General features: G+C 75.8%; 56 protein-coding genes and 1 tRNA gene (1 of these 57 running past the window's edge). 35 read left to right on the plus strand and 22 right to left on the minus strand.

What is annotated here, in order from left to right:
- The 10 genes from AAHH18_RS10675 to AAHH18_RS10720 form a co-directional block, all read left to right on the plus strand.
- Nucleotides 1–768, plus strand: a 768-nt coding sequence (locus AAHH18_RS10675; protein WP_343301603.1) for a septum formation initiator family protein, incomplete at its 5' end; no start/stop codon positions are given.
- A gap of 95 nt (nt 769–863) precedes the next feature.
- Complete coding sequence (locus tag AAHH18_RS10680) at nt 864–1,373, plus strand: DUF501 domain-containing protein (RefSeq protein WP_283321881.1); 510 nt, start codon at nt 864–866, stop codon at nt 1,371–1,373.
- Nucleotides 1,374–1,413: 40 nt separating this feature from the next.
- Entirely contained in the window at nt 1,414–2,385 is a 972-nt protein-coding gene (locus tag AAHH18_RS10685; RefSeq protein WP_343301604.1) for a Ppx/GppA phosphatase family protein, read from the plus strand.
- A 225-nt stretch (nt 2,386–2,610) separates the two neighbouring features.
- A complete protein-coding gene (locus AAHH18_RS10690; protein ID WP_222171552.1) occupies nt 2,611–2,937 on the plus strand; it encodes a PadR family transcriptional regulator in 327 nt (108 codons plus the stop codon).
- Nucleotides 2,934–4,100 (plus strand): HAAS signaling domain-containing protein, encoded by a 1,167-nt coding sequence (locus AAHH18_RS10695; protein WP_343301605.1) that lies wholly within the window; start codon nt 2,934–2,936, stop codon nt 4,098–4,100. Before AAHH18_RS10690 ends, AAHH18_RS10695 begins: the two co-directional genes overlap by 4 nt.
- 80 nt (nt 4,101–4,180) lie before the next feature.
- Nucleotides 4,181–5,647 carry an NAD(P)/FAD-dependent oxidoreductase gene (locus tag AAHH18_RS10700; RefSeq protein ID WP_343301606.1) on the plus strand — a complete coding sequence of 489 codons (1,467 nt, stop codon included), beginning with the start codon at nt 4,181–4,183 and terminating at the stop codon, nt 5,645–5,647.
- A 511-nt stretch (nt 5,648–6,158) separates the two neighbouring features.
- Nucleotides 6,159–7,685, plus strand: a complete 1,527-nt coding sequence (locus tag AAHH18_RS10705; RefSeq protein ID WP_343301607.1) for an MDR family MFS transporter — start codon at nt 6,159–6,161, stop codon at nt 7,683–7,685.
- A gap of 119 nt (nt 7,686–7,804) precedes the next feature.
- Nucleotides 7,805–7,878, plus strand: a tRNA-Leu gene (locus AAHH18_RS10710).
- Nucleotides 7,879–8,055: 177 nt separating this feature from the next.
- Nucleotides 8,056–8,766: an ANTAR domain-containing protein gene (locus AAHH18_RS10715; RefSeq protein ID WP_343301608.1), complete on the plus strand. Its 711-nt coding sequence runs from the start codon at nt 8,056–8,058 to the stop codon at nt 8,764–8,766.
- A gap of 97 nt (nt 8,767–8,863) precedes the next feature.
- Nucleotides 8,864–9,142 (plus strand): sulfurtransferase TusA family protein, encoded by a 279-nt coding sequence (locus AAHH18_RS10720; protein WP_283321158.1) that lies wholly within the window; start codon nt 8,864–8,866, stop codon nt 9,140–9,142.
- 55 nt (nt 9,143–9,197) lie between these two features.
- Here AAHH18_RS10720 and AAHH18_RS10725 read toward each other — a convergent pair whose 3' ends face one another.
- Nucleotides 9,198–10,109 (minus strand): siderophore-interacting protein, encoded by a 912-nt coding sequence (locus AAHH18_RS10725; RefSeq protein WP_283321157.1) that lies wholly within the window; start codon nt 10,107–10,109, stop codon nt 9,198–9,200.
- A gap of 183 nt (nt 10,110–10,292) precedes the next feature.
- Nucleotides 10,293–10,754: a MarR family winged helix-turn-helix transcriptional regulator gene (locus AAHH18_RS10730; protein ID WP_343301641.1), complete on the minus strand. Its 462-nt coding sequence runs from the start codon at nt 10,752–10,754 to the stop codon at nt 10,293–10,295.
- Nucleotides 10,755–10,863: 109 nt separating this feature from the next.
- Between AAHH18_RS10730 and AAHH18_RS10735 the strand changes: the two genes are divergently transcribed.
- Nucleotides 10,864–12,096 (plus strand): MFS transporter, encoded by a 1,233-nt coding sequence (locus AAHH18_RS10735; protein WP_283321156.1) that lies wholly within the window; start codon nt 10,864–10,866, stop codon nt 12,094–12,096.
- Between the two features lie 4 nt (nt 12,097–12,100).
- On the opposite strand, the gene AAHH18_RS10740 is transcribed toward AAHH18_RS10735, so the two are convergent.
- The 4 genes from AAHH18_RS10740 to AAHH18_RS10755 form a co-directional block, all read right to left on the minus strand.
- Entirely contained in the window at nt 12,101–12,727 is a 627-nt protein-coding gene (locus AAHH18_RS10740; RefSeq protein WP_459349118.1) for a response regulator, read from the minus strand.
- A gap of 110 nt (nt 12,728–12,837) precedes the next feature.
- Entirely contained in the window at nt 12,838–14,529 is a 1,692-nt protein-coding gene (locus AAHH18_RS10745) for a sensor histidine kinase (protein ID WP_459349119.1), read from the minus strand.
- The gene (locus tag AAHH18_RS10750; protein ID WP_343301610.1) at nt 14,445–15,278 is read right to left on the minus strand and encodes an ABC transporter permease subunit; all 834 of its coding nucleotides are present in this window, start codon (nt 15,276–15,278) and stop codon (nt 14,445–14,447) included. The genes AAHH18_RS10745 and AAHH18_RS10750 overlap by 85 nt, the downstream gene beginning before the upstream one ends.
- The gene (locus AAHH18_RS10755) at nt 15,275–16,219 is read right to left on the minus strand and encodes an ABC transporter ATP-binding protein (protein WP_343301611.1); all 945 of its coding nucleotides are present in this window, start codon (nt 16,217–16,219) and stop codon (nt 15,275–15,277) included. The genes AAHH18_RS10750 and AAHH18_RS10755 overlap by 4 nt, the downstream gene beginning before the upstream one ends.
- Before the next feature lie 255 nt (nt 16,220–16,474).
- Here AAHH18_RS10755 and AAHH18_RS10760 point away from each other — a divergent pair, with 255 nt between their 5' ends.
- Together AAHH18_RS10760 and AAHH18_RS10765 are read left to right on the plus strand one after the other, a co-directional pair.
- Nucleotides 16,475–17,329: a Bax inhibitor-1/YccA family protein gene (locus tag AAHH18_RS10760; RefSeq protein ID WP_343301612.1), complete on the plus strand. Its 855-nt coding sequence runs from the start codon at nt 16,475–16,477 to the stop codon at nt 17,327–17,329.
- Between the two features lie 93 nt (nt 17,330–17,422).
- On the plus strand, nt 17,423–18,829 hold the full coding sequence (locus AAHH18_RS10765; RefSeq protein WP_343301613.1) for a cystathionine beta-synthase: 1,407 nt from the start codon (nt 17,423–17,425) through the stop codon (nt 18,827–18,829).
- Nucleotides 18,830–18,863: 34 nt separating this feature from the next.
- Here AAHH18_RS10765 and AAHH18_RS10770 read toward each other — a convergent pair whose 3' ends face one another.
- Entirely contained in the window at nt 18,864–20,129 is a 1,266-nt protein-coding gene (locus AAHH18_RS10770) for an FAD-binding protein (RefSeq protein WP_343301614.1), read from the minus strand.
- A 144-nt stretch (nt 20,130–20,273) separates the two neighbouring features.
- Here AAHH18_RS10770 and AAHH18_RS10775 point away from each other — a divergent pair, with 144 nt between their 5' ends.
- Nucleotides 20,274–20,675 (plus strand): FKBP-type peptidyl-prolyl cis-trans isomerase, encoded by a 402-nt coding sequence (locus AAHH18_RS10775; protein ID WP_283321149.1) that lies wholly within the window; start codon nt 20,274–20,276, stop codon nt 20,673–20,675.
- Between the two features lie 104 nt (nt 20,676–20,779).
- Nucleotides 20,780–21,496: a purine-nucleoside phosphorylase gene (gene deoD / locus AAHH18_RS10780; RefSeq protein ID WP_283321148.1), complete on the plus strand. Its 717-nt coding sequence runs from the start codon at nt 20,780–20,782 to the stop codon at nt 21,494–21,496.
- Between the two features lie 7 nt (nt 21,497–21,503).
- On the opposite strand, the gene AAHH18_RS10785 is transcribed toward deoD, so the two are convergent.
- From AAHH18_RS10785 to msrA, 3 genes are all read right to left on the minus strand, one after another.
- Entirely contained in the window at nt 21,504–22,310 is an 807-nt protein-coding gene (locus tag AAHH18_RS10785) for a hypothetical protein (protein WP_343301615.1), read from the minus strand.
- 15 nt (nt 22,311–22,325) lie between these two features.
- Entirely contained in the window at nt 22,326–23,048 is a 723-nt protein-coding gene (locus AAHH18_RS10790) for a HEAT repeat domain-containing protein (protein ID WP_283321145.1), read from the minus strand.
- Nucleotides 23,049–23,126: 78 nt separating this feature from the next.
- Nucleotides 23,127–23,795 carry a peptide-methionine (S)-S-oxide reductase MsrA gene (gene msrA, locus AAHH18_RS10795; protein WP_343301616.1) on the minus strand — a complete coding sequence of 223 codons (669 nt, stop codon included), beginning with the start codon at nt 23,793–23,795 and terminating at the stop codon, nt 23,127–23,129.
- 110 nt (nt 23,796–23,905) lie between these two features.
- Between msrA and AAHH18_RS10800 the strand changes: the two genes are divergently transcribed.
- The 3 genes from AAHH18_RS10800 (at nt 23,906) to ilvA (ending at nt 27,616) form a co-directional block, all read left to right on the plus strand.
- Nucleotides 23,906–25,135, plus strand: coding sequence for a cystathionine gamma-synthase (locus AAHH18_RS10800; RefSeq protein ID WP_343301643.1), 1,230 nt, complete (start codon nt 23,906–23,908; stop codon nt 25,133–25,135).
- Between the two features lie 95 nt (nt 25,136–25,230).
- A complete protein-coding gene (locus tag AAHH18_RS10805; protein ID WP_343301644.1) occupies nt 25,231–26,400 on the plus strand; it encodes an AI-2E family transporter in 1,170 nt (389 codons plus the stop codon).
- Nucleotides 26,401–26,410: 10 nt separating this feature from the next.
- The gene (ilvA, locus tag AAHH18_RS10810; protein ID WP_343301617.1) at nt 26,411–27,616 is read left to right on the plus strand and encodes a threonine ammonia-lyase; all 1,206 of its coding nucleotides are present in this window, start codon (nt 26,411–26,413) and stop codon (nt 27,614–27,616) included.
- Between the two features lie 194 nt (nt 27,617–27,810).
- Here ilvA and greA read toward each other — a convergent pair whose 3' ends face one another.
- Nucleotides 27,811–28,299, minus strand: a complete 489-nt coding sequence (gene greA, locus AAHH18_RS10815) for a transcription elongation factor GreA (protein ID WP_222171571.1) — start codon at nt 28,297–28,299, stop codon at nt 27,811–27,813.
- A 288-nt stretch (nt 28,300–28,587) separates the two neighbouring features.
- Nucleotides 28,588–28,992 (minus strand): DUF4307 domain-containing protein, encoded by a 405-nt coding sequence (locus AAHH18_RS10820; protein WP_283321143.1) that lies wholly within the window; start codon nt 28,990–28,992, stop codon nt 28,588–28,590.
- Between the two features lie 139 nt (nt 28,993–29,131).
- Here AAHH18_RS10820 and mca point away from each other — a divergent pair, with 139 nt between their 5' ends.
- Genes mca through AAHH18_RS10835 form a run of 3 tightly spaced genes read left to right on the plus strand, consistent with a single transcriptional unit; the run spans nt 29,132 to nt 31,217 of the window.
- Nucleotides 29,132–29,989, plus strand: coding sequence for a mycothiol conjugate amidase Mca (gene mca, locus AAHH18_RS10825; protein WP_283321875.1), 858 nt, complete (start codon nt 29,132–29,134; stop codon nt 29,987–29,989).
- On the plus strand, nt 29,986–30,396 hold the full coding sequence (locus tag AAHH18_RS10830; protein WP_343301618.1) for a hypothetical protein: 411 nt from the start codon (nt 29,986–29,988) through the stop codon (nt 30,394–30,396). Before mca ends, AAHH18_RS10830 begins: the two co-directional genes overlap by 4 nt.
- A complete protein-coding gene (locus AAHH18_RS10835; protein ID WP_343301619.1) occupies nt 30,393–31,217 on the plus strand; it encodes a nitrilase-related carbon-nitrogen hydrolase in 825 nt (274 codons plus the stop codon). Before AAHH18_RS10830 ends, AAHH18_RS10835 begins: the two co-directional genes overlap by 4 nt.
- A gap of 12 nt (nt 31,218–31,229) precedes the next feature.
- Here AAHH18_RS10835 and AAHH18_RS10840 read toward each other — a convergent pair whose 3' ends face one another.
- Both AAHH18_RS10840 and trhA read right to left on the minus strand, forming a co-directional pair.
- Nucleotides 31,230–32,003, minus strand: a complete 774-nt coding sequence (locus tag AAHH18_RS10840; RefSeq protein WP_343301620.1) for a GTP pyrophosphokinase — start codon at nt 32,001–32,003, stop codon at nt 31,230–31,232.
- A 23-nt stretch (nt 32,004–32,026) separates the two neighbouring features.
- Nucleotides 32,027–32,698 (minus strand): PAQR family membrane homeostasis protein TrhA, encoded by a 672-nt coding sequence (trhA, locus tag AAHH18_RS10845; protein ID WP_343301621.1) that lies wholly within the window; start codon nt 32,696–32,698, stop codon nt 32,027–32,029.
- 188 nt (nt 32,699–32,886) lie between these two features.
- On the opposite strand from trhA, the gene AAHH18_RS10850 reads away from it, so the two are divergent.
- A complete protein-coding gene (locus tag AAHH18_RS10850; RefSeq protein ID WP_283321138.1) occupies nt 32,887–33,648 on the plus strand; it encodes an isoprenyl transferase in 762 nt (253 codons plus the stop codon).
- A 278-nt stretch (nt 33,649–33,926) separates the two neighbouring features.
- Nucleotides 33,927–35,276 carry a PhoH family protein gene (locus AAHH18_RS10855; protein ID WP_283321137.1) on the plus strand — a complete coding sequence of 450 codons (1,350 nt, stop codon included), beginning with the start codon at nt 33,927–33,929 and terminating at the stop codon, nt 35,274–35,276.
- A 16-nt stretch (nt 35,277–35,292) separates the two neighbouring features.
- On the opposite strand, the gene AAHH18_RS10860 is transcribed toward AAHH18_RS10855, so the two are convergent.
- Nucleotides 35,293–36,513: an FUSC family protein gene (locus tag AAHH18_RS10860; protein ID WP_343301622.1), complete on the minus strand. Its 1,221-nt coding sequence runs from the start codon at nt 36,511–36,513 to the stop codon at nt 35,293–35,295.
- 74 nt (nt 36,514–36,587) lie between these two features.
- Between AAHH18_RS10860 and AAHH18_RS10865 the strand changes: the two genes are divergently transcribed.
- Complete coding sequence (locus tag AAHH18_RS10865; RefSeq protein ID WP_343301623.1) at nt 36,588–37,073, plus strand: MarR family winged helix-turn-helix transcriptional regulator; 486 nt, start codon at nt 36,588–36,590, stop codon at nt 37,071–37,073.
- A gap of 40 nt (nt 37,074–37,113) precedes the next feature.
- Here the strand turns inward: AAHH18_RS10865 and AAHH18_RS10870 are convergent, their stop codons facing one another.
- Together AAHH18_RS10870 and AAHH18_RS10875 are read right to left on the minus strand one after the other, a co-directional pair.
- Nucleotides 37,114–38,526 carry a class II fumarate hydratase gene (locus tag AAHH18_RS10870; protein ID WP_343301624.1) on the minus strand — a complete coding sequence of 471 codons (1,413 nt, stop codon included), beginning with the start codon at nt 38,524–38,526 and terminating at the stop codon, nt 37,114–37,116.
- Between the two features lie 135 nt (nt 38,527–38,661).
- Nucleotides 38,662–39,324, minus strand: a complete 663-nt coding sequence (locus AAHH18_RS10875; RefSeq protein ID WP_283321133.1) for a carbonic anhydrase — start codon at nt 39,322–39,324, stop codon at nt 38,662–38,664.
- Between the two features lie 211 nt (nt 39,325–39,535).
- Here AAHH18_RS10875 and AAHH18_RS10880 point away from each other — a divergent pair, with 211 nt between their 5' ends.
- From AAHH18_RS10880 to AAHH18_RS10895, 4 genes are read left to right on the plus strand one after another with little or no spacing between them, the layout of a single operon-like run.
- Entirely contained in the window at nt 39,536–40,825 is a 1,290-nt protein-coding gene (locus AAHH18_RS10880; protein ID WP_343301625.1) for a sugar ABC transporter substrate-binding protein, read from the plus strand.
- Nucleotides 40,826–40,871: 46 nt separating this feature from the next.
- Nucleotides 40,872–41,858 (plus strand): carbohydrate ABC transporter permease, encoded by a 987-nt coding sequence (locus tag AAHH18_RS10885; RefSeq protein WP_343301626.1) that lies wholly within the window; start codon nt 40,872–40,874, stop codon nt 41,856–41,858.
- Between the two features lie 8 nt (nt 41,859–41,866).
- Complete coding sequence (locus AAHH18_RS10890) at nt 41,867–42,706, plus strand: carbohydrate ABC transporter permease (RefSeq protein WP_459349120.1); 840 nt, start codon at nt 41,867–41,869, stop codon at nt 42,704–42,706.
- A 26-nt stretch (nt 42,707–42,732) separates the two neighbouring features.
- The gene (locus tag AAHH18_RS10895) at nt 42,733–44,112 is read left to right on the plus strand and encodes an ABC transporter ATP-binding protein (protein ID WP_343301627.1); all 1,380 of its coding nucleotides are present in this window, start codon (nt 42,733–42,735) and stop codon (nt 44,110–44,112) included.
- Between the two features lie 104 nt (nt 44,113–44,216).
- On the opposite strand, the gene AAHH18_RS10900 is transcribed toward AAHH18_RS10895, so the two are convergent.
- The 3 genes from AAHH18_RS10900 to xseA form a co-directional block, all read right to left on the minus strand.
- Nucleotides 44,217–45,164, minus strand: coding sequence for a carbohydrate kinase family protein (locus AAHH18_RS10900; protein ID WP_343301628.1), 948 nt, complete (start codon nt 45,162–45,164; stop codon nt 44,217–44,219).
- Nucleotides 45,165–45,254: 90 nt separating this feature from the next.
- Nucleotides 45,255–45,527, minus strand: a complete 273-nt coding sequence (locus tag AAHH18_RS10905; RefSeq protein ID WP_459349116.1) for an exodeoxyribonuclease VII small subunit — start codon at nt 45,525–45,527, stop codon at nt 45,255–45,257.
- A 154-nt stretch (nt 45,528–45,681) separates the two neighbouring features.
- A complete protein-coding gene (gene xseA, locus AAHH18_RS10910) occupies nt 45,682–47,049 on the minus strand; it encodes an exodeoxyribonuclease VII large subunit (RefSeq protein ID WP_459349117.1) in 1,368 nt (455 codons plus the stop codon).
- A 126-nt stretch (nt 47,050–47,175) separates the two neighbouring features.
- Here xseA and AAHH18_RS10915 point away from each other — a divergent pair, with 126 nt between their 5' ends.
- Nucleotides 47,176–48,219: a 4-hydroxy-3-methylbut-2-enyl diphosphate reductase gene (locus AAHH18_RS10915; protein WP_283321129.1), complete on the plus strand. Its 1,044-nt coding sequence runs from the start codon at nt 47,176–47,178 to the stop codon at nt 48,217–48,219.
- A 94-nt stretch (nt 48,220–48,313) separates the two neighbouring features.
- Here AAHH18_RS10915 and AAHH18_RS10920 read toward each other — a convergent pair whose 3' ends face one another.
- Entirely contained in the window at nt 48,314–49,732 is a 1,419-nt protein-coding gene (locus tag AAHH18_RS10920) for a DNA recombination protein RmuC (RefSeq protein ID WP_343301630.1), read from the minus strand.
- Between the two features lie 104 nt (nt 49,733–49,836).
- Here AAHH18_RS10920 and AAHH18_RS10925 point away from each other — a divergent pair, with 104 nt between their 5' ends.
- From AAHH18_RS10925 to AAHH18_RS10950, 6 genes are all read left to right on the plus strand, one after another.
- Nucleotides 49,837–50,718 carry an ABC transporter ATP-binding protein gene (locus tag AAHH18_RS10925; protein WP_343301631.1) on the plus strand — a complete coding sequence of 294 codons (882 nt, stop codon included), beginning with the start codon at nt 49,837–49,839 and terminating at the stop codon, nt 50,716–50,718.
- Complete coding sequence (locus tag AAHH18_RS10930; protein WP_343301632.1) at nt 50,694–52,256, plus strand: hypothetical protein; 1,563 nt, start codon at nt 50,694–50,696, stop codon at nt 52,254–52,256. The genes AAHH18_RS10925 and AAHH18_RS10930 overlap by 25 nt, the downstream gene beginning before the upstream one ends.
- Nucleotides 52,257–52,362: 106 nt before the next feature.
- Nucleotides 52,363–53,448: a redox-regulated ATPase YchF gene (gene ychF / locus AAHH18_RS10935; protein WP_222171588.1), complete on the plus strand. Its 1,086-nt coding sequence runs from the start codon at nt 52,363–52,365 to the stop codon at nt 53,446–53,448.
- Between the two features lie 63 nt (nt 53,449–53,511).
- Nucleotides 53,512–53,745: a FitA-like ribbon-helix-helix domain-containing protein gene (locus AAHH18_RS10940; protein WP_283321124.1), complete on the plus strand. Its 234-nt coding sequence runs from the start codon at nt 53,512–53,514 to the stop codon at nt 53,743–53,745.
- Nucleotides 53,742–54,161, plus strand: coding sequence for a type II toxin-antitoxin system VapC family toxin (locus AAHH18_RS10945; protein WP_283321123.1), 420 nt, complete (start codon nt 53,742–53,744; stop codon nt 54,159–54,161). Before AAHH18_RS10940 ends, AAHH18_RS10945 begins: the two co-directional genes overlap by 4 nt.
- Entirely contained in the window at nt 54,149–55,288 is a 1,140-nt protein-coding gene (locus AAHH18_RS10950) for a class I SAM-dependent methyltransferase (protein ID WP_343301633.1), read from the plus strand. Before AAHH18_RS10945 ends, AAHH18_RS10950 begins: the two co-directional genes overlap by 13 nt.
- Before the next feature lie 49 nt (nt 55,289–55,337).
- Here the strand turns inward: AAHH18_RS10950 and AAHH18_RS10955 are convergent, their stop codons facing one another.
- A protein-coding gene (locus AAHH18_RS10955; protein WP_343301634.1) for an SDR family NAD(P)-dependent oxidoreductase crosses the window boundary here: on the minus strand, nt 55,338–55,913 show its 3' portion. The gene runs 225 nt beyond the window's last position; the window shows 576 of its 801 coding nt (coding positions 226–801); its start codon lies beyond the right edge, outside the window; it ends in the stop codon at nt 55,338–55,340.

A 55,913-nucleotide genomic window follows, 5' to 3' on the forward strand; every position in this document is an offset into this window, starting at 1 on the left:
CCGGGGGCGCCCAGCACCGCGGCCGTGCCGCGCTCACCCGCGCCCGGCAGCGTCGGCACCGCGGGCAGCCCCCGCCCGGGCGTGCCGCAGCAGTCCGTCCCGCGTCCCGCGGCCCCGCGTCCCACGGTGTCCCGCGCGCGCTCCGCGCCGCCACGCCCCGCGGCGGGTCGTCCCAGCAGCTCCCGCCCGGGTGCGCGCACGGGCGGCGCCGACCGCCGGGGCCCCCGCGCCGAGACCGTCCAGCAGCGGCTGCCGCGGCTGTTCACCGTCCGCGCGCTGGTGATGCTCGTCGTGCTCTCGATCGCGTTCGTGCTGGTCTTCCCGACGTTGCGGCAGTACCTCGACCAGCAGGTGCAGCTGGAGCAGCTGCGCGCCGAGGTCGCCGCCGCCGAGCAGGCGAACGACGACCTGCAGGCGGAGCTGGACCGCTGGTCGGACCCGGCGTACGTGGAGGCGCAGGCCCGGTCGCGGCTGGCGTTCGTGATGCCGGGTGAGCGGGCACTGCGCGTGGCGGACCCGGAGGTCGTGCCGGAGGAGCAGCCCGCGGACGAGGCGCCGGCCGGGCCCGCGACCTCGGCGGACTCCGACGACCCGACGCGGCCCTGGTACGCGCGGCTCTGGGACTCCGTGCAGGTCGCGGGTGTCGCCGGGACCGGTGAGGCCGGCGGGTCCGCGGAGGACCCGGAGGCGGGGGACAATGGGTCGGCGCCGGCCGACGGGACCCCGAGCCCGGGCGACGGCGCCCCCGACGCGGAGCTGACGCCCTGAGGTCTGCCCCGACCGCCGCCGACCAGCCCGACCCGAGGAACGCCGTGACCGACCTGCCCCCGACCACCGTGGGCGCCCTGCCCGACCCGGCCGAGGTGCCGCGCGCCCGGCACGACGCGCCCGACGTGACCGACGCCGACCTCGCGGTGCTGCGGGAGCAGCTCGGCCGGCCGGCGCGCGGCGTGGTGGGGGTCGCCGCCCGGTGCGCGTGCGGACGGCCGCTGGTGGTGCGCACCGCGCCCCGGCTGGACGACGGCACCCCGTTCCCGACGACGTACTACCTGACGTGCCCGCCCGCCGTCGGTGCGGTCAGCACGCTCGAGGCCGGCGGCCTGATGAAGGAGCTGACGGCCCGGGTCCAGAGCGAGCCGGAGCTGGGTGCGGCGTACCGGGCCGCCCACGAGGCGTACCTGGCGGACCGGGCGGCGCTCGGCGACGTGCCGGAGATCGCGGGGGTCTCCGCCGGGGGGATGCCGACGCGGGTGAAGTGCCTGCACGTGGTCGTGGGGCACGCCCTGGCGGCCGGTCCCGGTGTGAACCCGGTCGGCGACGAGGTCCTGCTGATGCTGCGCGACGTGTGGCGGCCGGACCGCTGCACCTGCTGAGCCGCCGGGCGCACCCGCCGGGGGTGGGAGGATGGCACGCGTGACGCGTGTGGCTGCCATCGACTGCGGGACCAACTCCATCCGGCTCCTGGTGGCCGACGTCGACCCGTCCGCGGGGACCCTCGTGGACCTCGACCGCCGCATGGAGGTCGTGCGGCTCGGGCAGGGCGTCGACCGCACGGGACGCATCGCACCGGAGGCGCTCACGCGGACCCTGGACGCCACCCGCCGCTACGCGCAGGTGTGCGCGGACCTCGGCGTCGGGGCGGTCCGGTTCGTCGCGACCAGCGCGTCGCGCGACGCGGAGAACCGCGACGAGTTCGTCGCGGGTGTGCGCGAGGCGCTCGGCGTGGAGCCGGAGGTCATCGGCGGCGTCGAGGAGGCCGCGCTCTCGTTCCGGGGCGCGACCGGGGTGCTCGGTGCGCGGCACGACGCGCCGTACCTGGTGGTCGACCTCGGCGGCGGCTCCACCGAGGTGGTGCTCGGGGACGGCAGCCCGGAGGCCGCGTACTCGATGGACGTCGGCTGCGTGCGCATCACCGAGCGCCACCTCCGGTCGGACCCGCCCGCGGCGGACGAGGTCGGGGCCGCGGTCCGCGACGTCCGCGCGGCGCTCGACGTGGCGGCGGCAGAGGTGCCATTCGGTCGCACCGCCACCCTCGTGGGGCTCGCCGGGTCCGTCACCACCGTCACCGCGCACGCGCTGGGCCTGACTGCGTACGACCCCGCGGCGATCGACGGCTCCGTGCTCCCGGTCGACGCCGTGGTCGCGGCCTGCGACGACCTGCTCGCGCGGGACCGGGCGTCGCGCGCGGCGCTCGGGTTCATGCACCCCGGCCGGGTGGACGTCATCGGCGCCGGCGCCCTGGTGTGGCGCGAGGTCGTGCAGCGGGTCCGTGCCGAGGTCGCGGCCGCCGGCGGCGAGCTCACCGAGGTCGTCACCTCGGAGCACGACATCCTCGACGGCATCGCCTGGAGCGTCGCCGAGCGGCTGGCGTCCCGCCGGGGCTGACCGCCCGACCTGGCGCTGACCGCCGGGGCCGTCCGCGTCGCACGTGCTGCGACATGCGGACTATCCGTTTCTGCCCGGTACTGCGCGAACTGTAGTACCGTGTGACTTGCGGGAGTCGAGGAGGGTCGACTCCCGCGCCAGCAGCCCGGGGTGCGGCGGACAGGGGGCGCCGCACCCCGGGACGGACGGACCGGCCGCAGGGCCGGCGGTGATGCGGGAGGCGCGGTGGACACGACCCAGCTGCTCAAGGGGGTGCTCGACGTCGCGGTGCTGGCCGTGGTCGCGGACGAGGACGGCTACGGCTACGACGTCGTCCGCCGGCTGCGGTCCGCGGGGCTCGCCGAGGTGGGCGACGCCTCCGTCTACGGGACGCTGCGGCGCCTGTACTCCCAGGGCGCGCTGACGTCCTACGTGGTGCCGAGCGACGAGGGGCCGCACCGCAAGTACTACGGGATCAACGCGCAGGGCAGGGCGATGCTCGCCGCCCAGCGCAAGGACTGGCGCGAGTTCGCGGGCACGATGTCCCGCCTGCTCGAGGAGGAGGCAGCGTGACCGGGACCGCCCACGCCGCGCCCGCGTCCGGGCCGGTGCAGGACGTCGGGGAGTACGCCGCCCGGGTCCGCGCCCACCTGACGGGGCTGCCGCAGGACCAGGTCGACGACCTGACCGACGGGCTCGAGGCCGACCTGGCGGACGCGCTGGCCGACGAGTCGCAGGCTGCTCCCGGGGGCGACGCGGCCGACCTGAGGGTGCGCTTCGGGGACCCGCGGGACTACGCGCGCGAGCTGCGCCTGGCGGCCGGGCTGCCGGAGCCGGCGGACGCGGTGCCCGACCTCCGGTCGCCCGCCCGGCGCGCGTGGGCCCGGCTGCGGCTCGGCCTCGCGCGGATGGGGTCCGAGCTGGGCGCGCAGCCGTGGTGGCCGCCCCTGCGCGACTTCCTCGTCTCGCTCCGCCCGGTGTGGTGGCTCGCGCGCGCGTGGGTCGTGTACCAGGCGATCGCGTTGGTGTTCGGCTTCACCCAGGGCTGGCTGCCGCGCAACCCCGTGACGATGCTGGTGCTCGCGGTGCTGGCGGTCGTGAGCGTGCAGTGGGGTCGCGGGCGCTGGGTGCCGCGGCGCGGGCGGGTGGTCCCCGTCGTGGTGTCGGCTGCCGCGGCGGTCCTCCTGGTGCCGGTGGTCGCCGTCGCGAGCGACTGGGAGGTCACCCGGGTGCGGTACTCGACGGAGTACGTCGAGACCCAGCCGCAGGACGGCGTCTGGGTGGACGGGATGCAGGTCAGCAACCTGTTCGTCTACGACGCCGAGGGCGACGCGCTGACCGACGTGCAGGTGTACGACGACCGCGGCAGGCCCGTGCGCACGGTCACCGACGGCGGCTGGGGCTGGTGGTCGCTGCCGGGGGTCGCGGGGGAGTGGTCGTTCCTGCCCGTGCAGGACGAGGACGGTCGCGAGCGGTGGAACGTCTACCCGCTGCGCGGCGCACCGTCGGCGGAGTTCGCCTGGGAGCGCGGTGACGGTTCGGAGACCACGACCGAGGGGCTGCTGACGACCGAGCCGCAGCAGCCGCCGCGGCCGTTCGCCAAGGCCCCGGCGATCGTCGACGACGGGACGACCACCACGGAGGAGTCCGCCGGCGAGGAGCCCGCTGACCAGGACGAACGTCCCGGGTCGGAGCCGTCGGCGAGCCCCGAGCCGGGGGCCACCGCCACCCCGTGACGGGTCCTCCCGGGACTTTGTGCCCAGGATCACGTGGGGTCGGGTCGCTTTCAACAAGTCATGGGACGTACCGTTGACGTATGTCTGAGGCCACCGTCACGACCCCCGCGCGCGCGTCGGGGAAGCCCCGCAAGGTGCCGCGCATCGTCATCCTCGGCGGCGGTTCCGTGGGGCTGTACTCCGCCCGGCGGCTGCGCCGGCGCCTCGGGAACCGGGAGGCCGCCATCGTCGTGGTCGACCCGCGTCCCTACATGACCTACGCGCCCTTCCTCCCGGAGGCCGCGGCCGGGTCGATCGACGCCCGCCACGTGGTGGCGCCGCACCGCCGCGCCCTCAAGGGCATCGACGTGCTCCAGGGCAAGGTCTCGGCGATCAAGCACGCCGAGCGCACCGTCGAGGTCACGCCCGAGGAGGGCGACCCGTACTGGATCACCTACGACCACCTCATCGTCGGCCTCGGGTCGGTCGCCCGCACGCTGCCCATCCCCGGGCTCGCGGAGCAGGCCATCGGCTTCAAGAACGTCGAGGAGGCCATCGCCGTCCGCAACCACGTGCTCGGGCGGATCGACCTGGCGTCGTCCACCTGGGACCCGGAGCTGCGCCGGCGGATGCTCACGTTCACGTTCGTGGGCGGCGGCTTCGCGGGTGTCGAGGCCATCGCCGAGGTCGAGGACATGGCGCGCGACGCGGTCAAGCAGTACCGCTCGCTCGACCAGGAGGACCTGCGGTTCGTGCTCGTCGAGGGCTCGCGCCGGATCCTCCCCGAGGTGTCCGAGGAGCTGGGCGGCTACACGCTCGAGCAGCTCCGCAAGCGCCGCATCGAGGTGTTCCTGTCGACGTTCCTCAACTCGTGCGTCGACGGCCACGTGGTGCTGTCCGACGGCACGGAGTTCGACTCCGAGACCATCGTGTGGACCGCGGGCGTCAAGGCGAACCCGGTGCTGCAGAACTCGGACCTGCCGCTCGACAAGCTCGGCCGCGTCATCACCCTGCCGACGCTCCAGGTCGCCGACGCCGACGGGAACGTCGTGGCGGACGCCTACGCGGCCGGCGACTGCGCCGCCGTGCCGGACCTGACCCAGCCCGGCCAGTTCTGCCCGCCGAACGCCCAGCACGCCATCCGGCAGGCCACGCACCTCGCGGACAACCTCGCCCGGGTGCTGCGCAGCGCGGAGCCGACCGACTACAAGCACAAGAACATCGGCGCCGTCGCGTCGCTCGGCATGTACAAGGGCGTCGCGCAGTTCATGGGCCGCATCAAGGTCCGCGGGTTCCTCGCGTGGGTCATGCACCGCACGTACCACGTGTTCGCCATGCCGACGCTGAACCGCAAGCTCAGCATCATGGCCGGCTGGACCGCGAACCTGCTGTGGCGCCGCGAGGTCGTGCCGCTCGGCTCGCTGCACGACCCGCGCGCGGAGTTCCGCGCCGCGTCGGTCCCGCCCCGCCCGAAGGCCGAGCCCGCCGCCGAGGACCACAGCCCGGTCGCGAGCACGGAGGCGAAGCCCGCCGCCGAGCCGAAGCCCACGGCAGGCGCCACGGCCTGACGGGCCAACCCCGCCCCCGGCCCCCGCGGCCGCCGGCGCCGCCTCCGCACCACCCGCCGCCCGCCGCCCCCCGCCCGCCCACCGACCCCGTCGGAGGCTCCGAACGCGTACGGAGACCTCTGCGCGTCATCGGAGACCTCCCCGGACACCTCCGATGACGCGTGGAGGTCCCCGACCACGTCGGGAGCCTCCGAACGGGGCCGTGGGCGGGCGGTGTCGTGCCCAGGGCCGAGGGCCGAGTGCCGAGGGCCGAGTGCCGAGGGCCGAGTGCCGAGGGGCGACCGGGCGCGGGGTCGACGGGGGCCCGGGGGCAGAAATCGCTGGCGTCCGTGTCGGTGCCGGGTGGCACCATGGCGCAGTCGCCGGCGTCCGACCGGCGGACACCCGGAATGCCCGTCCCCCGGCGGGGGTTCCAGGTCGACGACGTACCGCTGCCCTGCGCCCGGCGCCCCCGCGCCCGCGAGCGGCCCCCGCACCCCCAGGTGGACGACCACCCGACCGAGGGAGACCCATGACTGCTCGCACCGGCACCCTGCCGCCGTCTCCTCCGCCCGCGCCGCGCGGAGCCGCGGACCAGCCGCCCACGCCCGCCGAGCCGCAGGCCGCGCCCGCGCCGGTGCGGCTCGACCCGGCCGACCGCACCGTCATCGCGCTGCTGCTGGTCGCCGGCTTCGTCGTCATCCTCAACGAGACCGCGATGGGCGTCGCCCTGCCGGTGCTCATGGAGGAGCTCGGCGTCTCCGCGGCGACGGGCCAGTGGCTGACCACCGGGTTCATGCTGACGATGGCCGTGGTCATCCCCGCGACCGGCTGGGTGATGGACCGGTTCCGCACCCGGCAGGTGTTCGTCGCGGCGATGTCGCTGTTCACCGCCGGGACGACGATCGCCGCGGTGGCGCCCGGGTTCGGCGTGCTGCTGGCCGGCCGCGTGGTGCAGGCGAGCGGGACCGCGGTGATGATCCCGCTGCTGATGACGACGGTGCTGACGCTGGTGCCGCCGGCGATCCGCGGCCGGGTCATGGGCACGATCTCCATCGTCATCTCCGTGGCGCCCGCGGTCGGCCCGACGATGTCCGGCCTGGTGCTGTCGCAGCTGTCCTGGCGGTGGGTGTTCCTCGTGATGCTGCCGATCGCGCTCGTCGCGCTGGGCCTCGGGGTGTGGCGGGTCCGCGACGTGACGACCCCGCGGGACGCCCGCCTCGACGTCGTCTCGCTGGCGCTGTCCGCCGTGGGCTTCGGCGCGCTGATCTTCGGGCTGTCGAGCATCGGGGAGTCGGCGGGCGGCCACGCGCCGGTCGCACCCTGGATCCCGCTGACCGTCGGGGTGGTGGCGCTCGCCGTGTTCGTCCGGCGGCAGCTCGCCCTGCAGCGGACGACGGGCGCGCTGCTCGACCTGCGCGTCTTCGCGCACCGCTCCTACACGGTGTCGACCCTCGTGCTGGTCATCTCGTTCATGGCGATGTTCGGCGCCCTCATCGTGCTGCCGATCTTCCTGCAGGGCGTGCTGGGCCGCGGCACCCTCCAGACCGGGCTCCTGCTGCTGCCCGGCGGCGTCGTCATGGGTGCGCTGTCCCCGCTCGTGGGGCGGCTGTTCGACCGGTTCGGGCCGCGTCCGCTCGTCACGCCGGGCGCCGTCGCGCTCAGCGCCGCGCTGTGGCTGATGTCGACGCTGCACCCGGGGACCTCGGCCGCGGCCGTCGTCGCGGTGCACACGCTGCTGTCCGCCGGGCTGGCGTTCATGATCACGCCGCTGTTCACGTCCGCGCTCGGCACCCTGCCGCGCGAGCTGTACGGGCACGGCAGCGCGATCGTCAACACCGTCCAGCAGCTCGCGGGCGCCGCGGGCACCGCGCTGTTCATCACGGTGCTGTCCACCACCACGGCCGGGCGGCTCGCGGCGGGCGCGGACGTGCTCGACGCGACGACGGCCGGCGTGCAGGACGCGTTCCTGTGGGGCGGCGTCGTGTCGGTCGTCGCGGTCGGCGCGTCGCTGCTGGTGCGCCGGCCGCCGGCGGGGGAGCGGCCCGCGGTGCACTGAGCCGCGGAGGAGGGCCCGGGCGCGTCCGACGACGCCCCGGGCCCGTTCCGTCCTCGTGCACCCGCGCCCGTCCCTCCCCGCGGGTCCGGACCTCCGGCGTGGGTGGCAGGATGGCCCCGGCCCCCGTAGCCCAACCGGCAGAGGCAGCCGGCTTAAACCCGGCACAGTGCGGGTTCGACCCCCGCCGGGGGCACCTCGACCTCGACCTCGATCCGGAGCCCCCCGGTGTCCTCGTGCCGACGCACGACTGCCGCCGGAGCGTGCAGCCGGGATCCGGCGGCACCCTCCGGTGGCGCACCGCGCCGGAGAGCGCCATCCTGACCCCCTGTGCAGCGGCGCGCAGGCCGGCGCGAGCTCGCGGGGGGACCCGATGCCCGGTCACGACGAGGCCGTCCGGCTGCACGCCGACGCCTCGCTGGACGCACTCATCCAGACGCTCACCGACCAGGCGGGTCGCACCGCCGGGGCGGTGGACGCGCACGCCTGCGCCACCGCGACGGTGCGGGGCGTGGACCGCTGGCTGGCGGCGTCCTCGGTCGGCGCGGCCCGCTGCGACGGCGCGCAGGACCGGCCGCGCCGGGGCCCGCGCTACCAGGTGCGGCTGACCGGGGACCCGGTGCTGCTGCCGGACCTGGCGGACCCCGACGTGCAGCGGCGGTGGCCGGTGTGGGCGCACGCCTGCCGGGTGCAGGGCTTCCGGTCGGCCGCGGTGGTCGCGGGGGTCCACCGTGACGTGACCGTGCACCTGTCGCTGTACGGGCGCCGCCCGGCCCGCTGGGACGAGGTCGCGGAGCGGGCCGCGGGCATCGCGGAGGGCATCGCGTCGGTGGTGCGGGCCCGCGACGAGGTGATCGCGCTCGCGCACACGATGGACGACCTGCTGGCGTGCAGCCGGTCCCAGCCGCTCATCGACCGGGCGGTGGGGGTGGTGATGGCGCAGCGCCGGTGCGACGCGGCCGAGGCGCTGGCGTACCTGCGGGACGCGGCCAGCCACCGGGACGCCCGCGAGGTGGCCGCCGGGCTGGTCGCCGGGGCCGTGCCGGCGCCGGGCGTGGTCCCGGCTCCGCGCGACGTGGCGTGACCGGGCGCCGGCGCTGACCCGCCCGGCGCGACGGCCCGGGCGCTCGCACGCTCGTCGCCCGCCGTGCGGCCCGCGGGTGTTGGTACGGTCACGCCTCGTGACGGTGCACATCGACGGCGGCGACCTGGGCTGCGCCCGCCTTCTGGTCCTGCTGCGCGACCGCGCGCGCGAGCTGCCGGCCGGCACGGTCGTGCACCTGACGACGTCCGACCCGGTCGCGCCGGTCGACCTGCCGGCGTGGTGCCGGCTCACGGGGCACGAGTACCTGGGGCCGGTGCCGGACGGCCCGCCGCCGGCGACCTACGCGGTGCGGCTGGCCGCGGACCCGCGGGCGACGGACCCGGCGCGTCCGTGGCACCTGGCGCCGGGCGCCTGACCGCGGTCCCGCGGGCTCCGGGGCCCCGCGGGAGCCTCGGGGCGCCGGCGGGGGGTCAGTCGAGGCCCTCGGCCGACTCGGACTCCTCGATGCCCCGCAGCCAGTCGCGCTTCGCGGCGCGCCAGCCCTCGTCGTCGGTGCCCAGGCGCCAGTAGCCGGAGATCGACAGGTCGGCGGCGGGCAGGCGTCGCTCGACCCGCAGGTACCGCCGCAGGTCGCGCACGGCCCCGGCCTCCCCGTGCACGAACGCGTGCACCCGGCCGTCCGGCCACGGCAGCTCGCGCACGGCCTCCACCAGGCGCGCGCCGGGTGCGGCGTCGCCGGTGTGCACCCAGCGCAGCGCGACGCCGTCGGGCACGTGCAGCGCGACCTCCTCGCCGCGGTCGGCCACCTCGAGCACGGCGAGCCCGGACGCGGCGTCGCCGAGCCGCTCGAGCGCGACCGCGACGGCGGGCAGCGCGGACGCGTCGCCGACGAGCAGGTGGTGGTCGGCGCCCAGGTCCGGGCTGTACCCGCCGCCCGGCCCGACGACCGCGACCTCGTCCCCGGGAGCGGCGGTCGCGGCCCACGGACCCGCGAGGCCGGCGGTGCCGTGGACGACGACGTCGAGCGTCAGCGTGAGCTCCATGTCGTCCCACGCCCGCACCGTGTACGTGCGCAGACGGGGCTGGTGCTCGGGCGGCAGGGCCTCCCGGGCGGCCGCCAGGTCGACGACGCCCTCGGGCGTGGTCCACAGCGCGAGGGCGTCCGCGCCGGTGACCGTGCGGCCGACGCCGGGCAGGAACACGAGCTTCACGTAGGAGTCCGCGGCCGCGGACGGCCGGAAGCCCGCGAGGCCCGGTCCGCCCAGGGTCACGCGGACCATCGCGGGCGTGAGGTGCTGGGTGCGCAGCACGACGGCGCGCAGCGCGGTGCGGCCCTTGCGGGGAGGGCCCGCGGGCGCGGCTGCGAGGTCGGGAGAGGTCACGGGGCACTTCCGGTCGGGGTGCCGGACGCCGGGCGGCGCCGGGGGAGGCGGCCCCGGGGTGTCGACCGCCGGTGACGAGCGTAGGTGCTGGTGCGGGGCCCCGTCACGTGCCCGGCCCGTGTCCGGTCACGTGCCCGGGCCCGCGTCCGGGCCCGCGTCCGGGCTCTGCCCGCCGGTGCGCCCTCAGCGCGCCGGGTGCGCCCGGCCCCAGGTGTCGATGTCCGCGTTGAGGCGGGTCAGCAGCCGCGCGAGCTCCGCGCGGTCGTCCTCGGGCCAGTCGTCGAGCACCTCGGCGTACACGCGCGCCCGGACGTCCCGCGTCGTCGCGAGGGCCTCGAGCCCGGCGTCGGTGGGGGCGACCAGCGTCACGCGGCCGTCGCCCGGGTCGGCGGTGCGTCGGACCTGCCCGGCCTGCTCCATCGCGAGCACCTGCCGCGTGACGGTCGAGGGGTCGAGGCGCAGGGCGTCGGCGATCGCGTTGACGCTGGCGGTGCCCTCGACGGCCAGGACGGAGAGCACGAGGTACGCGGACCGCTCGATCTCCCCGCGGGCGCGCGCCCCGGCCCGGCGGGTCCGGTCCGCGAGGCGCAGCAGCATCGCCACCTGGGCCTCGATCGTGCGCACCGCGTCGGCGGGCTGCTCCATGGTCACCTCGGGTCCTCGTCGTCGGCGTCGGCAGTCTGCCACGCGGTGCTGTGGCCGATGGCTGTATAGTACAGATAAACCCCCGACGACGAGCTTCCTCAGGAGACGTATGCCCAGCCGCCACCACGAACCGCACCGCACAGCGATCTATGCCACGGCCCTCACGGCGTTCTTCGCCATCGCGGGCATCGCCGTGGTGGACCCGATCCTGCCCGTCATCGGCACGGAGATCGGCGCCTCCACCTGGCAGATCGAGCTGCTGTTCACGGCGTACCTGGTCGTCATGGCGGTGGGGATGATCCCCGCGGTCATCGCCACCGGCCGGTTCGGGTACCGGGCCGTGCTCGCCACCGGCGTCAGCGTCGTCGCGGTCGCCTCGGTGCTCGCCTCGCTGTCCGGCTCGATCACCCAGCTCGCCGTCCTGCGCGGGCTGTGGGGCCTCGGCAACGCCATGTTCTTCGCGACGGCGATGGTGCTGCTGGTCGCGCTCGCGACGGACCGGGAGTGGGTCGTCGAGCTGTTCGAGACCTGCGTGGGCCTGGGCTTCGCCGTCGGCCCGCTGCTCGGCGGGCTGCTCGGCCAGATCTCCTGGCGCGTGCCCTTCGCGGCCTGCGGCGTGCTCATGCTGCTGGCGCTCGCGATGTCCGTCACCCGGCTGCGCGACCCGCAGGACCCGCCGACCCCGCTGCGGCTGCGCGACGTCCTGCAGCCCTACCGCCGGCCCGCGTTCCGCGCGCTGTGCGTCGTGACCGCGGCCTACAACTTCGTGTTCTTCGTGGTGCTCGGCTACACGCCGGTGTTCCTCGGCCTCGGCGTCATCCCGCTCGGCCTGGTGTTCACCGCCTGGGGCGTCGGCCTGGCCGTCGGCATCCTCGTGGTCGGGCACCGGCTCGCGCACCGCGTCGGCGCCGTCGCCACCGTGGGCGTCGCGGTCGGCGGGCTGCTCGTCGCGCTCGTCCTGCTGGCCACGAGCGCCGGGACCGCGGAGTCCGTCGTCGTCCTCGTGCTCGCGGGCGTGTGCATGGGCATCGCCAACGCCAACCTGACGGACCTCGCGCTCGGCATCGGCGGTGCCGAGCGGCGCACCACGACCGCGGCGTTCAACCTCGTGCGCTGGGGCTTCGCGGCGCCCGCGCCGGTCATCGCCGGCCTGCTGCACCCCGTCAGCCCGACCGCCCCCTACTGGGTGGGCGCCGGCGTGCTGCTGCTCGGGGCCGTCGTGTTCGCCTGGAAGGGGCAGTCGATGGCGACCGCGGTGGGGGAGCGGCTGACGTGGCGCGCCTGGGACCGCGCGGCGCGCGCCGTGGAGGGCACGCCGGAGGAGGCCGTCGGCGAGGCCTGAGGCGTCAGCGCCCGACCAGGCCCGACTCGTACGCGAACACCACGGCCTGCACCCGGTCCCGCACGCCCAGCTTCGCCAGGATGCGGCCGACGTGCGTCTTGACGGTGGCCTCCGACAGGAACAGCCGCTGCGCGACCTCCGCGTTCGACAGCCCCTCGGCCACGGCCAGCAGCACCTCGCGCTCGCGCTGGGTCAGCTCGGCCAGCCGGGCGTCGTCGCGCGGCGGGGCGGCGTCCGCCGCGGCGCTCGGCAGCTCCTCGGCGAACAGCTCGAGCATCCGGCGCGTGACCCGCGGGGAGACCACGGCGTCCCCGGTCGCCACCGCCCGGATCGCGTCGGTGAGCTCCGCCGGCCGCGCGTCCTTGAGCAGGAACCCGCTGGCGCCGGCCCGCAGCGCGGCGAACGCGTACTCGTCCAGGTCGAACGTCGTGAGGATGAGCACGCGCGACGGCGACCCGGACGCGACGATCCGCTGCGTCGCCTCGATGCCGTTCGTCCCGGGCATCCGGACGTCCATGAGCACGACGTCGGGCTGCAGGGCGGCGACCTGGCGCAGCGCCTCCGCGCCGTCGCCGGCCTCGCCCACCACCGTGAGGTCGTCCTCGTCGTCGAGCACCAGCCGGAAGCCCATGCGCAGCAGCGGCTGGTCGTCGACCAGCAGGACGCGCACCGGGCCGGACGCGCCGCCCGGGCCCGTCGCCCCCGGCCCGGTGCCGGACCCCGTCGCGTCCCCGGTGCTGCTCACGTGCGCTCCTCGTCGTGCTCGTCGGTGGTGGTCGCGGTCCCGGAGTCCTCGGTGCGGAGCTCCACGTGCACCCGCCAGCCGCCCCGGTACGGCCCCGCCGCCACGGAGCCACGGTAGACCGCGGCGCGCTCCCGCATGCCCACCAGCCCGCGCCCGGTCCGGACCGGCTGACCCGGCACGAGGGTCTCGGTGCCGCCGGCATCGGTGCGCGTGGCCAGCGGGTCCTCGAGCCGCTCCGCGAGGCGCCCGCTGAGGCGCGCGCGCCGGCCCGGCTCCGGGTCGGGCTCCGCGACCGGGTCCGCGCCGCCGCCGTCGTCCACGACCTCGATCCCGATGCGGCCCGCGCCGTGCCGCACGAGCACGTCCACGCGCGCGCCGCTGCCGGCGTGGCGCAGCACGTTCGTCAGCGACTCCTGGACCACGCGGTAGACCGTCAGCGCCAGGCCGGCGTCCGCGGGGAGCGCGGGCCCCGCCGTGGTCAGGTGGACCGTGAGACCCGCGGCGCGGAACTGCTGCACCAGCGACTCCAGGTCGTGCGTGCCGGGCTGCGGCTCCAGCGGCACGTCCGCGCCGCGCAGCACGCCGAGCATCCGCCGCATGTCGTTGAGGGCGGACCGGCCGGTCTCGGACAGCAGGTCCAGCGCGGCCACCGCGTCGTCCGGGGACCGCCGCACGGCCACCCGCGCGCCGTCCGACAGGGCGATCATCACCGTGAGGCCGTGCGCGACCACGTCGTGCATCTCGCGCGCGATCCGGGTCTGCTCGGCGGCCGCGGCGAGCTTCGCGTGCTGCTCGCCGGCGTCGACGAGCTGCTGGTGCCGGTCGACCAGCGCGCGGGTGTGCAGCCGGCGGGCCCGCACGTTCGCGCCGATCGCGAACGCCCCGAGGCCGACCAGGAGGAAGCTGGGCGCGTCCGAGGTGAGGACCGGCTGCGGCAGCGGCCGGACGTCGGTGCCCTCGGAGGTCGTCACCGTCACCGAGCCGGGCTCCGGCTCCGTCCGCCCGCCCCACAGCGCCAGCGCGCCGACGACCACCACCGTGGCGATGCCGAGCACCGACCAGGCGACGCGCTGCGGCCGGCTGGCCGCGACGACGTACAGCGCGAGCGCGAACCCCAGGTCGAACGCCCCGACGTGCCCGTCGACGAGCACCTGCAGCAGGCCGAGCGCGGCCATGGCCAGCGCGACGCGGACCGGCCAGCGCCGCCGGACGGCCAGCACGCCCAGCCCGAGCACCGTGAGCGCCAGCGACAGCGCGGTCGCCGCGGGGCCGCCGTCCAGCAGGACGCCGGTCGAGCCCTGCGGGCCGGCCTCCGACACGCCCGCCACCGCGTACACGAGGCAGACCAGCACGTCCGACGCGACCGGGTGCCGGGCGAAGAAGCGCCGGACGCGGCCGAGCCGCCGCGCGTCGAGCTCGGTGAAGGCCTGCGGGGCGGCGTCCGGGGCCGGGCTCGTGCTCGGGCTCAGCGGGACCTCCAGGGGCGGCGGGGCGGACGGGCGGACGGGCGGACGGGTGGACGGCGTGGACGGGCGGGTCGGGACGGCGGCGGCCCCGCCCCGCCGGAGCGGGACGGGGCCACCCTGCCACGGGCGCGGCCGGGTCAGGCGTCGCGGCGCTTCGCGAGCACCAGCGCGCCGGCGAGCGCGACCAGGCCCCAGGCCACCAGCACCCCGAAGCCCTCCCAGGGGGACAGCGTGGCGTCGGGGCCGCCGTTCTGCACGAGCTGCGACCCTGCGGACATCGGCAGGTACGGGCTCACCTTCTGGAAGAACGTCCACGGGACCATCGCGAACACGCTCTCGACCACCAGCAGCAGGCCCAGCACGGTGGCGAGCGCGCCGGCCGAGTGCCGCAGGAGCGCGCCGATGCCGTACGCGAGCAGCGCGATCGCCGCGAGGTAGAGCGGCGCGCCGACGAAGATCCGCTGGTTCACGGCGTCGCCGAGGTCCACGCGGTACTGCTCGCCGAGCACGGGGTACGTCACGGCCCAGGACGCGAGGGTGCCGACCACGCCGGTGACCCACGCGACGACCACCACGACGAGGCCCTTGGCCAGCAGGGCCGGCGTGCGGGTCGGGGCGGCGGTGAGCGTGCTGCGGATCATCCCGGTCGAGTACTCGCCGGTGATGGTGAGCACCGCGAGCACGCAGATCGCGAGCTGCGCGAACTGGATGCCGCCGACGACGTCACCGGCGGTGAAGCGGCCGAGGTCCATGCCCCCGGACTCCATCTCCCGGGTGCCGAAGTACGCGATCATCCACGCGATGCCGGTCTGCGCGAGCACCGTGATGGGCAGCACCCACCACGTCGAGCGGACGGTCCAGAGCTTGATCCACTCCGAGCGGACCAGCCGCGGGAACGTGACGCGGACGTCGCCGGCGGCGCGGGACGAGCCGGCGCGGCGGGCGGCGGGGACGGTGGCGGTGGCGGTCATCGCCGGGCCTCCTGGCTGGTCGTGGCGGCGAGGGCCGCGGGGTCGGAGTGGTACTCGACGTCGTCGGCGGTCAGCGACATGTAGGCCGCCTCCAGCGACGCGGACACCGGCGTGAGCTCGTGCAGCACCAGGCCGTGCTGCGCCGCGAGCTCGCCGACGGCCGGGGCGGTGGCGCCCGCGACCTCCAGCAGGCCCGCCTCGACGGAGGTCACGGTGGTGTCGGGGCCGCGCAGCAGGTCGGCGAGCTGGGCCGCCTGGGGGCTGCGGACCCGGACGCTCGCGCCGGACGCGCCGGCCACGATGTCCGCCACGGGGGCGTCCGCGATGATCCGGCCGCGGCCGATCACGAGGATGTGGTCCGCGGTCAGCGCCATCTCGCTCATGAGGTGCGAGGAGAGGAACACGGTGCGGCCCTCGCCGGCCAGGTGCTTGACCAGGTTGCGGACCCACAGCACGCCCTCGGGGTCGAGGCCGTTGACCGGCTCGTCGAGGATCAGCGTGCGCGGGTCGCCGAGGAGCGCCGCGGCGATGCCCAGGCGCTGGCCCATGCCGAGCGAGAACCCGCCGACGCGCTTGCCGGCGACGCCCTGCAGGCCGGTCATCTCGATGACCTCGTCGACGCGCTTGCGGCCGATGCCGTGGGTCGCGGCGACGGCCCGCAGGTGGTTGGTCGCGGAGCGGCCCGAGTGCACCGCCTTCGCGTCGAGCAGCGCGCCGACCTCCGTCAGCGGGGAGCGGTGCTGCGCGTAGGGGCGGCCGTTGACCGTGACGGTGCCGGCCGTCGGGCGGTCCAGGCCCATGATCATCCGCATGGTGGTGGACTTCCCGGCGCCGTTCGGGCCGAGGAAGCCCGTGACCTTGCCCGGCTGCACGGTGAAGTCGATGCCGGCGACGGCGGTCTTGCTGCCGTACCTCTTGGTCAGTCCTCGTGCCTCGATCATGGTGTCCTCACTGGTGGGTTCCGGTACGTCACGACCGTACGGACCGGTGCGCCGGCGCGGAACGGTCGCACGGCCGAACCCGGCCGGCCCCGCGCTCGCCCGGGGGGACGACGCGGGTCCTCCTCACGGATGACCCGCTCGGGTCCGGGCTCCCGCGCAGGTCGCGTCGTGCGCCGGGGAACTTCCGGAGGCGGCGTGGCGTTCTAGGGTGGTGAACCACTGCCGGCTCGATCTCGAACCGACCCTGGAGGACCGATGAGCAACCCGGTGTTCAACAACAGCGCCGTCTTCGGCGACCCGCGCGCCCGCGGGAACCGGGCCGCCCGCCCGCAGCAGGGTGCCCCGACGGGCACCCTCGGCTCGACGGGCCCGGTCGTCGAGGCGTCGACGCTCGAGCAGATGTACGGCGCGCCGTCCGCGACCACGCGCGACACGCGCCGCCTGACCTACGACGACGTCATCGTCAAGACGGGCGGGCTGCTCGCGCTGCTCGTCGTCGTCGCGGCGGCGACCTGGAACCTGGCGCCCGGCATCTGGCCGATCGGCGCGATCGCCGGCCTGGTGCTCGGCCTCGTCAACGCGTTCAAGCGCGAGCCGAGCCCCGTGCTCATCACGCTGTACACGGTGGCGCAGGGCGTGTTCCTCGGCGGGATCAGCCTGGCGTTCCAGAACATGACCACCGACGTCACCGGCAACGTGCAGCCGATCGTCATGCAGGCGATCATCGCCACGTTCGCCACCTTCGGTGCCGCGCTGTTCCTGTTCAAGTCCGGCCGCGTCCGCGTCACCCCGAAGTTCACGCGCTGGCTGCTCATCGCGATGGTGGGCTACCTGGCGTACTCGCTGGTCAACGTCGTGATGATGTTCTTCGTCGCGAGCGACGGCTTCGGCCCGCTGCGCAACGGGTGGGTCGGCGTGCTCGCCGGCCTGTTCGCGGTCGGCCTGGCCGCCGCGAGCCTCATCATGGACTTCGACGCCATCAAGCGCGGCGTCGAGCAGGGCGTGCCGAACAAGTTCGCCTGGTCCGCGGCGTTCGGCCTCATCGTCACGCTCGTCTGGCTGTACCTGGAGATCCTGCGGATCCTCGCGATCCTCCAGGGCCGCGACTGACGCCACCCCCACGACGGCCCCGCCGCCCGGCCCTAGGCTGGTGCGACGGGGCCGTCGCACGTCCCCGCCACCCCCTCGGCCGTCTGGAGTCCCGTGAAGTACGCGCAGCACGTCTCCGACCTCGTCGGCAACACGCCGCTGGTCCGCCTCAACGCCGTGACCGCCGGCCTGTCCGCCACCGTCCTGGCCAAGGTCGAGTACTTCAACCCGGGCGGGTCCGCCAAGGACCGCATCGCCCTGCGGATGATCGAGGCGGCCGAGGCCTCCGGCGAGCTGCGGCCCGGCGGCACCATCGTCGAGCCGACCAGCGGCAACACGGGCGTCGGTCTGGCGCTCGTCGCCCAGCGCAAGGGCTACCGCTGCGTGTTCGTGTGCCCGGACAAGGTCTCGGAGGACAAGCGCGACGTGCTGCGCGCGTACGGCGCGGAGGTCGTCGTCACGCCGACCGCCGTCCCGCCCGACCACCCGGACTCCTACTACTCGGTGTCGGACCGCCTGGTCACCGAGATCGAGGGCGCCTGGAAGCCCAACCAGTACGCCAACGTCAACGGCCCCGCGAGCCACTACGACTCGACCGGCCCGGAGATCTGGGCCGACACCGACGGCCGGGTCACGCACTTCGTCGCGGGCGTCGGGACCGGCGGCACCATCACCGGCACCGGCCGCTACCTGCACGACGTCTCGGCGGACCGCCCGGCGGCCGACGGCGGCCCGGTCCGCGTGGTCGGCATCGACCCGCAGGGCTCGGTGTACTCCGGCGGCGACGGCCGGCCGTACCTGGTGGAGGGCGTCGGCGAGGACTTCTGGCCGTCCGCGTACGACCCGGCGGTGCCGGACGAGATCATCCCCGTGTCCGACGCCGACTCGTTCGCGATGACGCGGCGCCTGGCCCGCGAGGAGGCGCTGCTGGTCGGCGGGTCGTGCGGGATGGCGGTCGAGGGCGCGCTGCGCCTGGCCCGCCGCCTCGAGGAGGACGACCCGGAGGCGGCGGCCCGCGCGGTGATCGTGGTGCTGCTGCCGGACAGCGGCAAGGGCTACCTGTCGAAGATCTTCAACGACCGCTGGATGCGGTCCTACGGGTTCCTCGACGCGGGCGAGGGCGCCGCCGTCGGCGACGTGCTGCGGACGAAGGACGGCAGCGTGCCGGCGCTCGTCCACACGCACCCCAACGAGACGGTCCGGGACGCCATCGAGATCCTCCAGGAGTACGGCGTCTCGCAGATGCCGGTCGTCGGCGCCGAGCCGCCCGTGAAGATCGGCGAGGTCGCGGGCGCCGTCTCCGAGCGCGAGCTGCTGGACGCCGTGTTCTCGGGCGCCGCCTCGCTGTCGGACCGCGTCGACCGGCACATGTCGGCGCCGCTGCCGCTCATCGGGTCCGGGGAGACGGTCGGCTCGGCGCGCGAGGCGCTGCAGAAGCACGACGCGCTCATGGTGGTCGACGACGGCGTGCCGGTGGGCGTCCTCACCCGGCACGACCTGCTGGCGTTCCTGGCGCGCTGAGCGCCGCGGGCGTGCGGCGGGGCGCCCGCCCCGGTCACGCCCCCAGGACGTGCCGGTCGACGAACGCGTTGCGGAACGTGCCCTCCGGGTCGGTGCGCGCCACCAGCGCGCGGAAGTCGTCCAGCCGCGGGTAGAGCGCGCGGGGGTCCGAGCCGGGCGCGCCGAGCGAGGCGAACAGCTTGCCCCAGTGCGGCCGCGCCCCGAGCGGGGTCAGCGCGGCCTCCAGGCGGGGCAGGACGGCCTCGACCTCGGGCTGCCGCGGCTGCCACGTGAAGTGCAGGGCGACCCGGTCGCCGCCGGACGCCGTGCTGAGCCACAGGTCGTCGCCCGCGACGGTGCGGACCTCCGAGACCTGGAGCAGCGGCGCGACGACGGGGGCGAGGGCCCGCAGCGCCCCGAACGCCTCGGCGGCGCGCCCGCGGGGGACGAGGTACTCGGACTGCAGCTCGTCGCCGTTGCTGGGCGTGAACTCCAGCCGGAAGTGCGGCAGCCGCTCGTGCCACGGACCGGGGACGCCGAGCTGCTCGGTGCAGTGCACGGGGTCGATGCCGGGCAGGGGGTGCAGCGGGCCGGGCGCCGGGCGCGCGCCGAACAGCTCGGTGCGTCGCTCGTAGCCGGCGCCGGCGGCCAGGCGGGTCTTGCGCCAGACCTGCTGCACCGCGGGGCCGGTCCAGTCGGTGAACAGGCTCACGGAGTCGGCGGACCCGGTCACGTCGTCCAGGTGCTCCAGCGCGACGTCCCACGGCAGGTCGGTGTGGACCTCCTGCGCGACGTCGTACGTCGGCTCGACGTCGAGCGTGACCCGCACGACGACGCCGAGCGCGCCGAGCCCGACGACGACACCCGGGAAGTCGGCGTCCCCGCGCGCGACGTGCCGCAGCGTGCCGTCGGCGGTCACCAGGTCCACCGCCGCGACGGCTGCGGCGAGGTTCCGGGACCGGTCGCCCGACCCGTGCGTGGCGGTGGCGACCGCCCCGGCCACCGAGATGTGCGGCAGCGAGGCGAGGTCGTGCAGGGCCCAGACCTGCGCGTGCAGGACGCGGGCGAGCGCTCCGTAGCGGGTGCCGGCGGCCACCGACACCGTCCGGGCGCCGGCGTCGACGTGGACGTCCGGGTCGAGCCCGTCCAGCCGGACCAGGTCGTGCTCGGTGTCCGCGAGGTCGTTGAAGCAGTGCCGCGTCCCGAGCGCCCGCACCCGCCTCGCGCCCGCGACCACCTCCTGCACCTGCTCGACGGTCCGCGGCTCGTGCACGCGCGCGGCGGCGTAGGTGAGGTTCCCGGCCCAGGTGGTCAGCGACATCGGTGCTCCCGTCCCGGCGGGCGCCCCTCGCCCGCCGGGACGACGCTAACCCGTCGCGCGCCGGGCGGCCGGTCCCCCGGGTTCGCGGCGACGGCCCGGGAGCGGGCAGGATGGGGGAGTTCAGCCCACGACCGAGGAGACGTCATGTCCACCCTGCCCGAGGCCACCGGATCGTTCGGCGAGAAGCCGACCCTGACGTTCCCCGAGGGCGAGGCGCCCGCCGAGCTCGAGGTCGTCGTCCTCGCGCCCGGCGACGGCGCGCTCGTCGAGGCCGGCGACGACCTCGAGGTGCACTACCTGGGCCAGACCTGGGGCGGCCACGTGTTCGACAACTCGTACGACCGCGGGTCCTCGATCTCGTTCCCGATCGGCGTCGGCGCCGTCATCGGCGGCTGGGACGAGGGCCTGGTCGGCCAGCCCGTCGGGTCGCGCGTGCTGCTGTCGATCCCGCCGCACCTGGGCTACGGCGACCGCGGTGTACCGCAGGCCGGCATCCGCGGCGGCGACACCCTGGTGTTCGTCGTCGACATCGTCGGCACCCGCTGACGCCACCGCCCGTCGTCGCGCCGCCGCCCGCCCGCGCCCGGGAGGGCGGCGGCGCGACGTCCGGACCCGCCCGGCCCCCGCTCCGCCCCGATCAGGAGACCCCCATGCCCACCCCGCACATCTCCGCGCAGCCCGGCGACTTCGCCCCGGACGTCCTCATGCCGGGCGACCCGCGCCGCGCCACCCGGATCGCGGAGACGGTGCTGGACGACGCGCGGCTGGTGACCGAGGTGCGCGGCGTCGTCGGCTGGACGGGGACCTGGCAGGGCCGGCCGGTGTCCGTGATGGCGTCCGGGATGGGCGTGCCGTCCATCTCGATCTACGCCACCGAGCTGTTCCGGTTCTACGGGGTGCGGCGGATCATCCGCATCGGCACGGCGGGCGGCATGCAGCGGCACCTCGAGCTCGGCGACGTCGTGGTCGCCACGGCCGCGCACACCGACTCCGGCGTCAGCGCCAACCGGCTGCCGGGGCTGCACTACTCCCACGCCCCGAGCTTCGCGCTCGCGTCCGCCGCGGTGGCCGCCGCGCGCGACGTCGAGGGGGCGCGCGTCCACGCCGGGCCGGTGCTGACCTCCGACGTGTTCTACGCGGACCGGCCGCAGCTCATGCAGGCGCTGGTCGAGCACGGCACGCTCGCCGTCGAGATGGAGGCCGCCGGGCTGTATGCGGCCGCCGACCGGGAGAAGGCGGAGGCCCTGGCGCTGCTGTCCGTCTCGGACTTCACGTTCCAGGCGGCCGAGCTCGACGCGGACGAGCGCGAGCGGCTGTTCCAGCACGCGGTCGGCATCGCGCTGCGCGCGTTCGCCGCCACCGACTGACGCGCCGTCAGGCCGGCCCGGCCACCAGGACGCGGGTGCCGACCGTCCGCAGCACCGCCAGCGGGGACGTCACGCCGTCCAGCAGGACGCCGCACTCGTCGGACGGCCACTGCACCCGCACGGCCCTGCCGCCGGCGTCCACCAGGTAGACCTGCGGCTGCGGCAGCCACACCGCGGCGCAGACCTGGTCGGGCCCCGCGACCCGGCTCGGGCGCGCGAGCTGGGCGAGCAGGGGACCGAGGTCGCCGGCCAGCTCGACCTCCGTGACCGCGACGGCCGCGGGGGACGGCTCGGGCGCCCCGGGCACCGCGGGGAGGTCGCCGAGGTCGACCGCCTCGCCCTCGGGCACGGTCAGGAACCCGGGCGCCGGCTCCGCGTCGCCACCGGGTGCGGCCGGTCCGGGCTGCACCGGTCCGTCGAGCGGGCCGCGGCAGTGCACGGCCGAGACGGGGAGGAACCCCTCGGGGACCGACCCCGCCGCGGGGGCCGGGCGGTCGTGGCCCTCCGGCGGCGTCAGGCCGAGTCCCCACAGGACGTCGGTCGCGAGGCAGTCGGGGGCGGCCGCGACCTCCGCGGCGGGCGGTCGCTCGGTCGCCGCCCCGCAGCCGGTGCCGGCGAGCAGCGCGGGCAGCCCCAGGGCGAGGGCGGCACCCGCCCGGCGGCGGGAGCGGCGGGCGTGCCGGTCGCTGGGCGCCGCGGCGCGGTCGCACGGGTCGGGCAGGTCGGGCAGGTCGGGCAGGTCGCGCGGCTCGCGCAGGCGACGGGACCCGCCGGTCGGGGCGACGGCGGGGACGGCTCGGGTCGCGGACGGCACGGGTCTCCTCGGCGGTCAGTCGAGCAGGCGGCGCAGCCGGCTCTTCTTCTCGTTCTCCCGCACCACCCACGCGACGTCCGGGTCGGTGGTGGTGCGCAGGGCGGCGAACGCCGGCAGGCCCGCGCCCGGGTCGCCGGCCACGGCCACGCTCCAGCAGTACCCGAGCGCCTGGCGCAGGGTGCGGACGTCGGGGTGGCGGCGCGCGTCCGCCGGGAGGGCGGCGAGCGCGTCGGTGGCCGTGGTGCACGCGGACAGGGCTGCGGCCGCGGTCGCCGGGTCGCGCAGCAGCCGGGGCTCGCACACACCCGCGACGGCCGCACGGCGGACCAGCGGGTGGGCGTCCGCGGCCCAGTCGGCGACGACCCCGCGCAGGTCCGCCGGCCGGTCGTCGCCGAGGCGCTGCAGGGCCATCGCGGTCGCCTCCCGCACCCGCCACAGCGGGTCCGCGGCGCGGTCGTGCAGCAGCGCGAGCAGGTCGCGGGCGCCGTCGTCGTCCCCGGCCGCCAGGGCCTCGACGAGCAGCCGTCCCGCGCCGACGGTCCCGCAGCAGCGCAGGTACTCGTCCGGGTCGTCCGCGAGCGCGAGCACCAGGGGAGCGGGCGCCACGTCGGCGAACGCCGCCATCACCTCGAGGTTCCCCCGCGGTCCCGGCAGCCCGGAGTGCTGCGTGAGGTAGCCGGGCACCTGCCCGGGGGGCAGGGCGCGCAGCGCGGCGCGGTGCTCGTCGACCTTCGTCACACCAGGTCACGGTACGCGGACGCCGCGGCGCCCGGGGTCGTTCTCGTCCCCGGGCGCCGCGGCGTCGTGGTGCTGCGGCTACGCGTCGAGCGGCCGCGGGCAGGACACGCCGGTGCCGCCGAGCCCGCAGTAGCCGTTCGGGTTCTTGTCGAGGTACTGCTGGTGGTAGTCCTCGGCGTAGTAGTACGTCCCGGCCTCGGCCGCGGGCCGCACCTCCGTGGTGATCTCGCCGTACCCGGCGCGGGTCAGCCGCTCCTGGTAGGCGGCGAGCGTCTCGCGCGCCGCGGCCTCCTGCTCCGGCGTGGTCGGGTAGACCGTCGACCGGTACTGCGTGCCGCGGTCGTTGCCCTGCCGGAACCCCTGCGTCGGGTCGTGCGACTCCCAGAACGTGCGCAGCACGTCCGCGTCCGACACCACCGACGGGTCGTAGGCGACCTGCACGACCTCGGCGTGCCCGGTCAGCCCGGTGCACACCTCCTCGTACGTCGGGTACGGCGTGTACCCGCCCTGGTAGCCCACCGACGTCGCGACGACGCCCGGGAGCTGCCAGAAGACGCGCTCCGCGCCCCAGAAGCAGCCGAGGCCCAGCGTGATCGTGCGCGTGCCCTCCGGCCACGGCCCGCGCAGCGGCGTGCCGAGCACGGTGTGCGTGGCGGGCACGGTGTAGGCGTAGTCCTCGCGTCCGCGCAGGGCGCGCTCCGGCGTGACCATCGTGGCGGCGAGGGCAGATCCGAACAGCCAGCTCATGGTGACTCCCTTCCTCGGGTCCGACGCTCTCAACCGGGCCGCGCGCCCGCGTGTTCCCCGGCCTCCCGAGCGCCTAGCCTGAGCCTGTGACTGACGAGACGCACCCCACGCTGCCCGGATCCGGCGATCTCGCCGCGCACACCGACGACGGGGACTGGTCCGGGGCCGGCTTCGCGACGCGGGCCATCCACGCCGGGCAGGAGCCGGACGGCGCGACGGGCGCGGTGGTGACGCCGATCTACCAGGTCTCGACCTACAAGCAGGACGGCGTCGGCGGGCTGCGCGGCGGCTACGAGTACTCCCGCTCGGGCAACCCGACGCGTGCGGCGCTCGAGGAGGCGCTCCGTGCGGCGGAGGGCGGTGGCGCGGGCTTCGCGTTCGCGTCGGGACTCGCGGCGGAGGACACGCTGCTGCGCGCCGTGCTGCGGCCCGGTGACCACGTGGTGGTCCCGGACGACGCGTACGGCGGCACGTACCGCCTCATCGCGCGGGTGTTCGGTCCGTGGGGCGTCGAGCACACGCCCGTGGGCCTGTCCGACCCCGACGCCGTGCTGGCCGCCATCCGGCCCGGGCAGACCAAGCTCGTGTGGGTGGAGACGCCGACCAACCCGCTGCTCGGCGTCTCCGACATCGCGGCGCTCGCGGCCCACGCGCGGGCGGCCGGCGCGGTGCTCGTCGTCGACAACACCTTCGCGACCCCGTACCTGCAGCAGCCGATCGCGCTCGGCGCGGACGTCGTCGTGCACTCCACCACCAAGTACATCGGCGGCCACTCCGACGTCGTCGGCGGGGCGCTGGTCGTCGCCGACGGGGCGCAGCTCCCGGTCGGGCTCGAGGGGCCGACCGGCACGACCGCCCTGGCCGACGCGGTGGCGTTCCACCAGAACGCGTCCGGCGCGGTCGCGGGCCCGTTCGACGCGTGGCTGACGCTGCGCGGCCTCAAGACGCTCGCGGTGCGGATGGACCGGCACTGCGCGAACGCCGCGGCGGTCGCGCGGTTCCTCGCCGACCGCGACGACGTCGGCGACGTGCTGTACCCGGGCCTGGACTCGCACCCGGACCACGCCGTCGCCGAGCGTCAGATGTCGGGCTTCGGCGGGATGGTGTCGTTCCGGGCCGGCAGCGCCGAGCGCGCCGCCCGGGTGTGCGCCGGCACCCGCGTGTTCACGCTCGCGGAGTCGCTGGGGGGTGTCGAGTCCCTCATCGAGCTGCCCGCCCGCATGACGCACGGCTCCGTGGTCGGCACGGACCTGGAGGTCCCCGACGACCTCGTGCGGCTGTCCGTGGGCATCGAGGACGAGGCCGACCTGCTCGCCGACCTCGCGCAGGCGCTCGCGTGAGCGCGCCGGGCCTGCCCGGGAAGGGCTGGCGCAGCCGCGCCCGGAGCCGCCGGGCCGTCGCCGCCGAGCCGGCGCCGGTGCTCCACGAGGGGGACCTGACGTCCGGCGCGACGCCCCGCGGCTGGAGCGCCGAGCAGTCGGTGACGCCGTCCGTGCGCGCGGCCGCCGCGTGGTCGTGGCGGTTCCTGCTCATCGTGGCCGCCGCGGCGGCGGCGCTGTGGCTCATCGGCTACTTCCAGATGATCGTGGTGGCCGTCGCCGTCGCGCTGCTGCTGACGGTGCTGCTCACCCCCGTGGCCCGGTGGCTGCGGCGGGTGGCCCGCTTCCCGCGCGCCCTGGCCTCGATCACGTCCGTGCTGCTCCTGCTCGCGGCCGTCACCGGGCTGGTCGTCATCGCCGGCCGGTCCATCGCGGCGGGCTTCGGCGACCTGTCCGACCAGGCGTCCCAGGGCGTCGACGAGGCGCTGCGGTGGCTGTCCGACGGGCCGCTCGGCATCGACACCGTCCAGCTCGACCAGCTCGTCCAGCAGGGCCGGGACCAGCTCTCCGCCAACGCCGACGCCCTGCTGTCCGGCGCGCTGTCCGTGACCACCACGGTCGGGCACGTCGCCGCCGGCGCGCTCATCGCGCTGTTCTGCACGTTCTTCTTCCTGCTCGACGGGCGCACCATCTGGTCCTGGGTGGTCGGGCTGCTGCCGTCGTCCGTGCGGGAGCGGGTGCACCAGGCCGGCCGCCGCGGCATCGTCACGCTGTCCGGCTACACCCGCACGCAGATCCTCGTCGCCCTGGTCGACGCCACGGGCATCGGCCTCGGCGCCGCGATCCTGGGGGTGCCGCTCGCGCTGCCCCTGGCGACGCTGGTGTTCGTCGGCTCGTTCATCCCGATCGTCGGCGCGATCGCGACAGGCGCCGTCGCGGTGCTGGTCGCGCTCGTCGCCAAGGGCTGGGTGATCGCGCTGATCATGCTGGGCGTCGTGCTCGCGGTGCAGCAGATCGAGGGCCACGTGCTCCAGCCGTTCCTCATGGGCCACGCGGTGTCGCTGCACCCGGTCGCGGTGCTGCTGGTCGTCGCCGCGGGGTCGATGGCCGCCGGGATCGTGGGCGCCCTGTTCGCCGTGCCGATCGCCGCCGTGCTCAACACCGTGGTGCTGTACCTGCACGGGCACGACAAGTTCCCGCAGCTCGGCACGGACGACCACCCGGACCTGCGACCACCCGGCCTGTTCTCGCGGCGCGGCGCCGGCGGGGCGGACGCCCGTGTCTGAGCGGACCGACGTGAGCTTCCTGGCAGACGCCCGGGCGGCCGCGCGCCTGCTGGACGGGGTGGCCACCCGGACGCCGGTGGAGTCGTCCCGGGCGCTGTCGCAGGTCGCCGGCGTCCCGGTGCACCTCAAGTGCGAGAACCTGCAGCGGGCCGGGTCGTTCAAGATCCGCGGCGCGTACGTGCGCATGTCGCGGCTGTCGCCCGAGGAGAAGGCCCGCGGGGTCGTCGCGGCCAGCGCCGGCAACCACGCGCAGGGCGTCGCGCTGGCCGCGCAGCTGCTCGGCATCGACGCGGTCGTGTACATGCCGGTCGACGCGGCGCTGCCGAAGATCGCCGCCACCAAGGAGTACGGGGCGGAGGTGCGCCCCCACGGGCACAGCGTCGACGAGGCGCTCGTGGCCGCCCGCGCCGAGGCCGAGCGGACCGGGCGGGTGCTCATCCACCCGTTCGACCACGCGGACATCGTCGCCGGGCAGGGCACGCTCGCGCTCGAGATCCTCGAGCAGGTGCCCGACGTCCGGACCATCGTGGTGCCGCTCGGCGGCGGCGGGCTCGCGGCCGGCATCCAGGCGGTCGTCGCGGAGGCGGCGCCCCACGTCCGGGTGATCGGCGTCCAGGCGGCCCGCGCGGCGGCGTACCCGGCGTCCCTCGTCGCGGGGGAGCCCGTGCCGGCGCCCGAGCTGCACACCATGGCCGACGGCATCGCGGTCGGCACGCCCGGACGGGTGCCGTTCGACGTGCTGCGGCGCCACGCCTGCGAGGTGCGCACCGTCTCCGAGGAGGACCTGTCCCGGGCGCTGCTGCTCGTCGCGGAGCGCGCCAAGCTGCTCGTCGAGCCGTCCGGCGCCGCCGGGGTCGCGGCCGTCATGGCCGCCGGCGCCGGCGACCTCGAGGGCCCCGTGGTGGTCGTGCTGTCCGGCGGCAACATCGACCCCCTGGTGCTGCTCCGGGTCGTCCGGCACGGGCTCGCCGTCTCCGGCCGGTACCTGCAGCTGCGGGTGCGCGTCCACGACACCCCGGGCGCGCTCGCGGGGCTGCTGCGTGAGCTCGCGGCCGCCGGTGGCAACGTCATGCACGTGTCGCACGTCCGCACCGGGGTGGACCTGGAGATCGACGAGGTCGAGATCGAGGTCCAGGTGGAGACGAAGGGCCCCGAGCACTGCGCGCGCCTCCTGCAGAGCCTGCGCGACGCCGGCTTCCGCCTGTCCGAGCACTGACCCCCTGGCGCGAGCTCGGCGCGGCCGCGAGGTCGTCAGTCCGGGCCGAGGTCGTCCCGCCCACCTGACGACCTCGGCCCGACGTGACGACCTCGCCGCCGACCCGGAGCCCAGGGCCGCGGGGCGGGAGCGGGCGGGGACGCGGCGAGGGCCCCGTCCGGCGTGCGGACGGGGCCCTCGCGGTGCCGAGCGGGTCAGCCCTCGAAGGGCTTCGCGGCCTTGATCTCGACGGGGATCTCGCGGCCGTTCGGCGCGGTGTAGGCCACCGTGTCGCCGACCTGCCGGCCGTTGATGGAGGCGCCGAGCGGCGACGTCGGGGAGAAGACCTCGATGTCCGCGCTGCCGGCGATCTCGCGGGAGCCCAGGAGGAACGTCATCTCGTCACCCGCCACGACGGCGGTCACGACCATGCCCGGCTCCACGACGCCGTCGTCCGGCGGGGTGCCGATCTGCACGTTGCGCAGCTTCTCCTTGAGCTCGCGGATGCGGGCCTCCTGCTTGGCCTGCTCCTCGCGCGCCGCGTGGTAGCCGCCGTTCTCCTTGAGGTCGCCCTCGTCACGCGCGGCGGCGATGCGCTCGGTGACCTCGGCGCGTCCCGGGCCCTCGAGGTGCTCGAGCTCCGCCTTGAGGCGGTCGTAGGCCTCCTGCGTCAGCCAGGTGGCGGCCTGCGTCGTGTCGGTCACGTCCACTCCTTCCCTGCGTGTCGCGCCCCGGCGGGGCGGGTGCACTCTGCGTCGTCCCCGGTCAGGCGTGCGCGGACCCGCGAGGTGCGTGAACGGGTGTGCCGCCGTCTCGTGGTCGCGTCGACCTGCGGCGACGTCGGGCGACGTCGGTCCGGGGGCGGCGTATGAATCGGCAATCATAGCAACGCCGGGGCTCCGGCGCGTGCGGGTCCGGCCCGGCGCCCGCGCCGCACCCGCACGGCACCGGGGCGGTCTCCCGCGCCGCACCCGCACGGCTCCCGCGCGGCGTCAGGCGGGCTCGCAGGACTCCACGACGGCGGTCACGGCCTGCTCGGCGGTGAGGATGGTCGCCGTGACCCGCTGCGTGCGCGTGCCCGCGGGGCCGACCTCGACCGTCCGGACCCCGACCTCGGCGTACCCCTCGGACAGCGCCTGCACCCGGCAGACGGCGGTGGCGTCCGGGTCCTTCGTGACGTCGAACGTCACCTCGGTCGACGTCGGGCCGTCCACGCGGAAGCCGACCTCGTCCCAGCGCACGGGCGTCCGCGCCTGCCCGACGCCCAGCCAGACCACGACCGCGAGGCCGAGCACGGCGAGCACCGCCACGGCGGCCCGCGTCGCCCGCCGGGACGTCGGCGGGCGCCCGTAGCGTCCCTCCGGGGGTGCCGGCGTCGCGGCGGCGTCTGCGGTCACGCGCTCCTCCTGCTGGTCCGCCGGGCGTCGGGGTGCGCCGGTGTCGGTGGGGTGAGGGATCATTGTCTCCCGTCCGCCGGTGCTCCGGCGGACGCCGAGGGAAGGACCACGAGCGAACGTGACCGAGCAGCTGCGCCTGATGGCCGTGCACGCCCACCCGGACGACGAGTCGAGCAAGGGCGCCGCGACGACCGCCCGGTACGCCGCCGAGGGGGTGGACGTGCTCGTCGTCACCTGCACCGGCGGCGAGCGGGGCGACGTGCTCAACCCGCACCACCCGCCGGTCGAGGGCGGCATCGAGGGCATGCGCGCGGTGCGGCGCGTCGAGATGGCCGCGGCCGCGCAGGCGCTCGGCGTCCGGCAGCACTGGCTCGGCTTCGTCGACTCCGGCCTGCCCGAGGGCGACCCGCTGCCGCCGCTGCCCGAGGGCTGCTTCGCCCTGGTCCCGCTGGAGGACGCGGCGCGGCCGCTCGTCGAGCTGGTCCGCTCGTTCCGGCCGCACGTCATCACGACGTACGACCCGACGGGCGGCTACCCGCACCCCGACCACGTGATGACCCACCGGGTCGCGGTGGAGGCGTTCCACGCGGCGGGGGACCCGGAGCGCTACCGCGGGGCCGGCGAGCCGTGGACGCCGCTGAAGCTGTACTACAACCACGGCTTCTCGATGGCCCGCATCCGCGCGGCGCACGAGGCGATGGTCGAGCGGGGCCTGGAGTCGCCGTTCGGCGAGTGGGTCGAGTCCCGCGCCGCCCGCGAGATCCCGGAGCGCGAGGTGACGACGCTGGTCCCCGTCGGCGGGTACTTCGACGCCCGGGACGCCGCGCTGCGCGCGCACGCCACGCAGATCGACCCCGAGGGGTTCTTCTTCGCGATGCCGCGCGACCTCGAGCTGCAGGTGTGGCCGCACGAGGAGTACGAGCTCGCCGAGTCGCGGGTGCCGACCACGCTGCCCGAGGACGACCTGTTCGCCGGTGTGCGCGAGGCCCGCGCATGAGCGCCGCCACGCTGATCGCCGTCGCCCACGGGGCGGTGCTGCAGGCGGGCGGCGCGCTCGGCGAGGCGGTGCACGCGGTGGTCCCGGTCCCCGTCGCGCTCCTGGTGCCGGGGGCCGCGGAGCCGTCGCCGTCGCCCAGCACGGTCGAGATCCCGCCGGAGGACCAGACGTCGCCGGGCCTGCTCGGCTTCCTGGTGACGTTCGCCGTGGCGGCCGCGGTGATCGCCCTGGCGTTCTCGCTGGTGCGGCACCTGCGCGTCGTGGAGCGCAACGCCCGCCGGCTCGAGGAGGCCGAGGCCGAGGCCGGGGGCGGCACGCCGGCGCCCGGCGTCGGTGACGCGCCCGACGACCTCCCGCCCGCCGCCCCGGCCGACGACACCGCGCCCGAGGACCGGGACCGCCCGTGACCGTCGACCCGCCCGTCCGGCCCGCCGTGCGGGTGACGCTCGGGCAGCTGCGGGTCAGCGACGACCACGACGCGAACCGCGAGGTGGTCCGGCGGGCCTTCGACACCGCGGCGCGCGCCCGGGCCGACGTGCTCGTGCTGCCGGAGTACGCCTCGGGGTTCGACCCGCGCGGCACCGGGCCGGAGCACGCCGAGCCCCTCGACGGCCCGTTCGTCTCGCTGCTGCGCGAGCGTGCCGCCGCCCACGGCGTCGCGGTGGTCGCCGGCACCACCCTCCCGGGGTCCCGGGCAGACCGTGCGGCGAACGCCGTCGTCGCGGTGGACGCCGCGGGAGCGGTCGTCGGCGTCTACCGCAAGGTGCACCTGTACGACGCGTTCGGGCACCGCGAGTCCGACCGGCTGGAGCCCGGGCCGGCCGACGCCGCCCCGCTGACGCTCGACGTCGCCGGCCTGCGGTTCGGCGTGCTCACCTGCTACGACCTGCGGTTCCCCGAGTCGGCGCGGCGCGTCGTGGACGCGGGGGCGGACGTGCTGGTGGTCCCCGCGGCGTGGGCGGCGGGTCCGCTCAAGGAGCACCACTGGCGGACGCTGGCGACGGCGCGGGCCATCGAGAACACCGCCGTGGTCCTGGCGGTCGGCCAGGCCGGGCGCGGTGTGACGGGCCGGTCGCTCGTCGTCGGCCCGGACGGCGTCGCCGGGCTCGAGCTGGGCACGGAGCCGGAGCTGCGCACGGTCGACCTGGACCCCTCGGCGCTCGCCGACGTGCGCGCGGTGAACCCGTCGCTGGACCACCGCCGGTACCGCGTCGTCCCGGTCGCCTGACCCGGACGCCGGTCAGACGCGGGGACGGCCCTCGGCGTCGAGCTGCGTGTCCGGCGCGGGCCAGAACGACCGCATGAGGTCCTCCGGGCTGAGCGCGTCGTCGGCCCCGGGGCCGGGCACCGGCTGCTCGCCCGCCAGCGCCTTGACCTCGTGGTGGATGCGCTCCATCGACGTGTCGAGCGACGCCGCCACGTCGGCCGCGAGCTTGAGCGAGTCCGTGAGGTGGCGGGGCACCTGGCCGGCGTACTTGTAGTAGATCTTGTGCTCGAGGCTCGCCCAGAAGTCCATGGCGATGGTCCGGAGCTGGATCTCCACGACGACGTCCTCGACGCGGTCGGACAGGTACACCGGCACCTGGACGATGAGGTGGAGCGACTGGTAGCCGTTCGGCTTGGGGTGGGCGATGTAGTCGCGCTCCTCGAGCAGGGTGAGGTCGCCCTGGCCGATCAGCATGTCCCGCAGCCGGTAGATGTCCGACACGAACGAGCACGTCACCCGCACGCCGGCGATGTCGAACATCTGGGAGCGCACGGCGTCCGGGTCGAGCGGGATGCCCTTGCGCCGGCACTTGGCCGCGATGGACTCGAACGACTTCAGCCGCGACCCGACGTGCTCCACGGGGTTGTCGTCCTGCATGTGGCGGAACTCGTCCCGCAGGATCGCGATCTTCGTCATGACCTCGTCGATCCCGAACTTGTACGTCAGGGCGAGGCGGCGCATCTCGCGCACCAGCGCGCGGACCTGCGCGGGGTCGGGGACGTCGCGGACGGGCTGCACGGCGGACATGACCTCCACCGTAACCGCAGAGGTCAGCGCAGCACCGCCAGCGCGGCGGCCGCGTAGTGGCAGCTGAACCCGACGACGGTGAGCAGGTGGAAGATCTCGTGGAACCCGAACCAGCGGGGGCTGGGGTTCGGCCGCTTCAACCCGTAGACGACGGCGCCGACCGTGTACGCGAGGCCGCCGGCGGCGACGAGCCACACGACCTCGGGGCCGCCGTTGGGCGCGCGACCGAACGCCGGCAGGAACCACACCGCCACCCAGCCGAGGGCGATGTACACGGGCACGTACACCCAGCGCGGGGCCCCGAGCCAGAACACGCGCGCGAGCAGCCCGACGAGCGCCCCGGACCACACGATGACGAGCAGCGTCCGGGCGGTGGCCGCCGGGAGCAGCGCCACGGCGAGCGGGGTGTAGGTGCCGGCGATGACGAGGAAGATGTTCGTGTGGTCCATGCGGCGCAGCACGCCGGCGACCCGGGGCGACCACGTGCCGCGGTGGTAGACGGCGCTGGTGCCGAACAGCAGCATCGCGGCCCCGCCGAAGACCGCCGAGGCGATCGTGAGCGGGGCGGTGGGCGCGAGCACGACCAGGACGACGGACGCGGCGGTGGCCAGCGGGAACATGCCGGCGTGGATCCACCCGCGCAGCCGCGGCTTGACGGCCTGCGCGACCTGCTCGGCGGTCTCGGTGACCTTCACGGCGCATCCCCTCCTCGGCTCGGTGACGTCGGCTGCAGCGTAACCTACGAATGCGTAGGTTACGGGTGCGTAGGTTCATGCACCCTGCACGAGTTCTCCTCCGCGCGCCCTCCGTCCGCGCGGCCGTCGGGGGTCCGCCGGGCGGTAGCGTGAGCACCGCCACCCCTCCCGGCGAAGGAGTTCCGCGCGTGCGCCTGCCCCACCCGCTCTACGGGTTGTACGAGCGTCGGCTGGCCGCCTCGCTGCCACGCGACCGGGTGCCCCGGCACGTCGGGGTCATCCTCGACGGCAACCGGCGCTGGGCCCGCCAGCTCGGGGAGTCGACCGCCACCGGGCACCGGCGCGGCGCCGACCGGATCGCGGACCTGCTGCAGTGGGGCGAGGAGGTCGGCGTCGAGGTCGTCACGCTCTGGATGCTCTCGACCGACAACCTCACGCGGGACCCCGAGGAGCTCGAGGCGCTGCTCGGCATCATCGAGGACGCCGTGCGCGAGCTCGCGGCGACGCGGCAGTGGCGGCTGCAGGCCGTCGGCTCGCTCGACCTCCTGCCGGAGCGGACGCGCGGCATCCTGCGGGACGCCGAGTCCGCGACCGCCGACGTCGCCGGGCTGCACGTGAACGTCGCGATCGGCTACGGCGGCCGCCGTGAGATCGCCGACGCGGTGCGGTCCTACCTCGCCGAGCGCGCGGCCGAGGGCGCCTCGCTGGACGAGATCGCCGCGACGTTCGACGTGGAGCACATCGCGGACCACCTGTACACGAAGGGCCAGCCCGACCCGGACCTGGTCATCCGCACCTCCGGGGAGCAGCGGCTCGGGGGGTTCATGCTCTGGCAGTCGGTGCACTCCGAGTACTACTTCTGCGAGGCGTACTGGCCGGACTTCCGGCGGGTCGACTTCCTGCGCGCCGTGCGCGACTACGCCGCGCGGGAGCGCCGGCACGGCCGGTAGGCGCCCGCCGGGTGAACATCAGGTTTCGCGCCGCGCCGCGGGCGTGTCGCGCGCGCCGCACCCCTGCCGGCCGGGCGTAGCGTCCGAGAGCAACGGACGGCGCCCGCCGTCCCGGGGAGGCCAGCCCATGGAGCATCCGCTCCGGGAGGAGGGCCGGTCGTGGCCCGACGCCCGGGCCGGCCGCCCTCGTCCCGTCACCGCGCGTCGCACCGCCCCACGGGGCACGGACGGCGCGAGGGGCCCGATGCGGCGCTGATCGGCGCCGGAGGGAGCCTGCCGTGGTCAGCAAGCTGGGAACCGCCACCACCTCGATCGAGCAGCCGGGGGAGGGGCGCCGGACACACGTCCTCGACACGTCCGTCCTGCTGTCGGACCCCCGGGCGATCCTGCGGTTCGCCGAGCACGACGTGGTGCTCCCCGTCGTCGTGATCACCGAGCTGGAGGGCAAGCGGCACCACGCCGAGCTCGGGTACTTCGCCCGCGCCGCCCTGCGGATGCTCGACGACCTGCGGGTGCAGCACGGGCGCCTGGACGCGCCGCTGCCGATCGGCGACCAGGGCGGGACGCTGCGGGTGGAGCTGAACCACATCGACCCCGGCGTGCTGCCGGCCGGGTTCCGGCTCGGCGACAACGACACCCGGATCCTGGCGTGCGCGGCCAACCTCGCGGCGGAGGGTCGCGACGTGACGGTCGTGTCGAAGGACCTGCCGATGCGCATCAAGGCCTCGGCGATCGGGCTGCGCGCCGAGGAGTACCGCCACGAGCTCGCCGTCGACTCCGGGTGGACGGGGATGGACGCGCTCGACCTCACCGAGCAGCAGATGGCGCAGCTCTGGGAGCACGACAGCCTGCCGCTCGCGGACGTCGAGGACGCGCCGTCGCTGCCGTGCCACACGGGCCTGGTGATCCACAGCCCCCGCGGCTCGGCGCTGGGCCGCGTGACGGCCGACAAGCACGTGCAGGTGGTCCGCGGCGACCAGGACGTGTTCGGGCTCCACGGCCGCAGCGCCGAGCAGCGCATCGCGATCGACCTGCTGCTGGACGAGCAGGTCGGGATCGTGTCGCTCGGCGGCCGGGCCGGGACCGGCAAGTCGGCGCTGGCGCTGTGCGCGGGGCTCGAGGCCGTGCTGGAGCGGCGGCAGCACCGCAAGGTGATGGTGTTCCGGCCGCTGTACGCGGTCGGCGGCCAGGACCTCGGCTACCTGCCGGGCAACGAGTCCGAGAAGATGAACCCCTGGGCGCAGGCGGTGTTCGACACCCTCGGTGCGGTGGTCAGCCGCGAGGTGGTCGAGGAGGTCATCGACCGCGACCTGCTCGAGGTGCTGCCGCTCACGCACATCCGCGGGCGCTCGCTGCACGACGCGTTCGTGATCGTCGACGAGGCGCAGTCGCTCGAGCGGAACGTCCTGCTCACGGTGCTGTCCCGCATCGGGCAGTCCTCGCGGGTGGTGCTCACGCACGACGTCGCCCAGCGGGACAACCTGCGGGTCGGGCGGCACGACGGCGTCGCGGCGGTCATCGAGGCGCTCAAGGGCCACCCGCTGTTCGCGCACGTCACGCTGACGCGCTCGGAGCGGTCGCCGGTGGCGGCGCTCGTGACGGAGCTGCTGGAGGGCATCGAGCTCTGAGGCGCCGGCGGGCGGGTCAGCGCGAGGTCCGCACCGGGGCCGCCTGACCCGTCCCGCTGCCGCCGCCCCCTCCGGTGCGTTCGGATCCGCACGCACCGACACGCCCGGCGTGTCCGGCCGGACGGATCCGCACCGCCGCCGCGCCGGCCGTCGCCGCACCGGGCTCGCCCGCGTGCTCCGGGCGCGCCGCGAGCACCGCGACGACGAGCCCGACGACCGCACCCGCCGCGGTGTCGAGGGCCCGGTCCAGCGCGAGCCGGGCGGGGTCCGGCGGCGCGCCGAGCGAGGTCATCAGCAGCGCCATCGGGGTGATGGTGAGCATCGCTGCCCCGTAGTGCCGCGCGACGACCAGCTCGGTGGCGGTCTGCAGCACGACGACCAGCGCCGCCACGGCCCAGAACGGCAGGTGCGCGCCGAGCAGCGGGAGCGCGAGCGCGACGCCGGCGGTGGTCCCGGCGGCGCGCTGCAGCGCCCGGACGCCCATGTGCCGGACGTGCGCGCCCTGCAGGACGGCGGTCGCGCCCATCACCGCCCAGGCGGGGTGACCCCAGCCGGCGGCGACCGCGACGGAGGCGGCGAGCGCCGCGGCCACGGCGACCGAGAGCGTGGGGGACAGCGCCGCGCCGCCCGCGGTGCCCTCCCGCACGACGTCCCGCACCCGCGGCGCGGCGCCGGCAGGGCGGCCGCCGTGCCGGCCGAGCACCCGGCCGGCGTTGCACACCAGGCAGGCGACGAGCGCGCCGCCCGCCACCGCGACCGCCCGCCCCGCCACGTCGCTCGCGCCGGTCGCCGCCGCGGCACCCGCGCCGGCGGCGAACACGAGGATCGTCGCCCCCGGCGGGCCGGTGCGCAGCGCGACGGCGCCGGCCGTGGCGCCCGCGGCGAGCAGGGTCAGCGCGGCCAGCTCGACGACCACCGGGGCGCCCGCGGCCGACAGCGCCGACATCGCGGCCACGGCGGCGGTGAGCGCCGCGCCGACCAGGGCCATGAGCCGCAGCCGCCACGCGTAGCCGCTGGAGCGCCCGTACAGCGACGCCAGCGCGCCGAGGGAGGCGTAGCCGGCCAGGTCCTGGCGGCCGAGCGCGGCGACCAGCACGAACGCCAGCGCGACGCTCGCCCCGCACCGCAGCGCCCCGCCCAGGGACTCCCGGGTGCTCGGCCCGCCGGGGCGCGGCCGGACGGCGGCGCGGAGCTGGGACGGGTGCAGGAGGGCGGCGGCGAGGGACAGGCGGTGCACCGGGCGATGCTGCCACCGAATCGTTCACGGGTAAATGATTCGTGAAGCAACTCACGCTCGGTAGGGTGGCCGCCGTGGACAGCGTGGACCGCCTGCGCGAGGACTGGGAGCGCGAGGCCCCGGCGTTCGACGTCGCGCCCATCGCGGTGGCCGGCCGGATCACCCGCATCGCCGCGCTGCTCGACGCCCGGGCCGAGGCCGCGCTCGCGGTGGCGGACCTGACCCGGGGCGAGTTCGACGTGCTGTGCGCGCTGCGCCGGGCGGGCCGCCCCCTGCGGGCCGCCGAGGTGTCGACCATCACCGCCGCCTCGCCGGCCGCGATCACCAAGCGTGCGGACGCGCTCGAGCGGGCCGGGCTGGTGGCGCGCACGACCCCGCACCGCGACCGCCGCGGCGTGCTGCTCGCGCTCACCGCGGACGGCCGCGCCGCGGTCGACCGGCTGATGCCCGAGCACCTGGCCCGGGAGGCCGAGGCGCTCGGCGCCCTCGACCCGGCCGAGGCGGCGACGCTGGCGGCCCTGCTGTCCCGGGTGCTGACGCGGGTCGAGGACGGCGCCTAGCCGGGGCCCCGCGGCCCCGGAGCGTCGGCGCCGCGCGTGCTCAGGCCCTCGGGCGGGTCATGCTCAGCAGGTCGAGGGCCTCGTCGAGCTGCTGCTCCGTGAGCTCCCCGCGGTCGACGTAGCCCAGCGCCAGCACCGCCTCCCGCACCGTGACGCCCTGCGCGACGGCGTGCTTCGCGATCTTCGCGGCGGCCTCGTAGCCGATCAGCCGGTTCAGCGGCGTGACGATCGACGGCGACGACCCCGCGTACGCGGCGCCGCGCTCCACGTCGACCTCCAGGCCGTCGACGCACCGGTCCGCGAGCACCCGGCACGCCGCCGCCAGCAGCCGCTCGGACTCCAGCACCGCCTGGCCCATGACGGGGATCTGCACGTTGAGCTCGAAGGAGCCGCTCGCGCCGCCCCAGGCGACCGTCGCGTCGTTCCCGACCACCCGGGCGGCGACCATGAGCACGGCCTCCGGGACCACCGGGTTGACCTTGCCGGGCATGATCGAGGAGCCCGGCTGGAGGTCGGGGATGCGGATCTCGCCGAGCCCCGTGTTGGGGCCGGAGCCCATCCAGCGCAGGTCGTTGCAGATCTTCGTCAGGCTGACGGCGATGGTCCGCAGCGCGCCCGACAGCTCGACCAGCCCGTCGCGGGCGCCCTGCGCCTCGAAGTGGTCGCGCGCCTCGGTGAGCGGCAGCCCCGTGTCCTGCGCGAGCAGCGCGATGACCCGCTGCGGGAAGCCGGCCGGGGTGTTGATGCCGGTGCCGACCGCCGTGCCGCCGAGCGGGACCTCCGCGACGCGGGGGAGCGCCGCCTGCACCCGCTCGACGCCCCGGCGGACTGCGGCCGCGTACCCCCCGAACTCCTGGCCGAACGTGACCGGGGTGGCGTCCATGAGGTGCGTGCGGCCGGACTTCACGTCGCCGGCGTGGCGCTCGGCGAGCCGCTCGAACGAGACGGCGAGGTGCTCGAGGGCGGGCACCAGGTCCTGCACCGCGCCCGCCGTCGCGGCGACGTGCACGGACGTCGGGAACACGTCGTTGGAGGACTGGGAGGCGTTGACGTGGTCGTTCGGGTGCACGTCCGCGCCCAGCGCCCGCGACGCGAGCGTCGCCAGCACCTCGTTCATGTTCATGTTCGAGGACGTGCCCGAGCCGGTCTGGAAGACGTCCACCGGGAAGTGCGCGTCGTGCCGGCCGTCGGCGACCTCGTCCGCCGCGGCGGCGACCGCGTCCGCGACGGCGCGGTCCAGGATGCCGAGCTCGGCGTTCGCCAGGGCCGCGGCCTTCTTGATGCGCGCCAGGGCGGCGATGTGGCCGCGCTCCAGCGTCGTCCCGCTGATCGGGAAGTTCTCGACGGCGCGCTGGGTCTGCGCGCGGTACAGCGCGGCGGCGGGGACGCGGACCTCGCCCATCGTGTCGTGCTCGGTGCGGTACTGGACGTCGTCGTCGGCGTGCAGGCTCATGCGCGGCATCCTGCCACCGCCGCGTGCCGCCGGCCCGGCCGTCCGGGACCTTCGTCCCGGGTTATGGCGCACGTCACACCCGCCGGTGGCGCGGGGCGTGGCGTGGCCGGCGCGCCGGGCGTGCGGGCGCGCCCGTCAGGCGGCGGGCCGGTCGCCCACCTCGCCCACGGCCGTCGTCAGCCGCGCCCGCCCGTCGGCCAGCGCGTACTCCACGCCCACCACCGCGCACCGGCCGGCGTCGATCGCCTCCGCGAGCGTCACCGAGTACGAGCGCAGCATGTCGACGGTGTGCCGCACGTGCTCGTGCCCGAGCTCGGCGGGGTCGACCGTCGCGAGGTCCCGCGGCCGCCCGTCGGCGTCCGGGCCGTGGGCGAGCGACACGATGCTCGGGATCACGCGGTCGACCACGGCCCGCACGAAGCCGCGCGGCAGCTCCCCGGTGGTCAGCGCGGCCGTCGCCGCCGCCACCGCCCCGCACGAGTCGTGCCCCAGGACGACCACGAGGGAGGCCCCCAACACCTCGACGCCGTACTCGATGGAGCCGATGACGGTCGTGTCGAGCACGTGGCCCGCCGTCCGGACGACGAACACGTCGCCGAGACCCTGGTCGAAGATGATCTCGGCCGCGACGCGGCTGTCCGAGCAGCCGAAGACGACCGCGAACGGCGCCTGCCCGGTGCTCACCTCGGCGCGCCGGTCGATGCCCTGGGACGGGTGCTCCATCTCGCCGCGGACGAACCGGTCGTTGCCGTCGCGCAGCGCGGACCAGGCCTCGGCGGGGGTCGTGGGGTGTGCCATGGCGGTCATGATCGCACCGCCCGGCGGGTGCGCGCCCGCGGGGCCCGGCAGGCGCCCGGCAGGCGCCCGGCCTGGATCCGTCCGCGCGGCCCCGACGCGCCTTCCGGTGGCAGGACCGTCCGGAGCCGGGTAGCACTTGGGGGGACGCGTGGCGGACGCCGCGGGTGCGCAGGTCGGGCGCCCCGGGGCACCAGGGGAGGGAGCGGTGAGGGTGCGCAGACGATCGAGGGGGATCGCCGCGGGAGCCGTGCTCGCGCTCGGCGTGGGGCTCGCGGCGTGCGCCCCGGCCGACGACACCCCCGTGCTGACCTGGTACACCAACCCCGACGCGGGCGGGCAGGCGGCGCTCGCGCAGCAGTGCACCGAGGAGGCGGACGGCGCCTACCGCATCGAGGTGTCCGTGCTGCCCCGCGAGGCCAGCGCCCAGCGCGAGCAGCTCGCCCGGCGCCTCGCCGCCTCGGACTCCTCGATCGACCTCATGAGCCTCGACCCGCCGTTCATCCCCGAGCTGGCGAACGCGGGGTTCCTCGCGCCGGTGCCGCCGGAGGTCGCCGACCGGGTCAGCCAGGACGTCGCCGAGGGCGCGCTGCAGGGAGCGTCCTGGGGCGACGAGCTGGTGACCGTGCCGTTCTGGGCGAACACGCAGCTGCTGTGGTTCCGGACGTCCGTCGCCGAGGCCGCCGGTCTCGACATGTCGCAGCCGGTGACGTGGGACCAGGTGATGGACGCGGCCCGCGACCAGGACAAGCGCCTCGGCGTGCAGGGCGTCAAGGCCGAGGCCTACACCGTCTGGATCAACGCGCTGGTCGAGTCGGCGGGCGGGCACATCGTCGAGACGCCCGAGGCGGACGCCCAGGACGTCGAGCTGGGGCTGGACTCCGAGGCCGGGCGCGAGGCGGCGCGGATCATCGGGGAGATCGGCTCCGAGGGGCTCGGCGGGCCCGGCCTCCCGACGCAGGACGAGAACGCCTCCCTCTCGCAGTTCCAGGGGGACAGCGGGTCGTTCATGGTGAACTGGCCGTTCGTGTGGCCGGCCATGCAGGGCGCGGTCGAGGACGGCACGCTCGACCAGGAGCTGCTCGACGACGTCGGCTGGGCGGTCTACCCGCAGGTCGTCGAGGGCGAGGACGCCGCGCCGCCGTACGGCGGGATCAACCTCGGCGTCGGGGCGTTCAGCGAGCACGTCGACGAGGCGTACGAGGCCGCGGTGTGCATCACGACGCCCGAGAACCAGGCGGCGTACTTCGTCTCCGACGGCAACCCGCCCGCCAGCACCGTCGCCTACGACGACCCCGACGTGCAGGAGACGTTCCCCATGGCGGACGTCATCCGGCAGTCGCTGGAGCAGGCGGCGCCCCGCCCGCAGACCCCGTACTACAACGAGGTCTCCCAGGGCCTCGTCGAGACCTGGCACCCGCCGGCCTCCGTCGACCCGGACTCCACGCCGCAGGAGTCGACCGACTTCATCACTGCCGTGCTGCGAGGGGAGCGCCTGCTGTGAACCGACGCGAGGACGCGCGCCCCGCCGGACCCGAGGGGGCGCCGAGATGAGCACCGAGGTCACCGGCGCGACGGCGGGCGTCGCCGCGCGCAGCACCCGCGGGTCCGGGCCCGGGCGGTCCGGCAAGCCGCGCCGCAGCGACCGGGCGCGGGCCGAGGCGCGGCTCGGGTGGCTGCTCGCCGGGCCGGCGTTCGTGGTGATGCTCGCGGTCACCGCCTACCCGATCCTGCAGGCGGTCTACGAGTCGCTGTTCCGCAACCGGCTCACCGCCCCGGGCGACCGGGCGTTCGTCGGGCTCGGCAACTACGCGGTGATCCTCACCGACCCCGTGTTCTGGGGCTCGCTGCTGGTCACGACGATCATCATGCTGGTCACCGTCGCCATCGAGCTGGTGCTCGGGTTCGCGCTCGCGCTCGTCATGCACCGGGCGATCACGCGCCTGCGCGGGCTGCTGCGCACCGCGATCCTCGTGCCCTACGGGATCATCACCGTCGTCTCGGCGTTCGCGTGGTTCTACGCGTTCGCCATCGACTCCGGGTACGTGAACCACTGGTTCGACTGGGTGCCCGGCATCAGCCCCGACCTCAACTGGTTCGCCGGCACCGGCACCAGCCTGTTCGTCATCATCGCGTCCGAGGTCTGGAAGACCACGCCGTTCATCTCGCTGCTGCTGCTCGCCGGCCTCGCGCAGGTCCCGGGCGACCTCGAGGAGGCCGCGCAGGTCGACGGTGCGACGTGGTGGCAGCGGATGAAGCGCGTCGTCCTGCCGAACATGAAGGCCGCGATCATGGTCGCCGTCCTGTTCCGGGCGCTCGACGCGTTCCGCATCTTCGACAACGTCTTCATCATGACGAACGGCGCGAACAACACCACGGTGCTGTCGCTGCTGGCCTACCGGACGTCCATCAGCCGGCTCGAGATCGGTCTCGGGTCCGCGATCTCCGTGCTGCTGTTCGTGTGCGTCCTGATCATCTGCTTCATCGCGATCAAGATCTTCAAGGTCGACCTGGCCGGCGCGAGGGGGGACCGCTGATGGGTGCCATGTCCGGCCGGCAGAAGGTCGCCTGGGCGGCGATCACGCTCGCGGTGCTGATCTACGCGCTGTTCCCCGTCGCGTCCATCCTCGCGACGTCGTTCAAGCTGTCGAGCGACCTCAACACCGGGACGTTCCTGCCGAGCACGTGGACGCTGGGCAACTACGAGCAGATCCTCGCGCCCGACGGGTCCGCGCAGGACCTGTTCCTGTCGTCGCTGCGCAACTCCGTCGGCATCTCCCTGATCGCCACGGCCATCTCGGTGGTGCTGTCGACGCTCGCCGCCTACGCCATCGCGCGGCTGCAGTTCCCCGGCCGCAAGCTGATCCTCACCACGGCGCTCGCGGTGTCGATCTTCCCGGTCATCTCGATCGTCACGCCGCTGTTCAACCTCTGGCGGTCCATCGGGCTGTACGACACCTGGCCCGGCCTGGTGATCCCGTACCTGTCGCTCACGCTGCCGATCTCCATCTGGACGCTCACCGCGTTCTTCCGGCAGATCCCGTGGGAGCTCGAGCAGGCGGCGCAGGTGGACGGCGCCACCACCTGGCAGGCGTTCCGCAAGGCGATCGTCCCGCTGGCCGCGCCCGGCGTGTTCACCACGGCGCTGATCGCGTTCTTCATCGCCTGGAACGACTTCGTGTACGGGATCTCGCTCACGTCCACCGAGGCCGCGCGCCCCGTCCCCGCGGCGCTGGCGTTCTTCGCCGGCGCCTCCCAGTTCGAGGAGCCGACCGGGGCCATCTCCGCCGCCGCGGTCGTCGTCACCGTGCCCGTGGTCGTGCTGGTGCTGCTGTTCCAGCGCCAGATCGTCTCCGGGCTGACCCAGGGCGCCGTCAAGGGCTGACGCCCCGCCGCACGAGGAGGAACCCCATGGCATCCATCACCCTGACGGACATCGTCAAGGAGTACGGCGACGGCTACCCGGCGGTCAACGGCGTCAGCCTCGACATCAAGGACGGGGAGTTCGTCATCCTCGTCGGGCCGTCCGGCTGCGGGAAGTCGACGCTGCTCCGGATGATCGTCGGCCTCGAGGACATCACGTCCGGCGAGCTGAGGATCGGCGACGAGGTCGTCAACGACAAGGCCCCGCGTGACCGGCACCTGGCGATGGTGTTCCAGAACTACGCGCTGTACCCGCACCTGACGGTGTTCGAGAACATCGCGTTCCCGCTGCGGCTGCAGAAGGGGAAGTTCACGGAGGACGAGATCCGCTCGCACGTCGAGTTCGCCGCCGACACCCTGGAGCTGCGCGAGCACCTGGACCGCAAGCCCGCGAACCTGTCCGGCGGCCAGCGGCAGCGCGTCGCGATGGGCCGGGCGATCGTCCGGGACGCGCGCGCGTTCCTGTTCGACGAGCCGCTGTCGAACCTCGACGCCAAGCTGCGCGGCCAGATGCGCACCGAGATCGCCCGGATGCAGCGCCGGCTCGGCACCACCACCGTCTACGTCACGCACGACCAGACGGAGGCCATGACGCTCGGCGACCGGGTCGCGGTGCTCCGCAAGGGCGAGCTGCAGCAGGTCGCGAGCCCGCGGGCGCTGTACGAGCAGCCCGTGAACCTGTTCGTCGCCGGGTTCATCGGGTCGCCGCCGATGAACTTCATGCCGGGCGAGGTGCGCGGCGACTCCCTGGTGCTGCCGTTCGCCGAGGTGCCGCTCACGGACGACCTGCGGCAGCGCATCGACGGCCGCGAGCTGGTCATCGTCGGGCTGCGCCCCGAGCACGTCGAGGACGCGCGCGTGATGGACGACGCCAAGCGGGACGGCGGCGTGCGGTTCGAGGCGGACGTGGACGTCGTCGAGTGGCTCGGCGCCGAGCTGTACGCGTACATCCCGTTCGAGACCCACGCCGACGTCGCGGCGAAGCTCGAGGAGCTCGACCGGGACCTCGACGGCGAGGGCATGCGGACGCAGGTCGTCGTCGCGCTCGGGTCGGAGAGCCGCGTGCGGGACGGCAGCCGCGCCGAGCTGTGGTTCGAGCCGCGCCGGCTGCTGGTGTTCGACCCGGAGTCCGGCGAGAACCTCACGTACGACGACGAGGCGGCAAAGCGGATCGACGCCGAGACGGAGGAGGACCGCCGGGCCGCGCTGGAGCGGGCGCACCGCGACGCGGAGCGCTCGGACGACGGCGCGGCGTCGGACGGCCGCCCGTCCGGCCGCGAGCCGTCCGGAGAGCGCGAGCCGTCCGGCGGCGCCGAGCAGTCCGGCGGCCGCGAACCGTCAGCGGGCCGGCACCGCCAGGCAGGCTGAGCTCCGCCGTCGAGGTCGTCAGCCCGGGCCGAGGTCGTCAGGTCCGCGTGACGACCTCGGCCGGACGTGACGACCTCGGGCGGGGGCTGGGCCCGCCGGGAGGGTCAGGCCTCGCCCAGCTCCGCGGACGTGGGCGGGTTCGCGCCGGCGCGGGACACCGTGATCGCGGCGATCGCCACGCAGCGCGCCAGCACCCGCTCGACCGTCGCCACGTCGACCGCCCGGAGCCGGTCGCGGGCGTCCGCGCCGAGCAGGCCCGCGGTCCACAGGCCGTCGACCAGCCCCGCCATGAACGAGTCGCCGGCGCCGACCGTGTCCGCGACCTGCACCCGCGGTGCCGTGACGGTCAGCTCGTCGCCGCCCGCGGTGACCGCCAGCGCGCCCTCGCCGCCCAGCGTGACGACGACCAGCGCCGGCCCGCGCCCGACCCAGTCGCGCGCGACCTCCACCGGGGCGACGCCCGGGTGCAGCCAGCCGAGGTCCTCGTCCGACACCTTGACGACGTCCGCCAGCCCGACGAGCCGCTCCACGACGGGCAGCGTCCGCTCCGGCGAGCCCATGAGCGCGGGCCTCAGGTTCGGGTCGTACGTCAGCGTGGCGGTCGCACGCCGGTCGGCGAGCAGCCGCGCGACCGCCTCGCCGCCCGGCTCGATGACCGTGGCGATGGAGCCGGTGTGCACGACGAGCGCCTCGCCGTCGCCCTCGTCCCAGCGGTCGGGCAGGTCCCACGTGAGGTCGAACTCGTAGCTCGCGACACCGGCCTCGTCGACGTGCGCGCGGGCGACCGGGGTCCGCTCGGGACGCCGGTCGCCGGCCAGCACGTGGACGCCGGAGGACTCCAGGTGCGCGCGCACCAGGTCGCCGTGCGCGTCGTCGCCGAGCCAGGTCAGCAGGTCCACCTGGCGCCCGAGCCGCCCGAGGCCGATCGCGACGTTCGCGGGGCTGCCGCCGGGGTGCTCGGCGGGCTCGTCGCCCGGCCGCAGCACGACGTCGACGAGGGCCTCCCCGACGACGAGGGCGCGGGAGGTGGCGGGGGCGGACTGCTCGGACATGCTGCTCCTTCGGTCCGGCTGCGGTGCCGGGGGACGGTCTCGGTCGGGGTCGGGCGGATCAGGGACCGGGCGGCCGGCGCCCGCGGACGGTCAGGCCGGGCGGCCCTCGCCGGCCGGCGCGTCGGGGGCGTCGTCGGAGGTCCGGGCGGCGTCCAGCCGGGCCCGCGCGCCGTCGAGCCACTCCTGGCAGCGCGCGGCGAGCGCCTCGCCGCGCTCCCACAGCGACAGCGACCCCTCCAGGGTCGCGCCACCGGCCTCCAGGCGGGAGACGACGGCGACCAGCTCGTCACGGGCCTGCTCGTAGGACAGCTCGGCGACGCCCGGGGCGTCCGGTGCGGGGGTGGTGGCGCTCACGGGTCCCATCTAACCAACGACCGAGGACACCCGGCCCGGGACACCGGTCCGGGGACGCGCGGCGCGCCTCCCGGACCCGGCCGTCGAGCCGGTGCCAGGGGAGCGCCGCGCGCCGCCCGGCCCGTGCGCCGTCGCCGGGCCGTCCCGGCGCCGCCGCCCGCGGTCAGGAGCCGGCGGCCCCGCCCGACGCGGCGTCAGCGCCCGCCGCGGTGTCCGCGTCGGCGGGCCGGCGCCGGCCCGGTGCCACGGCCACCACCGACGCGATGAGCTCGCCGCGGGCCAGCCGCACGCGCAGCGAGTCCTTCGCGGCGACGCTCGTGGCGTCCCGCACCACCGCCCCGTCGGCGGTCTGGACGACGGCGTAGCCGCGCTCCAGGGTGGCCGCCGGCGACAGCGCCCTGACCTGGGCCGCCAGGGACCGGACCTGCGCGGCCCCGCCGGTGAGCGCGTGGTCCAGGCAGCGTCGCGCGGTCTCCCGCAGCCGGTGCACGTCCGCCTCGCGCGCCTCCACCATCGTGCCGGGGCGCGCGAGGACGGGGCGGCTGCGCACCTGCTCGAGCCCGGCGGCCTCCCGCGCCACCCGGTGCTCCACCGCGGCCCGGATGCGCGACCGGGCCTGCGCCACCCGCGCCCGCTCCTCGCCGACGTCCGGGACGATGCGCTTCGCGGCGTCCGTCGGGGTGGACGCGCGGTAGTCCGCCACGAGGTCGAGCAGCGGGGTGTCCGTCTCGTGCCCGATGGCCGACACCAGGGGCGTGCGGCACGCCGCCGCCGCCCGCACGAGCGCCTCGTTGCTGAACGGCAGCAGGTCCTCCACGGAGCCGCCGCCGCGCGCGACCACGACGACCTCCACCCGCGGGTCCGCGTCGAGCTCGGCGATCGCCCGGCTCACCTGCGGGACGGCGCCCGCGCCCTGGACCGCGACCTCCCGGATCACGAACTCGACCTGGGGCCAGCGGGCGCGGGCGTTCACGACGACGTCGTGCTCGGCCTTGGACTCCCGGCCGCACACCAGGCCGACGACCCGCGGGAGGAACGGCAGCGCGACCTTGCGCTCGGCGTCGAACAGCCCCTCGGCGGCCAGCACGCGCTTGAGGTGCTCGATGCGGGCGAGCAGCTCGCCGATCCCCACCGCCCGGACCTCGTCGGCGTTGAGCTGCAGCGTGCCGCGCTTGGTCCAGAACGTCGGGCGGGCGTGCACCACGACGTGCGCGCCCTCGCTGAGCGGCGTCGCCACCGAGGCCAGCACCTGGGCGGGCAGCGACACGGGCAGCGACATGTCCGTGTCCGTGTCGCGCAGCGTGAGGAACGCGATCCCCGCGCCGGGGCGCCGGTTGAGCTGCACGACCTGGCCCTCGACCCAGAGCGGGGACATCTTCGCGACGTAGTCGGCGATCTTCACGGACAGCAGCCGCACCGGCCACGGGCGCTCCGCCGTCGTGTCGAGGGCCCGGGCGGGCAGGTCCGTCGGGGGCGTCCCCGGGCGCGGGCCGGCGGCGGTGCGCGGGACGTCGGGGGAGGGCTGCTGCACGCACCCACCCTGCCACGCCGCCCCGACACCCCGGCGCGGTCGCCGCTGCCCGGCCGCCCGGCGCGACCGGGTGCCGCCCGGTCGCCGCCCGGTCGTCGCCGGGTGCCCGGCGCCTAGACTGGCGCGGTGACGCCCGACACCGCGCCCGCGCCGGACGCCCGCCGCGGCGGGCGCGTGCTCCTGGCCGCCCCGCGCGGGTACTGCGCCGGCGTCGACCGCGCGGTCGTCGCCGTCGAGCAGGCGCTGGAGCACTACGGGGCCCCGGTGTACGTCCGCAAGGAGATCGTGCACAACCGCCACGTCGTCGACACCCTCGCGGCGCGGGGAGCGGTGTTCGTCGACGAGACCGACGAGGTGCCGGAGGGCGCGCGGCTGGTGTTCTCGGCGCACGGCGTGTCCCCGGCGGTGCGGGCCGCCGCCGCGTCGCGGTCGCTGCGCACGATCGACGCGACCTGCCCGCTCGTCACGAAGGTCCACCGGGAGGCGGTGCGGTTCGCCGCCGACGACCTCGACGTGCTCCTGATCGGGCACCCGGGCCACGAGGAGGTCGAGGGCACGCAGGGCGAGGCGCCGGACCACGTGCAGGTGGTCGCGTCGCCCGAGGCGGTCGCCGACGTGACCGTGCGGGACGAGAGCCGCGTCGTGTGGATCTCGCAGACGACGCTGTCGGTCGACGAGACGATGGAGACGGTGCGCCGGCTGCGCGAGCGGTTCCCGCTGCTGCAGGACCCGCCGAGCGACGACATCTGCTACGCCACGCAGAACCGGCAGGTCGCGGTGAAGAAGCTCGCGCCGGAGTGCGACGTCGTGATCACGGTCGGGTCGGCGAACTCCTCGAACTCGGTGCGCCTCGTGGAGGTGGCGCTCGAGGCCGGTGCGGGGGCGTCGTACCGCGTCGACACGGCCGCCCAGGTGGACCCGGCGTGGCTGGCGGGCGCCCGGACGGTCGGGGTGACGTCGGGCGCCTCGGTGCCCGAGATCCTGGTGCGGGACGTGCTGGACGTCCTGGCGGCGCACGGCTTCGGCGAGGTGGAGGAGGTCCGCACCGCGACGGAGGACCTGATGTTCTCGCTGCCGCGGGAGCTGCGGACGGACCTGCGGGCGGCGGGCACGGACGACCCGCGACCCCGCCGGGGCGAGCGCCGCGACCTGGCGGTCCGCCCGGTCTGACTCCCGCCGCGGTCCGCCCCTGGGAGAGCGCCACGGTCCGCCTCCCGGGAGTGCGCCGGGGAGCGCGTCGTGATCCGCGCCCGCGAGCGCGCGCTCAGGTCGCCCGACCGCCGGTCGTCCCCGCGTCGTCGGTCGTGCCGGTGTCGCCCGGGGCCCCGAGCACGGCGTCGTCCAGCGCGCCCAGGGCCGCCGCCCGGTCGCGCTCCGTGCCGCGTCCGGGCACTCCCTCGCCGTCGAGCCCCACGACCCGCGCCTGCTCCCACGCCACCAGCTCCGGGGCGGTGACGACCGAGAGCCGCCGCTCGACGGGCTGCGGCGTGGGCAGGTCGGTGTCGACCACCCGCAGGTCCGCGAGGCGCCGCGCGGACACCAGGACGCGCGACTCGAGCGACGCGATGGACTGGTTGTACGCCGTGGCTGCGCCGTCGATCGCCCGGCCGACCTTCGACAGGTGCCCGCCGAGCGTCGCGATGCGGCCGTGCAGCTCCTTGCCGAGGTCGAGCACCGCCTGGGCGTTGCCGGCCAGCGCGTCCTGCCGCCAGGCGTACGCGACGGTCCGCAGCAGGGCGAGCAGCGTCATCGGCGTGGCGATCACGACGTTCTGCTCGAACGCCCGCTCGACGATGCCGGGGTCGACGTCGAGCGCCGCGTGCAGGAACGCCTCCGCCGGCACGAACATCACGACGAACTCCGGCGACGGCGCGAACTGGTCCCAGTAGCGCTTGGCGGCGAGCTGGTCGACGTGGGCGCGGACGTGCCGCGCGTGCGCCGCGGTGCGCCGCTCCCGCTCCGCCGGGTCCGTCGCCTCGACCGCCTCCAGGAAGCCGAGGAACGCGACCTTGGCGTCCACCACCACGCGCTTGCCGCCGGCGAGGTGCACGACCATGTCGGGCCGCAGCAGCCCGTCGTCGGTGCGCACCTGGTCCTGCTCCACGAAGTCGACGTGCGGCAGCATCCCGGCGGCCTCGACGACGCGCCGCAGCTGGACCTCGCCCCAGCGGCCCCGCACCTGCGACGACCGCAGCGAGGTCACGAGCCGCGCGGTCTCCTCCCGCAGCCGCCCGGCCTCCTCGCGCATCTGCCGGACCTGCTCGCCGAGGGCGGCGTCGCCCTGCGCGCGGGCCTGCTCGGCGGTGCGCAGCTCCGTGCGCACGGCGTCGAGCGTCCGCGCCAGCGGGTCGACCAGCGCCCGCACCGCCTGCTCGCGCTGGGCCAGGTCGCCGGACTGCTCCTGGTGCCGCGCGGCGAGGCTCTGGTGCGCGAGCGCGAGGAACTGCTCGCTGCTCTGGGCGAGCGCGTCGGCGGCGAGCGCCCGGAACCGGTCCGCCTGCCGCTCCTCGCCGGCCGTCCCGCCGAGCTCCCCGCGGACCTCCGCGGACGCCCGCCACCGCGCGGCCTCCACCTCCGCCGCCCGCAGCCGCGCCGCGGAGCGACCGGCCGCGGCGAGCCAGCCCACCGCCACGCCGACGAGCAGCGAGCCGGCGAGCGCGACCACGAGCGCGAGATCCGTCATGCGTCGCAGCCTGCCAGCGACCACCGACACGCCCCGGGACCCGCGTGCCGGACCGGGCGGCGGACGCCGGGCGGGCGGGCACGCACCCCTCCTATGCTGGGCCGATGACCGCGGACGAGCCCCTGAGCCCTGCCCGGCCCGACGGCGCGGCCCCGTCCGGGGACGCCGCTGCGGCGGACGCGCCGCCGGCGCCCTCCCCGCACGCGCCCGCGGCGCCCGCCCCGCACCCGCCCGCCCTGTCCATCCAGGGCCTGTGGAAGCGGTTCGGCACCAAGATCGCCGTCGCCGACGTCTCCCTCGAGGTGCCGGCCGGCTCGCTGTACGGCCTCGTCGGCCCGAACGGCGCCGGCAAGACGACGACCCTGTCGATGGCGACCGGCCTGCTGCGCCCCGACTTCGGCCGCGTGGTGGTGCGGGGGCACGACCTGTGGTCCGACCCGCTGCCCGTCAAGAGGATGCTGGGCGTGCTGCCCGACGGGGTCCGCCTGTTCGACCGCCTCACCGGTGCCCAGCTCGTGACGTACGCCGGGCTGCTGCACGGTCTCGACCGGGCGACGGTCGGCGACCGGACCGCCGACCTGCTGCGGGCGTTCGACCTGACCGCGGACGCGGACACGCTGGTCGTCGACTACTCCGCGGGCATGACCAAGAAGATCGCGCTGGCGTGCGCGCTCGTCCACGCCCCGCGCGTGCTCGTGCTCGACGAGCCGTTCGAGGCGGTCGACCCGGTGTCGGCGGCGAACATCCGGGACATCCTCGCGTCGTACGTGGCGGACGGGGGCACGGTGGTGGTCTCGTCGCACGTCATGGACCTGGTGCAGCGCATGTGCGACCACGTCGCCGTGATCGCGGCCGGCCGGGTGCTGGCGCAGGGCACGGTGGACGAGGTGCGCGGCGCGGAGTCGCTGGAGGACCGCTTCGTCGAGCTGGTCGGCGGCCGCCGCAGCGAGGAGGGGCTGGCGTGGTTGCACACCTCGTCCGACTGAAGCTGTCGCTGCTGCGGGGCGGCCTGCGGCGGAGCACGTGGCGGGTCGTCGGGCTGGTGCTCGGCGGCGCGTACACGGCGTTCCTGGTGGTGCTCGCGGTGGTCGGCCTCGTCGCGCTCGGCGTGCAGCGCGACGAGGAGCTGGCCCGCACGGTCGTGGTGCTCGGCGGGACCCTGCTGGTCGCCGGGTGGTGGCTGCTGCCGCTCGTGGCGTTCGGCGTGGACAGCACGCTGGACCCGGACCGGTTCCGGCTGTTCCCGGTGCGGCGCCGGACGCTGCTGCTGGGGCTGGCGGTCGGCGGGCTGGTCGGGCTGCCGGGCGTCGCGACGACCGTGGTCTCGGCGGCGACCGCCCTGGTGTGGTGGCGCACCCCGGTCGCGGCCGTCGCCGCCCTCGTCGGCGCCGCGCTCGGTGTCGCGCTGTGCGTCGTGGGCTCCCGGGCGCTCACCACCCTGCTGGCGCCGCTGGTGAGCGGGCGGCGGTTCCGCGAGGTCGCGGCCGTGCTGGCGTTCGTGCCCCTGATCCTCGCGGGACCGATCATCATCGGCGTCACCGCGGGCCTGAGCGCCGTCGCGGACGCGCTCCCCGGGGTGGCCGTCGTCGTCGGCTGGACGCCGCTCGGGGCGCCGTGGGCGCTCGCGGCGGACGTCGCCGCCGGCGCGTGGCTCGCCGCGCTGGGCAAGCTCGCGGTGGCGTGCGCCTCCCTCGCCCTCGGTGCGCTGGTGTGGGACCGGGCGATGGCCGCGGCGCTCGTGCGCCCGCCGGGGGCCGGCCCCGCGGCGCGCAGCACCGGGCTCGGGTTCTTCGGGCGGCTGCCGGCCACCCCGACCGGTGCGGTGGCCGCGCGCTGCCTCACGTACTGGGTGCGCGACGCCCGCTACGCCGGCGCGGTCGCCGTGGTGCCGGTGCTGGTGCTGCTGCTGTGGTTCCTCGGGCGGGGCGGCACGTCGCTGCTGTGGGCGGGCCTGCTGGTCGCGTTCGTCATGGGGTGGTCCCTGTCGACGGACGTGTCGTCCGACTACACCGCGTTCTGGACGCACGTCGCCGCACCCGTCGACGGCCGCGTGGACCGCGCGGGGCGGGCGCTGGCCGGCCTGCTCGTGGGCGGCGCGGCGGTGCTGGTGACGGACGTCGTGGTGCTCGCCGGTTCCGGCCGGTGGGGCGCGACCCTGCCGGTGCTCGCCGGCTCGGTCGGCGTCCTGCTCACGGGCGTGGGTGCGGCGAGCGTGTTCTCGGCGCGCGTCGTCTACCCGGTGCCGAAGCCGGGGGAGAGCCCGTTCACGACGCCGCAGGGGTCGTCGTTCGCCACGATGGTGACCCAGTGGGTCGGGATGCTCGTCCTCGGGGCGCTGTGCCTGCCGGGCGTCGCGCTCGCGGTCGCCGCCGTGCTCACCGGGAACGCGGTCCTCGTGGCGCTCACGGTGGTGGTCGCCCCCGGCGTCGGCGTGGCGGTGCTGCTCGGCGGGATCCGGATGGGCGCCCGGGAGTACGACCGCCGGGCGCCGGAGCTGCTGCAGGCGCTGCGCTCCTTCGCCTGAGGGACCCGCGGTGGCGGCCCGTGACCGCCCCCGGCCCGCCGCGCCGCGTGCTCCGGCGTGCACGGCCCCGGGCCGCCCGCCGCGCGGCCCCCTAGGATGGTCGCCCGTGGCACTCACCATCGGCATCGTCGGCCTGCCCAACGTCGGCAAGTCCACCCTCTTCAACGCCCTGACCCGCGCGCAGGTGCTCGCGGCGAACTACCCGTTCGCCACCATCGAGCCGAACGTCGGCGTCGTGCCGCTGCCCGACCCGCGCCTCGAGAAGCTCGCGGAGATCTTCGGCAGCGAGCGGATCCTGCCCGCGACCGTGTCGTTCGTCGACATCGCCGGCATCGTCAAGGGCGCCAGCGAGGGCGAGGGGCTGGGCAACAAGTTCCTGGCGAACATCCGCGAGGCCGACGCGATCTGCCAGGTCACGCGCGCGTTCGCCGACCCCGACGTCGTGCACGTGGACGGGCGCGTGTCGCCGCGCGACGACATCGAGACGATCAACACCGAGCTCGTCCTCGCCGACCTGCAGACGCTCGAGAAGATCGTCCCGCGCCTGGAGAAGGAGGTGCGCGCGAAGAAGGCGGACCCGGCCGAGCTCGCCGCCGCCCAGGCCGCGCAGGCCGTGCTGGAGACGGGCCAGACGCTGTTCCAGGGCGCGAAGGCCGCCGGCCTCGACCTCGCGGACCTGGCCCCGCTGCAGCTCATGACGGCCAAGCCGTTCATCTACGTCTTCAACACCGACGACGCCGGCCTGGCGGACACCGCGATGCAGGAGGAGCTGCGCGCGCTCGTCGCCCCGGCCGACGCCATCTTCCTCGACGCGAAGTTCGAGTCCGACCTGGTCGAGCTCGAGCCGGACGAGGCCAAGGAGATGCTCGCCGAGAACGGCCAGGAGGAGGCGGGCCTCGACCAGCTCGCCCGCGTCGGGTTCCACACCCTCGGCCTGCAGACCTACCTGACGGCCGGGCCGAAGGAGTCGCGCGCGTGGACGATCCGGCAGGGCTGGACGGCCCCGCAGGCCGCCGGCGTCATCCACACGGACTTCCAGAAGGGCTTCATCAAGGCCGAGGTCATCTCGTTCGACGACCTGGTCGAGGCCGGCTCGGTCGCGGCCGCCCGGTCCGCCGGCAAGGCGCGCATCGAGGGCAAGGACTACGTGATGGCCGACGGCGACGTGGTGGAGTTCCGCTTCAACGTGTGACCGGCTGCCGGCACCGACGAACTGCTAGCATCAGGGCTAGCAGTTCGGAGGGAGGTCGCCAGCATGTCCACCATCGTCGTCCGCGGGCTCGACGAGTCCGTGAAGCAGCAGCTCGCCGCCCAGGCCAAGGAGCACGGCCGGTCCATGGAGGCTGAGGCGCGCGACATCCTCACCAGGGCTGCTCGCCGCCCCCACATCGGTGTGGCCCTCCTCCGGGCGGCCCGTCAGGTCGGTGGCGTCGAGGGCCTCGTCGTGCCGGAGCGCAGCGACGACGCCCGGGCGGTGGACCTCGAATGATCGTGCTGGACACCCACGTCATCTCGGAGGTCTTCCGGCCCGAGCCCGAGGCGCGGGTCGTGGCCTGGCTCGAAGGGCTGACCGGGGAGGTCGCGATCGCTGCCGTGACGCTCGCCGAGCTGCTCGCCGGGGTCCGTCGGCTCCCCGACGGGCAGCGCCGCACCGCGCTCGCCGGGATGCTCCACGACGCGTTGGAGCCCTATCGCGCGACCCGAGCCATCCTGCCGTTCGACGTGGCAGCCGCCGAGCAGTACGCGGACGTCCTCGCCGCGCGCGAGCGGGCGGGTCGGCCGATCCACACCGCTGACGCCCAGATCGCGGCGATCTGCCTGGCGCACGGAGCCACGTGCGCCACCCGGAACGTCAGGGACTTCGACGGCACCGGTGTGGATCTCGTCAACCCGTGGACCGCGTGACCGAGGCCCTGCTCGCCGCGCTGCGCTGCGACCCCGAGATCCCCGCGCCCGACCTGGTCGCGGTGGACGCCGCGGACCGGCTGCTCCTCGACGAGGCCGCGCCGCTGCTCGACGGGGCCGTGCCCGGGACGGTCGTGGTGGTCGGCGACCGGTACGGCGCGGTGACTCTGGGGGCGGCCGACCGGTTCGGCCTCAGCGGGGTCCGCGCGCACACCGACCGGCTCACGGGCGAGCTCGCGCTGGCGGGCAACGCCGCGCGGCTCGGCGGCGCGGACGCGTTCCGGTCGCTCGCCGGGCTCGGCCCGGAGCTCGTGTCCGGGGCGCGGGTCGTGCTGCTCCTGCTGCCGCGGTCGCTCGACGCGCTGGACGAGGTGGCCGGGCTCGTCGCGCGGCACGCCGACCCGGCGGTCGCGGTGGTCGCCGCGGGCCGGGAGAAGCACATGTCCCGGGCGATGAACGAGGTGCTGGCCCGCCACTTCGGCGTCGTGCGGGCCAGCCGCGGGCGGCAGAAGGCCCGGGTGCTGCACGCCGCGGAGCCCCGTTCCTCCGCGGGCGCGGCCGCCTGGCCGGTCACCGCGCGGCACGACGACCTCGGCCTGACGGTCTGCGCGCACGGTGCGGCGTTCGCCGGTGCGCGCGTCGACATCGGGACGCGGTTCCTGGTCGAGCACCTGGCCGGTGCGGTGCCGGACGCCCGCACCGCCGTCGACCTCGGCTGCGGCACCGGTGTGCTGGCGTCCGCGCTGGCCACCGCGCGCCCGGGCGTCGAGGTCGTGGCCACCGACGAGTCCGCGGCGGCCGTCGCGTCCGCCCGGGCGACCGTCGCGGCGAACGGGCTGGGGGAGCGCGTCCGCGTCCGGCGCGCCCGGGGGACCGCCGGGATCGCGGACGCGAGCGCGGACCTCGTCCTGCTGAACCCGCCGTTCCACGTCGGCGCCGCGGTGCACGACGGGGTGGCCCGCGGGCTGTTCGCGGAGGCGGCACGGGTGCTGCGCCCGGGCGGCGAGCTGTGGTGCGTGTGGAACTCGGGGCTCGGCTACCGGCCGGCGCTGCGGGAGGCGGTCGGCCCGACCCGGCAGGTCGCGCGGAACCCGAAGTTCACGATCACCGCGTCCCGTCGGGCCTGACCGCCCCGGGCGCCGCGGACCGTGAGGCGCCCGGACGCGGTCGAGCGGCTCACAGCAACGTCGTGAGCACGCCCCCGTCCGCACGGACGGCGGCGCCGTTCGTGGCCGACGACACCGGGCTGGCCAGGTACACCGCGAGCCGGGCGATCTCCTCGGGCTCGATGAACCGCTGCAGCAGCGACGTGGTGCGGGCGGCGGCCAGCGACGCCCGGAGCTCGCCGGCCGGCACGCCCTGGCTGCCGGCGATCTGCTCCACGGTCGCGGCGACGCCGTCGGACCACGTCGGCCCGCCGAGGACGGTGTTGACCGTGACCCCGGTCCCGCGGGTGGTCTTCGCCAGGCCGTTCCCCAGCGCGAGCAGGGCGGCCTTTGTGACGCCGTAGTGGGTCATGTCGGCCGGGACGTCCACCCCGGACTCGCTGCTGATGAGCACGACGCGGCCCCACCCGCGGCCGAGCATGGGGCCGAGCAGCCGGCGGGTCAGGCGGACGGCGCTCATGACGTTGAGGTCGAGGTGGCGCTGCCAGTCGGCGTCGGTGAGCCGGTCGAACGGGGCCACGTCGAAGACGCCGGCGTTGGCGACCAGCACGTCGACGTCGCCGAGCTCGCCGAGCTCGTCCAGCAG

It is taken from the genome of Cellulomonas olei (assembly GCF_039548315.1).
In the GTDB taxonomy this organism is placed as follows: domain Bacteria; phylum Actinomycetota; class Actinomycetes; order Actinomycetales; family Cellulomonadaceae; genus Cellulomonas.

What these genes read in the sequence shown, in the direction of transcription:
- AAHH18_RS10700 (WP_343301606.1), top strand. Translation starts at nt 4,181, where the DNA reads ATGTCTGAGGCCACCGTCACGACCCCCGCGCGCGCGTCGGGGAAGCCC.
- AAHH18_RS10705 (WP_343301607.1), top strand. Translation starts at nt 6,159, where the DNA reads ATGACTGCTCGCACCGGCACCCTGCCGCCGTCTCCTCCGCCCGCGCCG.
- AAHH18_RS10715 (WP_343301608.1), top strand. Translation starts at nt 8,056, where the DNA reads ATGCCCGGTCACGACGAGGCCGTCCGGCTGCACGCCGACGCCTCGCTG.
- AAHH18_RS10730 (WP_343301641.1), bottom strand. Translation starts at nt 10,754, where the DNA reads ATGGAGCAGCCCGCCGACGCGGTGCGCACGATCGAGGCCCAGGTGGCG.
- AAHH18_RS10735 (WP_283321156.1), top strand. Translation starts at nt 10,864, where the DNA reads ATGCCCAGCCGCCACCACGAACCGCACCGCACAGCGATCTATGCCACG.
- AAHH18_RS10740 (WP_459349118.1), bottom strand. Translation starts at nt 12,727, where the DNA reads ATGGGCTTCCGGCTGGTGCTCGACGACGAGGACGACCTCACGGTGGTG.
- AAHH18_RS10750 (WP_343301610.1), bottom strand. Translation starts at nt 15,278, where the DNA reads ATGACCGCCACCGCCACCGTCCCCGCCGCCCGCCGCGCCGGCTCGTCC.
- AAHH18_RS10755 (WP_343301611.1), bottom strand. Translation starts at nt 16,219, where the DNA reads ATGATCGAGGCACGAGGACTGACCAAGAGGTACGGCAGCAAGACCGCC.
- AAHH18_RS10760 (WP_343301612.1), top strand. Translation starts at nt 16,475, where the DNA reads ATGAGCAACCCGGTGTTCAACAACAGCGCCGTCTTCGGCGACCCGCGC.
- AAHH18_RS10770 (WP_343301614.1), bottom strand. Translation starts at nt 20,129, where the DNA reads ATGTCGCTGACCACCTGGGCCGGGAACCTCACCTACGCCGCCGCGCGC.
- AAHH18_RS10775 (WP_283321149.1), top strand. Translation starts at nt 20,274, where the DNA reads ATGTCCACCCTGCCCGAGGCCACCGGATCGTTCGGCGAGAAGCCGACC.
- deoD (WP_283321148.1), top strand. Translation starts at nt 20,780, where the DNA reads ATGCCCACCCCGCACATCTCCGCGCAGCCCGGCGACTTCGCCCCGGAC.
- msrA (WP_343301616.1), bottom strand. Translation starts at nt 23,795, where the DNA reads ATGAGCTGGCTGTTCGGATCTGCCCTCGCCGCCACGATGGTCACGCCG.
- mca (WP_283321875.1), top strand. Translation starts at nt 29,132, where the DNA reads ATGGCCGTGCACGCCCACCCGGACGACGAGTCGAGCAAGGGCGCCGCG.
- AAHH18_RS10830 (WP_343301618.1), top strand. Translation starts at nt 29,986, where the DNA reads ATGAGCGCCGCCACGCTGATCGCCGTCGCCCACGGGGCGGTGCTGCAG.
- AAHH18_RS10840 (WP_343301620.1), bottom strand. Translation starts at nt 32,003, where the DNA reads ATGTCCGCCGTGCAGCCCGTCCGCGACGTCCCCGACCCCGCGCAGGTC.
- AAHH18_RS10870 (WP_343301624.1), bottom strand. Translation starts at nt 38,526, where the DNA reads ATGAGCCTGCACGCCGACGACGACGTCCAGTACCGCACCGAGCACGAC.
- AAHH18_RS10875 (WP_283321133.1), bottom strand. Translation starts at nt 39,324, where the DNA reads ATGGCACACCCCACGACCCCCGCCGAGGCCTGGTCCGCGCTGCGCGAC.
- AAHH18_RS10885 (WP_343301626.1), top strand. Translation starts at nt 40,872, where the DNA reads ATGAGCACCGAGGTCACCGGCGCGACGGCGGGCGTCGCCGCGCGCAGC.
- AAHH18_RS10890 (WP_459349120.1), top strand. Translation starts at nt 41,867, where the DNA reads ATGTCCGGCCGGCAGAAGGTCGCCTGGGCGGCGATCACGCTCGCGGTG.
- AAHH18_RS10895 (WP_343301627.1), top strand. Translation starts at nt 42,733, where the DNA reads ATGGCATCCATCACCCTGACGGACATCGTCAAGGAGTACGGCGACGGC.
- AAHH18_RS10900 (WP_343301628.1), bottom strand. Translation starts at nt 45,164, where the DNA reads ATGTCCGAGCAGTCCGCCCCCGCCACCTCCCGCGCCCTCGTCGTCGGG.
- AAHH18_RS10905 (WP_459349116.1), bottom strand. Translation starts at nt 45,527, where the DNA reads ATGGGACCCGTGAGCGCCACCACCCCCGCACCGGACGCCCCGGGCGTC.
- AAHH18_RS10920 (WP_343301630.1), bottom strand. Translation starts at nt 49,732, where the DNA reads ATGACGGATCTCGCGCTCGTGGTCGCGCTCGCCGGCTCGCTGCTCGTC.
- AAHH18_RS10925 (WP_343301631.1), top strand. Translation starts at nt 49,837, where the DNA reads ATGACCGCGGACGAGCCCCTGAGCCCTGCCCGGCCCGACGGCGCGGCC.
- AAHH18_RS10940 (WP_283321124.1), top strand. Translation starts at nt 53,512, where the DNA reads ATGTCCACCATCGTCGTCCGCGGGCTCGACGAGTCCGTGAAGCAGCAG.
- AAHH18_RS10945 (WP_283321123.1), top strand. Translation starts at nt 53,742, where the DNA reads ATGATCGTGCTGGACACCCACGTCATCTCGGAGGTCTTCCGGCCCGAG.